This is a genomic window from Streptomyces sp. NPDC034670 (genome assembly GCF_055574875.1).
This window is the reverse complement of record NZ_JBVITR010000009.1, coordinates 1-54,037: the sequence shown is the minus strand read 5'-3', so window position 1 is coordinate 54,037 and position 54,037 is coordinate 1. Positions and strand designations below refer to the sequence as shown.

Sequence of the window (54,037 nt, the reverse complement as noted above, 5' to 3'; positions counted from 1 at the left end):
CGGCGCCGATGGGGCGCAGCGCCGCGCCCGTCGCCGCCAGGACGCCGAGCATCGCCACCGCCTTCGGGCCGAGACCGGACTCGGAGATCGTCGCCGCCACCACCGCGACCAGCAGGACCAGCAGGCCCGCGAAGAGCCAGGGGGCGTCCTGGGCGTGGGCGTTCACGGCGGACTCGGGCGGGGCGAGGAAGGGCCAGCCGAAGCCGGCCACGCCCACCGCGCTCACCAGCGCCAGGGCCGCCAGCGAACGCGGACCCAGCCGGACGGCCCGCGCCCGGCGCCGCGCACCGGTGCCGCCGGCGGTCACGACAGCGCCTTTCGGACCTGGGAGACCGTGAGCCAGTGCTGCGGGGCCAGGACCTTCGCCACCTGCGGGGCGAAGGACGGGGACGCCACCACCACCTCGGCCGCCGGGCCGTCCGCGATCACCTCGCCCTCGGCGAGCAGGACCACCCGCCGGGCGAGCTCCGCCGCCAGTTCCACGTCGTGGGTGGCCAGGACGATCGCGTGGCCCCCGGCGGCCAGGGAGCGCAGGATCGCCACCAGGCGGGCCTTCGCCGCGTAGTCCAGGCCGCGGGTCGGCTCGTCCAGCAGGAGCAGGGGCGGACGGGCGGCCAGGACCACCGCCAGGGCGAGGGCCAGGCGCTGACCCTCGGACAGGTCGCGGGGGTGGGTGTCGTCGGCCACCTCGGGAAGCAGTTCGGACAGCAGGGCGCGGCACGTGCCCGGCTCCGCGCCCGCGTCCTGGTCGGCGGCGGCGCACTCCGCGGCGACCGTGTCGGCGTGGAGCAGGTCGCGCGGTTCCTGCGGCACCAGGCCGACGCGGCGGACCAGGTCGCGGGGGCGGGTGCGGTGGGGCACCGCGCCGCCGGTGCGGACCGATCCCGCGGACGGTTCGACGAGGCCGGTGAGCGCGTTCAGCAGCGTCGACTTCCCGGCACCGTTGCGGCCCATGAGGGCGACGGTCTCGCCGGGGACGACGGTCAGGTCGACGTGGCGCAGGGCCTGGACGCGGTCGCGGCGGACGGCGAGGGAGCGGACCTCGGCCACGTACGCGGGGGCCGGGACGTCCGGCTTCGCGCGCGGCAGCAGGCGGCGCCGGCCGGCCGGGGGCGGCGCGGGCGCCGGGGCCGCGTCCCGCCGCGGCTCCCGGCCGGCGAGGCGTTCCCGCAGCGGGGCCGCCCTGCGCCGCGCGTCCCGGACCGTGAGCGGCAGCGGGGACCAGCCGGCGAGGCGGCCCAGGTCCACCACGGGAGGGAAGACGGGGGACACCGCCATCACCTCCGCCGGGGTGCCGGGGAGCGGCGGCTCGCCGGGACCCGGCAGCAGGACCACCTGGTCGGCGTACTGCACGACGCGTTCCAGGCGGTGCTCGGCCATGAGGACCGTGGTGCCCAGGTCGTGGACCAGGCGCTGGAGGACCGCCAGGACCTCCTCGGCCGCCGCCGGGTCGAGCGCGGAGGTCGGCTCGTCCAGGACCAGCACCCGGGGGTGCGGGGTGAGGACCGAGCCGATGGCGACCCGCTGCCGCTGGCCCCCGGAGAGGGTGGAGAGCGGGCGGTCGCGCAGGTCGGCCAGGCCCAGCAGGTCGAGGGTCTCCTCGACCCGGCGGCGCATCACGTCCGGGGCCAGGCCCAGCGACTCCATGCCGTAGGCGAGTTCGTCCTCGACGGTGTCCGTCACGAAGTGGGCGAGCGGGTCCTGGCCCACCGTCCCCACCACGTCGGCCAGTTCGCGCGGCTTGTGGGTGCGGGTGTCGCGGCCGGCGACGGTGACCCTGCCGCGCAGGGTGCCGCCGGTGAAGTGCGGGACCAGGCCGCTGACCGCGCCCAGCACCGTGGACTTGCCGACGCCGGACGGGCCGACGAGGAGGACCAGTTCGCCCTCGGGGACCTCGAAGTCGACGCCCTGGACGGAGGGTTCGGCCAGGCCGTCGTACGTCACCGACACGTTCTCGAAGCGGATCACGACGGCTCCTTGCGGGTGGCGCCCACGGGGGCGGGGGTGACGAAGGCGGGGAGCAGGCCGATCAGGACGGCCGCCGCGGGCCACAGGGGGAGGACGGGCGCGACGAGCGGGACCACGCCGGGGTGCAGGGCCGCCGGGTCGCGGGCGGCGGCGAGGGCCAGCAGCGCCGCGACCACCGCCCCCGAACCGGCGACCAGCCAGGCCCGGGCGTCCCAGCGGTCGGGCCGGTAACGGGTGCGCAGGGTGCGCCGCCCGCCCAGCCGCAGGCCCGCCAGGGCGGCGGCGAGACCGGTGAGGAGGACGGGCAGGCCGTAGGTGCCGCCCTCGGCGGTGAGCAGTCCGTACGTGCCGGCGCAGACGCCGAGCAGACCGCCGAGGGTGAGGGCGGCGGTGGTCCGGCGGACGGCCGGCGGGACCTCGGCGCTGCGGCCGTAGCCGCGGGCGTCCATCGCGGCGGCCAGGGCGACGGAACGCTCCAGCGCGCCCTCCAGGACCGGGAGTCCGACCTGCAGCAGACCGCGCAGTCCCTTGTCGGGGCGGCCGCGCAGCCGGCGGGCGGCGCGCAGGCGCTGCACGTCGGCGATCAGGTTCGGGGCGAAGGTCAGCGCCACGACGACGGCCACGCCCATCTCGTACAGGGCGCCGGGGAGGGACTTGAGCAGGCGGGAGGGGTGGGCGAGGGCGTTCGCGGCGCCCACGCAGACGAGCAGCGTGGCGAGTCTCAGGCCGTCGTACAGGGCGAAGACGAGGGCCTCGGCGGTGACCCGGCCGCCGAGGCGGATGCCCTGCGCCCAGTCGGGGAGCGGGACTTCGGGGAGGTGGACGAGCACGTGCGTACCGGGGACGGGGGAGCCGAGGACGATCGCGAAGAGGAGGCGGACGACCAGCACGGCGAGGGCGAGCTTGACGAACGCGCCGTAGGAGCGGGCCCAGGGCGCGTCCGGGCGGCGGGTCGCCACGACGTACGCGGAGACCGTGAGGAGCAGGGCGAGCAGCAGCGGGTTGGTGGTGCGGGTGGCGGCGGTGCCCAGGGCGAGGGCCCACAGCCACCAGGCGCCGGGGTGGAGCGGGGTGCCGTGGGGGCGGCGGGCGGCGGGGACGTCCGGCGCCACCGGGCCGGCGGCGCCGGAGCGCCCCCGCGGGCGGACGTCGTCAGCCACGACGGCGGGCCTGCCAGGTCGCCGCCGCGCCCAGGAGCACCACCACGGCGATCCCGGCGACGAGGCCGAGGGACGGGCCGCCGGCCGGTCCGCCCTCCTCGCCCGCGGACTCCCGGGCGGGGGCGGACTCCTGCGCGGACGCGGACGTCCCGGACCCCGACACCTGCTCCCCGCAGCCCTGCGCCGGGTACCCGGCGATCGCGCACAGCAGGGCGCTGCTGTCGTAGCGCAGGGGTCCCGCGACGGCGGCCAGGGCCTCGGCCGTCGTCGCGTCCGGGGGGACCTGCGCGCAGGCCGTGCGGCGCGCGGGCGGGGTCTCGTCGGCGGGGGCGTCGGCGGGGGTGCCGAAGTCGAGCACCAGGGCGACGCGCTTCGTGCCGTCCCGCGGCGGGGTCCCGGCGCAGACCGCGGCGAAGTCGGCGGCGTTGCGGGGCTGCGCCGCGTCGGCGGAGTCCTCGCTGACGGAGAAGCGGAAGCCCTGGACGTCGCCGTCGGAGGGGCGGGCGAGGGAGGGGCCCTGGGTGGCGTACGTCCACGCCCCGCCGTCGCGCTCCCAGAAGGACCAGTAGCGGTAGCCGGTGGCCTGCGCCGGGCCCGCGCCCGCCAGCAGCGGCAGGAGCGCGGCCAGGAACAGGACGGCGGCGCGGCGTATCACGGCTGTCGCCTCTTCGCGCGGACGCCGACCAGGACGCCGGCGCCGGCGACCAGGCAGGCGCCGACGAGCCACCAGACGCCGGAGCCGGAGTCCTTCTCCTCCTCCGCCGCGTCCCGCGCCTCCAGGGTGTTCCTCTCGCCCTTGCCGTCCTGGCCGGCCTGCGCGGCCGGGCCGGTCGCGGCGAGCTTCTCCACCAGGTCGGTGCCGCCGAAGTCGCGCGGGTCGGAGCCGGTGGCGTGGGCGGCGAGGATCAGCTGGGCGTAGGCGGCGGGACCGCTCCGGGCGGCCCAGTCGGCGGCGTTCTTCTCCAGCCAGGCCAGGGACGCGGCGGCCTGCTCGGCGGAGCCCTGCGCGGCGAGGGCGACGACCGCGTCGGCGGTGTTGCCGTGGTCGGGCTGGTCCTCGGCACCGGCGAGGGCGGAGGTGAGGTGGCCGTCCTCGGCGAGGACGGCCGTGAGGTGGGCGGCGCCGTTGGCGGCGGCCTGCTCGGGGGTGGTGGCCTCCGCGCAGCCGGCCTCCGCCCGCGCGGTCCGCTCCGGGTCCTCGCCCGGCTCGACGGCCAGGCCCTCGCCGAGCGCGCCGAGGACGCCCGCCGCCGTGGCGTCCGCGTTGGCGACCAGCCCGCCCTTCTCGTCCGGCTGGAAGGCGAAGGCGCCCGCACCCTCGGCGTCGCAGGGGAGCGCCAGCGCCAGCAGGGCGTCGTAGGGGGACTTGCCGTCCTTCCGCACGTCGGCCGGCCGCTCGCCGGCGGCGGCCAGGGCGCCGATGACGACGGAGGTGGAGTTGGTGTCGGTGGCGCCACCCGCCGTGTAGCCCCAGCCGCCGTCCTCGTTCTGCACGGACTTCAGCCAGTCGACGGCCTTCTCCGTCACGGCGTCGTGGCCGCCGAGCGCGGCGAGGGCCTGGACGGCGGCGGCGGTCTGGTTGGTGTCGACCGCCGTCCCGTCGTCGCACGCCTTCGCGGTGTCGGCGCGGTACGGGGCGAAGGAGCCGTCGGCGCACTGCTGTCCGGCCAGCCAGTCGACGGCCGGCTGCGGCGGCCGGGCGCCCACCGCGTGCTGCGCGAGCAGGGCGAGCGACTGGCGCCAGACGCCGTCGTACTGCGGGTCGCCGTCGCCGTACAGGGCGGACGGGAGTTCCGCCCGGGACGGTGACGGGGAGGGGGACGGGGCGGCGGCGGCCGGCGCGGCGGCGCCGATCACGGCGGCGGCGGCCAGGACCGCTGCGCTGCGGCGGACGTTCATGATCGGCGGGTGCCTCTCCCTGCGGGGAACCGCGCAGCAGGGGACACCCCGGCGGCTCGGCTCCGTATACCTCGACGGTGCCGTGCCCGGCGGAGCGCCGGACACGTGAGCCGGTCACGTCCGTCCGGGGCATTCCGGCTCGCCGCCCCCGAGGACGGCTCACGGTTGCGGGTCAGCGCCGGAATTGCACCGGCTTCCCCCCGTACGGGTGTGATGACGACCCCGTCACTCTACCCGGCCGTGGGAGAGGGGCCGGGGGCGGCTTCCCGGGGTGACCGGGGTCACGGCGGCGGTGGGGCGGGGAGGCGCGGCGGCCGCCGGAGCGGTGGGCCGGGTGCCGCGGGGCCGGACGCCGCACGGGGCCGGACGCCGCACGGGGCCGGCCCGCGTCCGTCGGCGGGGACGCGGGCCGGCCGGGGCGAGGGGTGCGGTCAGGAGGCCGTGCAGGCGCCGACCTGCGGGGGCGTCGAGCCGCCGTTCCGGTTCACGGTGAAGCCGAAGCTGGTCGAGGCGCCGGGCGCCAGCGTGCCGTTCCAGCTGGACCGCACCGTCATGACGCTGCCGCTGCTGTCCCAGGCGGGGGTGCCGTTCCAGACCGTGGTGACCTTCTGCGGGGCGGTCAGGGTGACGTTCACGCTCCAGTTGCTGATCCGCGAACTGCCCGCCGTGACGGTCACCTTGCCGTTGTAACCGCCGCCCCAGTCCTCCGCCGTGGTGTAGGTGGCGGTGCAGGCCGCGCCCGGGGTGCCCGGGTCGCCGGGGTCGCCGCCGGAGGAGCCGCCGAGCGCGCTCAGTACGGCGTGGTAGGCGGGCTTCTTGCCGTAGTTGTCGTCGAACAGCAGCGGCGTTCCGCTCGCCCGCCACGAGTACTTGTCCGGGATGCCCCACACCGTGATGCCGGTGCAGCGGGTCACCGCCAGGCAGGCCCGCACGACGTTGCCGTAGTCGGTGGCCTGGGCCTGGCCCGAGCCCTCGATGTCCAGCTCGGTGATCTGCACGTCGACCCCGAGGTCGGCGAAGCGCTGGATGTTGGCCCGGTAGTCGGACGGGACGGGCGAGTTGCGGTTGAAGTGGGACTGGAGGCCGACGCAGTCGATCGGCACGCCGCGGGCCTTGAAGTCCCTGACCATGTTGTAGACGGCAGTGCTCTTCGCGTTGACGCCGTCGGTGTTGTAGTCGTTGTAGCAGAGCTTGGCGTCCGGGTCGGCCGCGCGGGCGGTGCGGAACGCCTCCTCGATGAACCCGTCGCCGAGCTTGTCCTGGAAGGGCGAGCTGCGCCGGGCGCCGCTGCCGCCGTCCTGGAACGCCTCGTTGACCACGTCCCAGGAGTGGATCTTGCCCTTGTAGTGGGTCATGACCTGGGTGATGTGGTGGTTCATGGCCGACCGGAGGTCGGCGGCGCCCAGCGCGGAGACCCAGCCCGGCAGCTGGGAGTGCCACACCAGGGTGTGTCCCCGGACGTCCATGCCCCGGCTCCGGGCGTGGTCCACGATCCGGTCGGCCGCGCCGAAGTCGAAGGAGCCGCGGCTCGGCTCCAGGGCGTCCCACTTCATCTCGTTCTCGGGGGTCACCGAGGTGAACTCGGTGTTCAGCGTGGAGACGTACGGCGCTTCGCCCAGGCGGTGCGCCGCGACCGCGGCACCGAAGTAGCGGCCCTTCTCGGCGGCCGCCGCGCCCAGGGTGTCGGCGGCGTGGGCGGTCCGGGGGAGTGCCGCGAGCGCGGTGACGGTGAGCAGGGCGGTGGTGGCGGCGCTCAGGGCGGCGCGCAGGCGGCCCCTGCCTCCGGCGGCCGCGGCCCCGGCCTTCCTTCTGATCATGAGCATGCCATCCCTTTTCCGGTGGGGGTCCCTCGGCGCGGAGGGCTGGGATCGTCTGCCGTGCGATGATTCGAAAATTTCGGACTCGGTTCCGAATAGCTGCGGTGACGATACGGACGGTGGCAGGAGTGGTCAACCGTTCGCGCACGCCCGGTCCCGGTATGGCCGAAGCGGTACCGGGGCGGGGGAGGAGAGGCCTCCGCCGAAAGGCGGCGAAAGTTTCGTCAGGGGGTGCCGGGCTCCTCCGGGGTCGCCAGGTCCATCAGGCGGCACGCCGTCTCGATGTCGCTCCTCACCTGGGCGATGGAGGCGCGGCCCGAGAGCCAGGTGATCAGCGTCGAGTGCCAGGTGTGCTCGATGACGCGCACCGCGGCGAGCTGCTCGGGCGTGGGGTCGGTGAGGCCCACGGCGTCCAGGATGATCGCCGTGGTCTGCCGGGAGACCTGGTCGACCTCCGGGCTCACGCTGCGGTCCGCGAAGGTCAGGGCGCGCACCATGGCGTCGGCCAGGTGCGGCTCGCGCTGGAGCGCGCGGAAGGCCCGCATCAGGGTCTCGGCGGCCCGCTCGGCCGCGGTCGCGCCGGCCGGCGGCTTCTTCCGCAGGGTGCCGTGCAGGTGCTCCAGCTGGTCCTGCATCGTGGCGACCAGCAGGTGGACCTTGGACGGGAAGTAGCGGTACAGCGTGCCGAGCGCCACCTGGGAGGACTCCGCGACCTCGCGCATCTGCACCGCGTCGAAGCCGCCGCGGCCGGCGAGCTGGGCGCTCGCCCGCAGGATGCGCCGCCGGCGCGCCTCCTGCCGCTCGGTGAGCGGCGAGGCGGGGGCGGAGCGCGGTGCGGCCGGGGCGGAGCGCGGAGCGCGGGCCTGCGTCCGGGCCCCCTCGTCCGCCGTGGCCGCCGTGGGCGACTCGGCCGCCTTGGCCGCCTTGGCCGCCTTGTCCCTGTTGGCTTCCGCGGGCATGGGTCCCGTCCGTGACAGTCGGTGAGGATGGATGATCAGACAGCATGGCACGCCGTCCGCCGTGGCGTGAATCACCTGATCCACTGCTCACAGCGCCCTTACCTGCCGGTAGATTCGGAGGCTCTGAACGATCAACTCTGAAACTTGTTCTAGATGAGCGTCCCGGCGTAGTCTCGCGGGACAGTGCAGGGAGAAGGGGGCCCAGAGTGACCGCTGAGGCCAGTCAGGCCGGGTCCTTGGAAGGGCCCGCATCCGACGGCTTGCGACCGCTCCGCATCGCACTCCTCACCTACAAGGGAAACCCGTTCTGCGGCGGGCAGGGCGTCTACGTGCGCCACCTCTCGCGCGAGCTCGCCCGCCTCGGGCACCGGGTCGAGGTCATCGGCGCCCAGCCCTACCCCGTCCTCGACGAGGGGTACGACGGGCTGAGCCTCACCGAGCTGCCCAGCCTCGACCTCTACCGCCAGCCGGACCCCTTCCGCACCCCGAAGCGCGACGAGTACCGCGACTGGATCGACGCGCTCGAGGTCGGCACGATGTGGACCGGCGGCTTCCCCGAGCCGCTGACGTTCTCCCTGCGCGCCCGCCGCCATCTGCGCGCCCGCCGCGGGGACTTCGACGTCGTCCACGACAACCAGACGCTCGGCTACGGCCTGCTCGGCGACGTCGGCGCCCCCCTGGTGACCACCATCCACCACCCCATCACCGTCGACCGGCAGTTGGAGCTGGACGCCGCCGGGAGCCGGCGGCGCCGGTACTCGGTGCGCCGCTGGTACGCCTTCACCCGGATGCAGAAGCGGGTGGCGCGCCGCCTGCCGTCCGTGCTCACCGTCTCCGGCACCTCCCGTCAGGAGATCATCGACCACCTCGGCGTGCGGCAGGACCGGATCCACGTCGTCCACATCGGCGCCGACACCGACCTGTTCGCGCCGGACCCGTCGGTGCCGGTGGTGCCGGGCCGGATCGTGACCACCTCCAGCGCGGACGTGCCGCTCAAGGGCCTGGTCTTCCTCGTCGAGGCGCTGGCGAAGGTCCGCACCGAGCACCCGGAGGCCCACCTGGTCGTGGTCGGCAAGCGGCCCGCGGAGGGGCCCGTCGCCCAGGCGATGGAGCGCTACGGGCTCGAGGGCGCGGTCGAGTTCGTCAAGGGCATCTCGGACGCCGAACTCGTCGACCTCGTGCGCTCGGCGCAGGTCGCGTGCGTGCCGTCGCTCTACGAGGGCTTCTCGCTCCCGGCCGCCGAGGCGATGGCCACGGGCACCCCGCTGCTCGCCACGACCGGCGGCGCGATCCCCGAGGTCGCCGGCCGCGACGGGGAGACGTGCCTGGCCGTGCCGCCCGGCGACGCGGGGGCGCTGGCCGCCGGACTCACCAGGCTGCTGGGCGACGCGGAGCTGCGGGCGCGGCTCGGGACGGCCGGGCGGGAGCGGGTGCTGCGGCACTTCACCTGGGCGCGGGCGGCCGAGGGCACGGTGGCCCGCTACCGCGAGGCGATGGCCGGCCCGGACGGCCGTGACGCCGCGGGGGCCCGCTCGGCGGGCACGGCCCGGCGCCGCCCCGCGGCGGACCACGGCCGCCCGGCGCCGCGGCCCGCCGGCCGCTCCGCGACCACGCCCCCCGGCCGCCCCGCGGCCCCCACGGACGGGGACACCGCCCCCGGGGTCCCCGCGGGCCCGGGCGCCGTGTCCGTGACCACAGCAGAAACCTCAGACCGCGAAAGCAGGGCCACGTGCTGACCGTCGACTTCTCCCGGTTCCCGCTCGCCCCGGGCGACCGCGTCCTGGACCTCGGCTGCGGGGCCGGCCGGCACGCGTTCGAGTGCTACCGGCGCGGCGCGCGGGTCGTGGCGCTGGACCGGAACGGCGAGGAGATCCGCGAGGTCGCCCAGTGGTTCGCGGCGATGAAGGAGGCCGGGGAGGCCCCCGCCGGAGCCACCGCGACCGCCATGGAGGGCGACGCCCTCGCCCTGCCCTTCCCCGACGCGTCCTTCGACGTCGTGATCATCTCCGAGGTGATGGAGCACATCCCGGACGACAAGGGCGTCCTCGCGGAGATGGTGCGCGTGCTCAGGCCCGGCGGCCGGATCGCGATCACCGTCCCGCGCTACGGTCCCGAGAAGGTGTGCTGGACGCTGTCCGACGCCTACCACGAGGTCGAGGGCGGCCACATCCGCATCTACAAGGCGGACGAGCTGCTGGCGAAGATCCGCGAGGCGGGCCTGCGCCCCTACGGCACCCACCACGCGCACGCGCTGCACTCGCCGTACTGGTGGCTGAAGTGCGCGTTCGGCGTGGACAACGACAAGGCGCTGCCGGTGCGGGCGTACCACAAGCTGCTGGTCTGGGACATCATGAAGAAGCCGCTGGCCACCCGGGTCGCCGAGCGGGCGCTGAACCCGGTGATCGGCAAGAGCTTCGTGGCGTACGCGACCAAGCCGCACCTGCCGCGCGCCGAGGCCGAGGCGGACGCCGCGTGACCACTCCCCGGACCCCCCGGACGGAACACCTCGTCCTGCCCGGGGTCCTCACCGCCGGGCAGGCCGCCGCGACCGTCGCCGGCATCCTCGCCGTGCAGCGGGAGGACGGCGCGATCCCGTGGTTCCGCGGGCACCACCTGGACCCCTGGGACCACGTCGAGGCCGCGATGGCGCTGGACACGGCCGGCGAGCACGAGGCCGCCGAGCGGGCCTACCTGTGGCTGGCCCGGCACCAGTTGGAGGACGGCTCCTGGTACGCCGCCTACGCCGACGGCGACCCGCACGACGTCACCGACCGGGGCCGCGAGACCAACTTCGTCGCCTACATCGCGGTCGGCGTCTGGCACCACTACCTCTCCACCGGCGACGACACGTTCCTGGACCGCATGTGGCCCTCCGTGCGGGCGGCGGTGGAGTTCGTGCTGCGGCTGCAGCAGCCCGGCGGGCAGATCGGCTGGCGGCGCGACGACGACGGCACGGCCGTCGCGGACGCGCTGCTCACCGGCTCCTCGTCCGTCCACCACGCGCTGCGCTGCGCCCTGGCCGTCGCCGAGCAGCGCGAGGAGCCGCAGCCCGACTGGGAGCTGGCGGCGGGCGCGCTCCGGCACGCGATCCGGCACCACCCGGAGCGGTTCCTGGACAAGGACCGCTACTCGATGGACTGGTACTACCCGGTGCTCGGCGGCGCGCTCACCGGCGCCGAGGCCAAGGCCCGCATCGAGGAGGGCTGGGACCGCTTCGTCGTGCCCGGGCTCGGGGTGCGCTGCGTGGTGCCCAACCCGTGGGTGACCGGCGGCGAGTCGGCCGAACTCGCCCTGGCCCTGTGGGCGATGGGCGAGTCCGACCGCGCGCTGGAGGTGCTCCAGTCGATCCAGCACCTGCGCGATCCGGAGACCGGCCTGTACTGGACGGGCTACGTCTTCGACGACGGGGTGATCTGGCCGCGGGAGCTGACCTCCTGGACGGCCGGCGCCCTGCTGCTGGCCGTCGCCGCGCTCGGCGGCCACGAGGCCACCTGCACGGTGTTCGGCGGCGACCACCTGCCCCGGGGCCTCGACCCGGACTGCTGCGCCCTGACCTGAGGGGGAGCCCCCGGACCCCCGGGTCACGCGGCTGGTCGTCCGGTCGGTGGGGCGGGGGTGTCGGGGGCGTGGGTCAGGGGCGGCGGAGGCGGCCCGCGATGGCGTGGCCGATGAACAGGTGGACCACCGCGGCCAGTCCGTAACCGGCGACCACCCGCGCCCACTCCTCGTCGAAGGTGCTGCGTTCTCCGGGGGGAGCCCCCGGACCCCCGGGTCACGCGGCTGGTCGTCCGGTCGGTGGGGCGGGGGTGTCGGGGGTGTGGGTCAGGGGCGGCGGAGGCGGCCCGCGATGGCGTGGCCGATGAACAGGTAGACCACCGCGGCCAGTCCGTAACCGGCGACCACCCGCGCCCACTCCTCGTCGAAGGTGAACAGGTCACGCGACCAGCCGGCCAGCCAGTTGGCCGCGTCATGGACGAACTGCACCAGGTCGTTGCCCCGGTTGGCGTCCAGCAGGTACATCAGGATCCACAGTCCGAGGATGACGGCCATGATGTCCGCGATCACCGCGACGACCGTCCCCGCGGAGTTGGAGCCAGTGCGATAGCGAGGGGACATGCCTTCCGTCTGGCCCCGGAAGCCCGGTTGAAACCCGCGAGGGCGACCGGACCCGGCGCCGGTCCGCCCCCGGGCGCCCGCCCCGGACGGCGACGGCCCCCCGCCCGCGAGGGCGAGGGGCCGGTGTGACGGGGGCCGGGGTCAGCCGCGCTGGATCCCCGAGGTGTCCTGCAGCACGCCGCGCCGGCCGTCCTGCGTCTGGGCGACGAGGGCCTGACCGCGCTGCTCCACCGCCAGGTACCAGGTACCGGGGGCCAGTTCGGCGATCGGCGTGGGCGAGCCGTCCTCCGGGAAGAGCGGCCGGGGCACCGGCACGGCGAACCAGAACGGCGAGAAGTCGCCGGCCGGCGCCGGTGCGGGCTGTCCCTGCTGCGGCTGGCCGGGGAAGGGCTGCTGGCCGGGCTGGCCCGGCTGCGGCTGACCGCCGAAGGAGGCCTGCTGCGCGCCCGGGTAGCCGTAACCGCCGGGCGGCTGGGCGCCGTAGGGCTGCGGGGCTGCGGGGCGGGGGGCCGGGACGAGGGCGCCCTTGAGGGCGGGGACCAGCGGGGTGGCGACGGCCGCGGCGGCCATGACGAGCGTGGCGACGAGGGCCAGGATCAGGCCGATGCCGGGGTCGGGGCCGTCGGAGCCGCCGCCGAAGTTGTCGGCGCCACCGGCCACGTCGAAGATGTTGCCGAGCGCGCTCCAGGCGGCGAACACCGTGAAGGCCGTGCCGAACTGGGCGAGGTCGAGCCCCGCGACCTTCGGCGGCTGCGGCAGGCCCCGGCTGACGACGACGAGCGCGGCGCCGATGAGGCCCGCCAGCACGACACCGAGTACCACCGGCCCGCTCGCCCACAGGCTGGGGAGGTCGAGACTGTCGGGCGCGCCGTCGACGGAGTAGAGATCGAGGAACGACGCGATGAACAGCAACACCGCTGCTCCGATCACCACGCCGTCGCCTCGAGTGAGGGAGCGGATATTCACTTCAGGTCCTTCGATAGTCGTCTCGTCGTCGGAGGAGGCGTCGCTGTCACCACGTTGCCCGAGGGCCCCGGTGGGAAGCGCGGGGGTGGCGCCCCTCATCGTCCGGACGACACTATCGTCCGGACGATCGGGCTGTCCGCCGGGACCGGCGGGCCGATCCCTACCCGCGCAGGAAGCTCACGATTCCGTCGGAGATCCCCCGCGCCGCTTTCTGCCGCCAGGCGCCGCTGGTCAGCAGCGCCGCGTCCTTGCTATCGCGCATGTTGCCGCACTCGACGAACACCTTCGGAACCGTTGACAGATTGAGACCGCCCAGGTCCTTCCGCGTGACGAGGCCGGTGCCGCCGCCGACGTAGTTGGAGGGGGCGTCGCCGGTGGCGCGGACGAAGTGGCCGGCGATGCGCTCACCGAGGTCGCGGGAGGGTCCGACGATGGCCCGGGTGTCGGCGGCGCCGGCGTCGACGGCACCGGGGAGGATGACGTGGAAGCCGCGGTTGCCGGCGCCGGAGCCGTCGGCGTGGATCGAGACGACGGCGTCGGCCTCCGCCTCGTTGCCGATCCGGGCCCGCTCGTCCACGCACGGTCCGAACGGCCGGTCGGCGTCCTGCGTCAGCTTCACGGTGGCGCCCTGCTCCTGGAGGAGCGCGCGCACGCGGTGGGCGACGTCGAGGGTGAACCGGGCCTCGGCGTAACCGTCGTCGGTGGACGTGCCGGTGGTGTCGCACTCCTTGCGGTGCGTCCCGACGTCCACCCGGCGGTTGATCTCGGCGGTGTGCCGGAAGTTGCCCGGGTTGTGCCCCGGGTCGAGGACGACGACCTTCCCCGCGAGCGGTCCGGAGGCGGAGGGGGAGGGGGCCGCGGGGGAGGCGGAGGGCTTCTGGTCGCCGGGGCCGCCCGGCGGCGAGGCGGCCGAGGAGGGCGCCCGGGACGAGGCGGACGCGGACGCCGTCGCGGACGTGCCCGCGGAGCTCCCGCCGTCCCCCGGTCCGTCCACGGCCGCGTACACCGCCCACCCGAGCAGCGCCCCGGGGACGAGCGCGGCGAGCGCCACGGTCAGCGGCCCGCGCCGGGACCGCCGGGGCCGGGGAGGATCGAAGCCGGGACCTGAGTACGACACGCGGCCACTCTAGGGCCTTGCGCCGAGCTCCCGTCCGCCCCGCGGGCGGCCGGGAGCTCGGCGGCAGGGCCCGGCGGCCCGCCCCGCCCTCCACCGGTCCGGCGGACTCAGATCCCCGTCCCCGTGCGGCGCAGCACCCGCAGGGAGCCGGTGGCCGAGACCTCCGTGAAGGCGCCGGACCCCAGGGCGCGGAGGTAGACGCGGTACGGGGCCTGGCCGGTGAACTCGTCCACCGGGTCCGGGAAGACGTCGTGGACGACGAGGAGGCCGCCCTCGGCGACGTGGGGGGCCCAGCCCTCGTAGTCGGCCGTGGCGTGCTCGTCGGTGTGGCCGCCGTCGACGAAGACCAGGGCGAGGGGGGAGTTCCACAGGGCGGCGATCTGCGGGGAGCGGCCCACCAGGGCCACCACCCGGTCCTCCAGTCCCGCCCGGTGCAGGGTGCGGCGGAAGGTGGGGAGGGTGTCCATCAGCCCGAGCTCCGGGTCGACCGTCTCCGGGTCGTGGTAGTCCCAGCCGGGCTGCTGCTCCTCGCTGCCGCGGTGGTGGTCCACGGTGAGCACGGTGACGCCCGCCCCGCGGGCCGCGTCGGCGAGCAGGATCGTGGAACGGCCGCAGTAGGTGCCGACCTCCAGCAGGGGCAGGCCCAGCCGTCCGGCCTCGGCCGCCGCCGCGTACAGGGCCAGGCCCTCGTCCGCGGGCATGAAGCCCTTCGCCGCCTCGAACGCGGCCAGGATCTCCGGCGGGGGAGCCATCGGCATGGGGGGTGCCTTTCCCGAGGTCGTACGTGGGCACGGCCCATGCTGCCGTACCCGCCCCGGGCCCCGTCGGCAGGGGTGCCGCGGGACGGCGGGGATCCGCCCGCCCCGGGACGCGGCGGTGCGACGCGGGGCGGACGGCCCCTGCGGCCCTTCGTCCGGCGGTCACCTGCGCGCGCCGCCGGTCACATGCGCGTGCCGCCCCCCGTGGTGCCCCGGTGGGTCTGGTCGCGCTTGTTCTTCCGGGGGATCAGCCCGGCCAGTCCGAGGAGGCCGAGGAGGCCCCACAGTCCGCCGTTGCCGCCGCCGTCGTCGTTGTCGTCCTGGGCCTGGACGACCGTGGCGACGGTGCCCGGACGGGTCGGCTGTTCGGCGGTCTGGCCGAAGGCCGCGCCGGCCGGTGCGACGGCGATGAGGGCGGCGATGAGGGCGGTGCCCGCGAGTTTGCGCATGGCGGGTCTCCTTCCGTGGTCTCAGCAGTCGCTTTCGCACCGTCCGTAGTGCCCCTTTTCTCCAGTAACAGGCATCTTTGGGAGTTCTGGTCCCTGGGTGCTGCTTCTTGTTTCCGCCGGTGCCCGCCCCCGCCGGGCGCGCCGGCCCCCCTTCGCCGCTCCGGGCCGTCCCGGGCCCGGGACGGCGGGCCGAGCCGGCACGGGACGAAATGCCGATGCGGCGGGCGCGGACCGGTTGAGAACATGGCGCACATGCTCGAAACCCCTCGCAGCCCCCGTCCGTCCGGCCGCGGCGCTCCCCCCACGTGGCTGGTGGTGGCGCTCGCGTGTGCCGGGCAGTTCCTCGTCGTGCTCGACATCTCCGTGGTGAACGTGGCCCTGCCGTCCGTGCGCACCGGGCTGGACCTCGGCGAGCAGGGCCTGCAGTGGGTGGTCAACGCGTACGCCATCGCCTTCGCCGGTTTCATGCTGCTCGGCGGCCGGGCCGGCGACCTCTACGGGCGCAAGCGCATGTTCCTCGTCGGCCTCGGGCTGTTCACCCTGGCCTCGCTGGGCGGCGGGCTGGCCCAGGAGGGCTGGCACCTGCTGCTGGCGCGGGCCGTGCAGGGGCTCGGGGCGGCCGTCCTGGCGCCCTCCACGCTCACCCTCGTCACCTCCGCGGTGCCGGACGGACCGGCCCGCGCCCGGGCCATAGCGACCTGGACGGCCGTCGGCGCGGGCGGCGGCGCGGCCGGCGGGTTCGTCGGCGGGGTGCTGGTGGAGGCGCTGTCGTGGCGCTGGGTGCTGCTGATCAACGTGCCGGTCGGCGTGGTGGTGCTGGCCGGTGCCGCGGGGTGGCTGGTGGAGAGCCGGGACGGGGAGGGGCGGCGCCTGGACCTGCCCGGCGCGCTGCTGGTGACGGCCGGTCTCGCCACGCTGGCGTACGGCATCTCGCAGACCGAGGCCGAGGGGTGGACGGCGGTGGCCGCCCTGGTGCCGCTGTGCGCCGGGCTCGTCCTCGTCGCGCTGTTCCTCCTGGTCGAGGCGCGGGCGAAGGCGCCGCTGATGCCGCTCGGACTGCTGCGGCTGAGGTCGGTGGCGTCGGCGAACGCGGCGATGTTCCTGAGCGGCTCCGCGATGTTCTGCATGTGGTTCTTCATGACCCTCTACGCGCAGAACGTGCTCGGCTACACCCCGCTGGAGGCCGGGCTCGCCCTGGTGCCCAGCTCGCTCGCCGTGGTCCTCGGTTCCAAGGCCGCGCCCCGGCTGATGCGCGCCACGGGCCCGCGCGCCGTGGCCGTGCTCGGCACGCTGGTCGCGGTGGCCGGCTTCGGCTGGCAGTCGACGATGACCGCCGACGGGACGTACCTGGTCACGATCATGGTCCCCGGCGTCCTCATGATGCTGGGCGCGGGCCTCGCCGGGACGCCGCTCGCCGCGCTCGCCACGTCCGGCGCGCCGCCCCGGGAGGCCGGGGTCGTCTCCGGGCTGGTGAACACCTCCCGCACGATGGGCGGTTCCCTGGGGCTCGCGGTCATGTCGACGATCGCGGCGGCCCGCACGGCGGGCGACCGGACCCCCCAGGCGCTGACGGAGGGGTACGCGCTGGTGTTCCGCACGGGGGCGGTCGTCCTGGCCGCCGGGGCGGTGCTGATGTGGGCGTGGCTGCCGCGGCGGACGGCCGCCGCCACCGAGCAGGGGCACGGGAAAGTGCGGGCGGCGGCGGCCGAGAAGGCCCCCTGACGGGCTCCGGCGGGGTCCGGAGGGACACGGCCGCCTCGCTGCGCCGGATCTTCTCGGGCCTGACGGAGGTCGAACTGCGCCGGATGCGCCACCTGCCCGAGGACGCCCCGCACTTCGGACGGGACTTCCTCTGGACGGCGCTGTTCCGGCGCCCCTGAGCGGCGGCCCGCCCCGGACGGGCCCTCCGGTCCGCGCGGGGCGGGCGGCACGTCGCCGGACGCCCTCGGGGGCTCCGCCCGTGCGCGCGCCGGGCCCGCGGGAGACCCCCGGGCCCGGCGGCCCGGGGGCCGGGGCTCCGGAAACGGTGCGGCCCCGCCCGTCGTGCGACGGGCGGGGCCGGTCGTGCTCCCGTGGTCCGGGCCGTACCTGACGTGGCGTCAGGCGGCGGTCCCCGGGCTCTCGTTCTCCTCCACCGGCCTGCGGTGACGGCCGCGCGGGGCCGTCTCGGCCTCCTGTGTGGAGACCGGCCCCCGGTGCCTGCCGTGCCCGGCGGCGGCCTGCCCGCCCTCGGCGGTCTGCGGCTGGTGCGTGATGACGTCGTTCATCGGAAGGAATTCACCCCGTAGACATGGTCTTTCCTGCAGCCGGGTGAGTGTAACCGGCCGACCACGCCCCGGATCCAGGCGGCCGCGCCGACCGCCGCTACTTCGTTACAAGCCTTTCCAGCGGCGCCTGTTGGAGGGGCACGGGGCGGGGGGCGGAGGGGGCGCCGGGGGCGTGGAGGACGTCGGGGCCGAAGAGGTCCGGGGACCCGTCGGCGGCCGAGGGGGGCGCGCCGTGGACCGGGGGCCCGCCGCGGTCCGCGGACGGGCCGGAAGCCGGGTGCTCCGGCGCCGTCGACGGGCGCAGGCCCAGGCCCGGGCCCTCCGGCCGCTCCCGCTGCCCGGGCGCGGTCAGCGGGGCCACCCCGCACGGCACCGCGCGGGTGGAGTAGGGCAGCCGCAGCACCCCGTCCGCCGTCCACAGCCCGCTGCCGGCCAGCCACCCCTCGGGTGCCGGGAGGTGGTGCACCCGCCGCTCCGCCGGCCGCCACACCCCGACCCAGCTGCCGACCGCGCCGTCGACGCGCAGCGCCACCGCGCAGCTCTCCGGCGTCAGCATCTGCCCCGGCTGGATCGCGAACGGGGTGACGGCGCAGCCCGCCACCCGCAGGCACTCCGGGAAGCGCACCGGCAGCGTGCTGCCCAGCACGCCCCAGCCCAGCCGGCTCCGCCCCGGCGAGGGCGCGTCCGAGCGGACCAGCAGCAGCCCGCTGTCCGGGTCGGCCAGCAGCACCCGGTCGTCGCTTCCTTCGGCGATCTGGAGCAGCGGGGACATCTCGCCGCCGCGCTCCAGGTCCACCACCACCGCCTTGGTGCGCCCGCCGGTCTCCCGGTCCAGGGCCAGCATCCGTCCCTCGTGGTCCAGCCACGCCCCGCCCGAGCAGCGGCCGGGGACCTCGGCGAGCCGTTCGGGCCCGGACGCGCCGCCCGCGACCCGCCACACCGCCGTCGACCGCCGGCCCACGGCCAGGGCGTACGCCCGCTCCCCGCCCGGGGCGGGCGGCAGCAGCCGCACCCGGGTGCCCTCCTCGGGGCACTCGACCGTGCCCAGCGGCAGCTCGCCGGTGCCGGGACCGGTCGGGTACAGCAGGCAGAAGGCGTGCGGGCCGTCCACCGGCCGGTGGACGAGGACCCGTCCGTCGCTCAGGGGCTGCACCTCGGTGCCGGGTTCCTCGGGCCGGTCGCCGGGCAGCGACACCGCGTAGGGCTCGGGGCCGTCCAGGGTCCAGCGCTCCGGGAAGAGGGAGCCGCCGGCCGGGGCGAGGCGCGCGGCGTAGGAGCCGTCCGCGGTGATGACGCAGCCCGGGCGCCCGGTTCCGTCGTCGTGCCCCGTCGTGGCCGGCGGGGGTCCCCCGCGCTCGGGTGAGACCCCGAGCCCGGGGAAGGTACAGACCGTCATGGTTCGGTCACCTCCGGCGACGACCGTAGTTATCGCACGCACGGGCGGGGGCCGACGGCGCCGCACTTCACACATAAGGGTGCTCCAGGAACGATTCTCCTGAGGAGACGGGAGCACGTGTGCCGACCGGCCGCGCGGGAGGCGGACGGCCGGGTCCGCGCAAGCCGCGCCGGTTCAGGCGGGAAGAGGAGCCAGGTAGCCTTGCACCCGTGCCCCGTCTGTCTGAAGTCATCGCCGTGCTGGAGACCCTGTGGCCCGCCGAACGGGCCGAGTCCTGGGACGCGGTCGGCACCGTCGTGGGCGAGCCCGACCAGGAGGTCGCACGGGTCCTGTTCGCCGTGGACCCGGTCCAGGAGACCGCCGACGAGGCGGTGCGGCTGGGCGCCGACCTGCTCGTCACCCACCACCCGCTCTACCTGCGCGGGACGACCACCGTCGCGGCCTCCACCCCCAAGGGCCGGGTGGTGCACGCGCTCATCAGGAACGGCGTCGCGCTGCACGTCGCCCACACCAACGCCGACACCGCCGACCCGGGTGTCTCCGACGCCCTGGCCGGCGCCCTGGACCTCAGGGTCGTCCGGCCCCTCGTGCCGGACCCCACCGACCCCGGGGGCCGCCGGGGGCTGGGCCGCGTCTGCGAACTCGACCACCCGCTGACCGTCCGCGACCTCGCCGCCCGCGCCGCCGAACGCCTCCCCGCCACCGCGCAGGGCATCCGCGTCGCCGGCGACCCCGAGGCGCTCGTCCGCACGGTCGCCGTCAGCGGCGGCTCCGGCGACAGCCTCTTCGAGCACGTCCGCGCCGCCGGCGTGGACGCCTTCCTCACCGCGGACCTGCGCCACCACCCGGCCTCCGAGTTCATGGCGGACCGCGCCCGCGGTCCCCTGGCGCTGCTCGACGCGGCGCACTGGGCCACCGAGTGGCCCTGGTGCGAGCTGGCCGCAGCCCAGCTCGACGAGATCTCCGACCGTCACGGATGGGGCCTTCGGGTCCACGTCTCGAAGACGGTCACCGACCCCTGGACCGCCCACGCGGCGTCCCCGGTCACCGCCCTCGCGGGGAGCGCTTCGCGCGCCTCCGACTCCGACACCCCTGGAGCCCCCAACTGAACGCCGCGCCCGCCGACCAGATCCGACTCCTCGACGTCCAGGACCTCGACGTCCGCCTCCAGCAGCTCGCGTACAAGCGGAAGTCGCTCCCCGAGCACGCCGAGATCGAGTCGCTGACGAAGGACCACGCCCAGCTGCGCGACCTGCTCGTCGCCGCGCAGACCGAGGAGGGCGACTGCGCCCGCGAGCAGACCAAGGCCGAGCAGGACGTGGACCAGGTGCGCCAGCGCGCCGCCCGCGACCAGAAGCGCCTCGACTCCGGTGCCGTCTCCTCGCCCAAGGACCTGGAGAACCTCCAGCACGAGATCGTCTCCCTCGCCAGGCGCCAGGGCGACCTCGAGGACATCGTCCTGGAGATCATGGAGCGCCGTGAGTCCGCGCAGGAGCGGGTCGCCGAACTGACCGACCGCGTCGCCTCCGTCCAGGCGAAGATCGACGACGCCGTCGGGCGCCGGGACACGGCCCTGGAGGGGATCGACGGCGAGATCGCCTCGGTCACCAAGGAGCGCGAGGTCATCGCCGGATCCGTCCCCGCCGACCTGCTCAAGCTGTACGAGAAGCTGCGCGAGCAGCAGGGCGGCATCGGCGCCGCGAAGCTGTACGCCCGCACCTGCCAGGGCTGCCGCCAGGAGCTCGCCATCACCGAGCTGAACGAGATCCGCCGGGCCGCGCCCGACACGGTGGTGCGCTGCGAGAACTGCCGCCGCATCCTGGTGCGCACGTCCGAGTCGGGGCTGTAGGGGCTGCTTTGGCGCGGGAGTTCATCGTCGAGGCGGACGGCGGGTCACGGGGCAACCCGGGGCCCGCGGGCTACGGGGCCGTGGTGAGCGACGCGGCGACGGGGCGGACCCTGAGGGAGGCGGCCGAGTACCTCGGCGTCGCCACCAACAACGTCGCCGAGTACCGGGGCCTGCTGGCCGGCCTGCGCGCCGCCCGCGAGCTGGACCCGCAGGCGCGGGTCCACGTCCGGATGGACTCCAAGCTCGTCATCGAGCAGATGACCGGCCGCTGGAGGATCAGGCACCCCGACATGAAGCCGCTCGCCGCCGAGGCGGCGGAGGTCTTCCCGCCGGGGCGGGTGACGTACGAGTGGATCCCCCGCGAGCGGAACAAGCACGCCGACCGCCTGGCCAACGAGGCGATGGACGCGGGCAGGCGGGGGGAGAGCTGGAGCGCGTCGGCCTCCACGGCCGAGCTGGACGGCGGGACCGCCACGACTCCCCTCGCGGACGGCGGGGAGGACACCGCCGCCGGCACCGGGGCCACCGGGACGGGTTCCGGGGCCGCCGCGGCCGGTGCCGCCGGCGCCGACGTCCGGGCCGCGCGCGCCGTGGCCACGCCCGGTTCCGGGTGGGCGCCCCCCGACATGGGGACGCCCGCCACCTTCGTCCTGCTCCGGCACGGCGAGACCCCGCTGACCCCGCAGAAGCGCTTCTCGGGCAGCGGCGGCAGCGACCCCTCCCTCTCCGGCGTCGGCCGGGAGCAGGCCGAGAAGGTCGCCGACGCCCTGGCCCGGCGCGGCACCGTCCAGGCGGTCGTCGCCTCCCCCCTCGCCCGCACCCGCGAGACCGCCGGCATCGTCGCCGCCCGCCTCGGCCTGGAGGTGGCCGTGGACGAGGGGCTGCGGGAGACCGACTTCGGCGCCTGGGAGGGCCTGACCTTCGCCGAGGTCCGCGAACGCCACCCCGACGACCTGAACGCCTGGCTGACCTCACCGGACGCCGAACCCACCGGCGGCGGCGAGAGCTTCGCGGCCACCGCGGCCCGGGTCGCCGCCGCCCGGGACGGGCTGATCGCGGCGTACGCGGGGCGCACGGTCCTGCTCGTCACCCACGTGACACCGATCAAGACGCTCGTACGGCTCGCCCTGGGCGCCCCGCCCGAGGCCCTGTTCCGCATGGAACTGTCGGCGGCCTCGCTCTCGGCGGTGGCGTACTACGCCGACGGCAACGCCAGCGTCCGCCTGTTCAACGACACCTCGCACCTGCGCTGAGCCCCGCCGCCTCACGGGCCAGCCGCTCGATCCGGTCCCAGTCCCGGGCCGCCACCGCGTCCGCCGGCAGCATCCAGCTCCCGCCCACACAGCCGACGTTGGGCAGCGCCAGGTAGTCCGGGGCGGAGTCCGCCGCGATCCCCCCGGTCGGGCAGAAACGGGCCTGGGGGAGCGGCCCGGCGAGCGCCTTCAGGTACGCCGTCCCGCCCGCGGCCCGCGCCGGGAAGAACTTCATCTCCCGCACCCCGCGCTCCAGCAGCGCCATCACCTCCGAGACGGTCGACACCCCCGGCAGGAACGGCACCCCGGACGCCCGCACCGCCCCGAGCAGCGCGTCCGTCCAGCCGGGACTGACCAGGAACCGCGCCCCCGCGCCCACCGCCTCGTCCACCTGCTCCGGCGTGATCACCGTCCCGGCCCCGACCACCGCCTCCGGCACCCCGTCGGCGATCGCCCGGATCGCGGCGGGCGCGGCGGGCGTCCGCAGGGTCACCTCGATCGCGGGCAGCCCGCCGGCCACCAACGCGCGGGCCAGCGGCACGGCGTCGGCGGCGTCCTCGAGGACGACGACGGGCAGCACGGGGGCGAGGTCGAGGACGGAGGAGGGGGAGTCTTCGGAGGCGTCGGTGGCGAAGGCGGCGGCGGGGGAGGGCAGGGGAGAACTCATGGCGGCATCCTGCCCGCACCGGAGCGCCCTCCGCAAAGGTCGTTGCGCATGATGCAACGAAGGGGGGTGGGTGTCAGTGCACCTCGGTCACCAGCACGTCCAGCGTCCAGGCGGTCCCCGCCCTGGCCGGTGCCGCCGCCTCCACCTCGTACCCGAGGTCCCGCAGCGCCTCCACCAGCTCGGCGGGGCCGGCCGGGTCGGCCCCGGCGGTCAGCAGGCTGCGCACGATCCGTCCCTTGGTCGCCTTGTTGAAGTGGCTGACCACCTTCCGGGTCGACGCGTGCAGCACCCGCACCGTCGCCGTCCGCGCGGCCACCTCGCCCTTCGGCCGCCAGGCCGCCGCGTACGCCGCCGACCGCAGGTCCAGCACCAGCCCGCTCCCGGCCGCCTCGGGCAGCACGGAGGCGGTCGCCGCCCGCCAGTGCGCGCCCAGCGCGCCGGTCCCGGGCAGCTTCACGCCCATCGAGCAGCGGTAGGAGGGGATCCGGTCGGTGATCCGGACCGCCCCCCACAACCCGGAGAAGACCAGCAGGGACGCCGCGGCCCGCTCCCTCGCCGCCGCGTCGAGGGAGGCCAGGTCCAGGGCGTCGTACAGCACCCCGGTATAGATCTCCCCGGCGGGCCGCGTACCGGCCGTCCGCAGCTCCGCGTTCTTCGCGACCTCGCCCCGCAGCCCCTCGCTCAGCCCGAGCACCTCGCGCGCCTTGTCCTCGTCGGCGGCGCACAGGTCCACCAGCTCGGTGAGGACGGCCTCCCGGGCGGCCGTCAGCCCGGGCAGCGACAGCGACCCGAGCTCCAGCGCGGCACCGTGGCCGGAAACGGCCTTGCCTTCGGACGGCGGCAGCAGGACAAGCACACGTACTCCTTCGGTCGAACTCCGCCAGGGTACGGTGCCCGCCCCCTACGCCCGCGGGGTGCGCTCCCCGACCCGTTCCCCGTCCGTCAGGGCCCGGACCAGGCCGTCCGGGTCGTCGGCGTGGAACCGGACCAGGCGGACCTCGCGGCGGCGGCCGAAGAAGGTGACGTGGGTGACCGGTTCGGCGAGGCGGACGGTGACGCTCGTCCGCGAGCCGACGTCGACGTCGAACTCGCCGTCGGCCTTCTCGTGGGTCATGCGCGTCTCGCGCCGCACGGAGGCGATCCGCTCCCGCGGTATCCGCAGGTCGACGTGGGTCGCCCGGCGGATCCGCAGCGCGTCCGCGTCCAGCACGTGGGGGCGCACGACGGAAGCGGCGTGCAGGGCGACCACGAGGACGACGGTGTACACGTCCAGCAGGAGCACCACCGCGTGCACGGTCGGCCAGGCCCGCAGCAGCACGGACATCACCACCGTCTCGACCACGCACACGAACGCGAACCCGAACATCACGGCCGCCTGCCCGCGCGCGTACCCGAACGCCCTCCCGCCGCGGACCCCGTGGGTGCGCCGCGCCCCCCACAGCACCAGGCTCGCCAGCAGCCGCAGCTCGTGCCGCGCGAGGACCAGGGCGATCCGCGAGCCCCTCACGACCGCCCCCTTCGCACCAGTCCCTTTCCCGCCCCTTCCTTTCCCGCCCCTCCCTTTCGCGCCTGTCCCTCTCACGACCCTCCCCCTCACGTCCGTTCCCCTCACGTCCGTCCCCCCGCGGCGAGCCGCAGCGCCCGGCGGATCGCCTCCGCCTGCGCCGGGGCGAAGTCGGCGTAGAGCGCGCGCAGGAAGCTGTGCTCCTGGTCGATCCCCGCCCCTTCCCCCTCCCCTTGCGGAACCAGCTCGGCGGGGACGCACGCGGCGAGCGCGCGGGCCGCCTCGTCCACCCGCGGGTCGTCCGGCTCCGCGTCGGCGAGCGCGTCGAGCAGCCCGTACAGGGAGACCGCCCGTTCCACCCCGCCCGGCGCGCCCACGACCCCGCCGAGCAGCCCCATCAGCCGCTCCCGCTCCTCCGGCGGCACCGCCGTCTCCAGCAACGCGAGCACCTCCCGGTCCTTGGCGGCCGTCGGGGAGTCCGTCACGTCCCCCACGTCCCGGAACAGCGCGGCCAGCTCCGGCGAGACCGGCCCCTCGGCGACCATCCGGTCCTCCGACTCCAGCAGCGCCCGCAGCCGCTCCCGGCGGTCCCGCAGCGCCGCCTCCTGCCGCGCCAGGTCCTCGTCCAGCTCCGTCAGCACCTCGGCGAGGTCCTTCCCGGCGTCGTCCGCGAGCACGTCCCGCACCTCGGCGAGCCCCAGCCCCAGCTCCGTCAGCCGCCTGATCCGCGCCAGCACGACGGCGTGCCGCAGGGTGTAGTCCCGGTAGCCGTTGGCCCGCCGCTCCGGTTCCGGCAGCAGCCCCAGGTGGTGGTAGTGCCGCACGGTCCGCGTGGTGACGCCGACGGCCGCGGCGAGTTCTCCGATCCGCATGGGACCAGTAGAGACGTTGACGTCGCGGCAGGGTCAAGCGGACGTCGTGGCGTCCGACGGTGCCCGTGATCCTGTGCCACGCTCGAGGGAACGACTCCCGATCCCACGGACAGGTGATCAGCCGATGTCCCCGTCCGACGGGCGACAGAAGGAGGGGCGTGACATGACTGCCACGGCCCACGAGCCGCTCTCGCAGGCGGACGTCCTGCTGGAGGGCTTTCTCGCCCTGGAGACTCCGGAGGGTTTCCGGGCCGAGCTGATCGAGGGGGAGATCGTCGTGACGCCGCCGCCGGACGGGGACCACGAGGACTGCATCGGATTGATCGTGACGCAGGTGGTCAGGAGGTCCCGGACGGACATGCAGTTCTCCGGGAACAAGGGGCTGAAGCCGAACAGCGGTGGAGCCTGTCCGAAGAACCACGTGATTCCGGACGGCACCTTCGCTCCCACGGCCCTGCGCCTCTACCGGGGAGCCGGCCCCTGGATGCCCTGTGACGGCGTCGCCCTGGTCCTGGAGGTGACCTCGAGCAAGCCTCAGGCCGACCGCGAGGCCGAGCCCCGTTGCTACGCCCGCGGCGGCATTCCCCTCCACCTGCTCGTCGACCGCGAGACCTCCTCGGTCACGCTGTTCAGCGACCCGGAGCAGGACGAGTACCGGGAGCACCGCACCCGCCCCCTGGGCGAGCCGCTGTCCCTCCCCGAGCCCTTCGCCTTCGACCCGGACACCGCCGACTTCCTCTGATTCCCCCGAGGCGCCTTCCCCGCCACGGCGGCGGGACGAAGGCCGGCCCCCGCGCCGGGTACGATGGTCGGCACGGCAGACGAGCCGGGCGGACGGCCGCGTGGAGTCCCCTAGGGGGCTTCCCGAGGAACGTCCGGGCTCCACAGGGCAGGGTGGTGGCCAACAGCCACCCGGGGTGACCCGCGGGACAGTGCCACAGAGAACAGACCGCCGGGGACCGTATCCGTACGGACCCCGGTAAGGGTGAAACGGTGGTGTAAGAGACCACCAGCGCCTGAGGTGACTCAGGCGGCTAGGTAAACCCCACCCGGAGCAAGGTCAAGAGGAGCGCCGTGAAACGCGCTCTGCGCGGACGATCGAGGGCTGCCCGCCCGAGTCCGCGGGTAGACCGCACGAGGCCGGTGGCAACACCGGTCCTAGATGGATGGCCGTCGCCGGCGGGCCCGCGAGGACCCGCCGGAACAGAACCCGGCGTACAGCCCGACTCGTCTGCCGCTCAGTGTGCGAGCAGGTCGTCCGCCGACGGCCGGATGCGCGGAGCCGGGGAAGCCAGGTGGCTTCCGCGTGAGCGGACGCGGTCTTCGTCCCAGCCACCGGCCCAGTCGCTGATGTCGGTGGTGGGCGGAGGGCCGAGCAGGGTTCCGTGGGTGAGGCGCAGGAGGCTGTGCTCGCCGAGCCGCTGCCGTTTGTCCTGCCGGGGCATGTTGCCCGGGGCGGGGTCCTTCTCCGGTCACCGCGCCGGCCACCCGCTGGGACCGGCACCCACGGCCGGACGGTCCGGGCGGAGTACGCGCCGGGCGGCGACGGGTGGCCGGGCGTCGCCGCCCCGACTGACGACCGGGTGGAGGCGAACGGCCCTGCCTCGCCCTCGTCACCGCCGGACCGGGGCCGTCACCAGGTGTAGCTGCCGCTCCTGGAGTACCGGGGCGTTCCGTTGGCACCGTCCTGCACCCAGACCGTGTAGGAGATCACGGCGCCGCTTCCGGGGGTCGGGTAGAAGTTCCGCGGAGAGCTGCACGACCCCTCTCCTGCCGTGGTCTGGAGATGGAGGGTCTGGCCGGCGTACCTGACCGTCGCCATGGCCCGCATTCCGTCGCGGGCGTCGTCACAGACCTCCCACACGCTCCCCGCCCAACGGTCCAGGTACAGCGTGGCCGAGCCGTTCGTCGTGCTCGCGCAGACCTCGTAGCCGCATGCGGAGGCCCGGCCGTCGGCCGCGTGGACCTGCGTGGTCGACAGGCCCAGGCCGAGGACCAGTGCCGCTCCGGCGGCGCCGATGATCATTCGGGATCTCATGAACTGTCTCCTTGACGTGGGAAGCACCGGAAAAGACGGGCAGACGGGTGTACGCGCGTTTCTCACCGAGCGATCGAACGGGGGCTCCCGTCAGGGCGGTCGGCCTGTCGCGGTCAGGAACGGCGGTCGCTCCGCGGCCCCCGGACAGCCCTTCGGCACTCTGTTGTCCGCGGTCCGCCCCGTCGAGCACGAAAGGCTGCCAAGACGAACCGAGACGGGTCAACGACGGGAGGCCGTCCCGGACAAGTCGCCGGTGTCCGGGCCGGTCAGAGCCGCGTCAGGTCTTGTCCGGGCCTCTGTCCGGGCCTTGTCCCGGAGGGGAGTCCCCCCTTCGCCGCCACCGCACCACCCCGGCCGACCGGCAGACGGGACACGGGGTGTGCGGGCTGGCGCCCGGCCACGTCCGGGTCCGTCCCCTCGGCGACGAGCAGACCGCGCTCGCCGCCCTCACCCGCCCCGAGTGCGGCTGGACGCGGACCGTGCCGCCGGAGCGGGCCGCGGTCCGGCGGGGCACCCGCTGTTCCTCACGCCGGGCGGGGAGGGCCGGGCGCCGCACCGGCGCGTCGAGCCGTACCGGAGCACGAGCCCGGACCGGCACCGGCAGGAGGGGCGACGGGCCCGCTCCCTGGTGTGCGTGGCGGTCACACGCGCCCGCGACGGACTCGCCGTCACCCGGAGCGGCAGGGCCGGCCGGTTCCTCGAACCGGTCACCCGCGCGACGGACGGCGAAGGACAGGCGGGGGCAAGGGCGGAAACAAAGAAAGGCAAGGAGGTCACCCACTCCTTGCCACTCTCAACGTATAGCGCACCGGGGGCCTTGCGGCAAGGCCCCCGTCGTGCCGCAGAATCACCCGCCGTGACCGGAGAACCGGGGAAACGGGGTGTGGTGATGATCGACGTGATCGTGGTCGGCGCGGGGCCGACCGGGCTGATGCTCTCCTGCGAACTGCGGCTGCACGGCGTGCGCGTGGTCGTGCTGGAGAAGCTGGCCGAGCCGACCGGGCAGTCGCGGGGGCAGGGCCTGCACGCGCGCAGCGTCGAGGTGATGGACCAGCGCGGCCTGCTGGACAGGTTCCTCGCGGTCAGTGAGAAGTTCCAGGTCGGCGGTCTCTTCGGCGGCATCGTCAAGCCGTGGCCGGAGCGGTTGGACACGGCGCACCCGTACGGCGTCGCCACCCCGCAGCCGGTCACCGAGCGGCTGCTCGAGGAGCGTGCCCGCGAACTCGGCACCGAGATCCGGCGCGGCTGCGAGGTGGTCGCCGTGGACCAGGACGAGGACGGGGTGAGCGTCGAGCTGAGGGACGGCACGAGCCTGCGCTCGCGCTACCTCGTCGGGTGCGACGGCGGCCGCAGCCTGGTGCGCAAGCAGGCCGGCGTCGGCTTCCCCGGCGAGCCCGCCAGGGTCGAGACGCTGCTCGGCGAGATGGAGCTGACCGAGGACCCGGCGAAGATCGCCGCCGTCGTGGAGGAGGTCCGCGGGACCCAGCTGAGGTTCGGCGCCGCCCCCCTCGGGGACGGGGTGTACCGCGTCGTCGTGCCCGCCGACGGGGTGGCCGAGGACCGTGCGACCGCGCCGGACCTGGAGGAGTTCCGGCGGCAGCTGCGGGCGGTCGCGGGCACCGACTTCGGTGCGCGCTCGCCGCGCTGGCTCTCGCGGTTCGGCGACGCCACCCGGCAGGCCGAGCGCTACCGGGCCGGCCGGGTGCTGCTGGCCGGCGACGCGGCGCACATCCACCCGCCGACCGGCGGCCAGGGGCTCAACCTCGGCGTGCAGGACGCCTTCAACCTCGGCTGGAAGCTGGCCGCGGAGGTGGCCGGCTGGGCGCCGGAGGGGCTGCTGGACAGCTACCACGCCGAACGGCACCCGGTGGGCGCCCGCGTCCTGGACAACACCCGCGCGCAGATCACGCTGCTGGGGACCGACCCGGGGGCGACCGCGCTGCGGGAGCTGTTCTCGCGGCTGATGGACTTCGAGGAGGTGAACCGGTACGTGACCGGGATGATCACCGCGGTGGAGGTCCGCTACGACTTCGGCGAGGGCCACGAACTGCTCGGCCGGCGGATGCGGGACGTGAGGCTGGAGCGGGGCCGCCTGTACGAGCTGATGCACGGCGGTCGCGGGCTGCTGCTCGACCGGACCGGCCGGCTCTCGGTGGAGGGGTGGGCGGACCGGGTCGACCACGTCGTCGACGGCGGTGGGGAACTGGACGTGCCCGCGGTGCTGCTGCGGCCGGACGGCCACGTGGCGTGGGTCGGCGAGGACCAGGAGGACCTGCTGGGCCGTCTGCCCCGGTGGTTCGGCGCGGCGGCCGGCTGAGCGCGGGGGAGCGGTGCCCCGGGATCCCGGGAGCCGTCCGGAGGGGAGGGGAGCCGTCCGGAGGGGAGGGGAGCCGTCCGGAGGGGAGGAGGACGGGAGTCGTCCGGGTCGGAGGAGGACGGCAGCCGTCCGGACCGGAGGGGAGGGGAGCCGTCCGGAGGGGAGGGCATCGCGTGGGTGTCCGGCGGCGGAGCGCCGCGGGGCGGGCCGCGGGCCCGGCAGGGGGCCTGGTCGGCAGGGGGCCTGGTCGGCAGGAGGGGCCCAAGAAGCCCGGGGGCCTCAGCGGGGCGCGCGCAGGGAGGTGTCCAGGGCGGCCATCAGGCGCGCGACGCGGTTCCCGCCGGCCGGCGCGGGGGGATACCGGCGGAGGACGTCGACCAGGACCGGTGTGGCGCGCCGCCGGGCCCGCTCGATCGCCTCGTCCCCGACCGCGGGATCGTCGCCCGCGCCGATCTCGGCTATGCGCGCCGCACACGCGGCGGCGCGCAGGATGTGGCCCACCTGGTGGGCCTTCGCGATCGGGTGGAGGTACGCGGCGGCCGCGGCGTCGCCGGCGGCGCGCGCGGCGAGACACGAGGCCTCGGTGGGGGCCTCCTTCGCCGCCCGGTGCGCGTCCAGCGAGGTGACCCGCTGCAGCCTGGTCCTGCGCGCGCCGCCGGCGAACTCCCACGCGGCGTCGAGGGCCGCGCGGGGCCGGGGGTCACCGGGGGCGGCGGCCTCGAACACGGGAAGGACCCCGTGAGCGGCCTCCGCCGCGTAGCGGGCCACGACGCGCAGCTCGTCCATGGCCAGCTCGAAGTCACCGGACACGATCGCCGTCATGGGACCGACCCTCTCACGGGCGTCCCGTCCGGTCGCCGCCCGCTTCCGCCGGCCGTCGGGCCCCGGGCGGGCGGCGCGTGCCCCGGGGTCCGTTGAACACGGCCGGCGCCTCCGGCGTACTCCATGGTGACGGTCGCTCCGGTGACGGTCGCTCCGGTGGCGGGGCGGGAGAAGGTGAGGAGGACCGCGCCGCGTGAAGGGCAAGGCGGAGGCCGGCACCGGGTGACGGCGCTCCCTCTTCCGTCCCCACCTGCTCGTATGCCGTCTCCGTCATGACGGGGCGGTGCCCCGGGGCTCGTTGATGCCGTTAATTGTCAACTGCCTTTCAAATAAACGGACTTGACGGCTCCAGATTCCCCGCTATGGTCTAGACCTACGAACGCAGGTCTAGACCGGCGTTCGTCCGCGTCCCGGTGCCCTCACGGGCCGGGCGAAGTGTGGTGTCCGCCGCGGCGGGCGACCGCGTGCTCCGCCCTCGCCTCGTCGGCGAGGCGCGCACGACCCGTGCGGTGCGCACCGCGTGCGGTCGGCGATGTCGTCATCCCGCGGCCGGTTCTCGTGTACACCGAAGAAAGAGTCATTACATGGACATGAAAAGGCGAGCGTCCCTGGCTGTCGGAGCCATGGTCGCCCCCCTCCTCGCCATCACCCTTCCGGCCGGTACGGCCAACGCCCATGGCTGGGTGACCGACCCCGGAAGCCGCCAGGACCAGTGCGCCCAGGGCGTCGTCGACTGCGGCCAGATCAAGTACGAGCCGCAGAGCGTCGAGGGTCCGAAGGGCCTGCGCAGCTGCAGCGGCGGCAACGCCCAGTTCGCCGACCTCGACGACGACCGCAAGGCCTGGCGGGTCACGCCGGTCGGCAAGACGCACACCTTCAAGTGGCGCCTCACGGCACGGCACTCCACCGACACCTGGCAGTACTTCGTCGGCGACCGGAAGGTCGCCGAGTTCAACGACCGGGGTGCGCAGCCCCCCGCCGAGGTCAGCCACCAGGTCGACTTCGGTGACCTGAAGGGCCGCCAGAAGGTCCTGGCCGTCTGGAACGTGGCCGACACCAACAACGCCTTCTACGCCTGCATCGACGTCGACATCGCCGGCGGCGGCGACACCGGTGGCGGCGACAACGGCGGCGGCAACACCGGTGGCGGCAACAACGGCGGCGGGTCCGACTCCTGCGCCGCGCCGGTCTGGAGCACCGGCACCGTCTACCACGGCGGCGACACCGTCACCCACGACGGCCGCACCTACCGCGCCAAGTGGTGGACGACGAACGAGCGGCCCGGTTCCGCCGACGTCTGGGAAGACCTGGGCGCCTGCTAGACCCGCTCGGATCCGCTGAGTGAGACCGGTGCGGCACGCCTGCCCCACGCGGCGCCCGCCGCACCGGTCCGGCGGGGACGGACACCGACGTCCACGACGACGGACGCCTCGAACTCGAAGGGATGTCCGGCCCCGCCCTCCGCAGGGCCGGCCCGCCCCGTCACGGGATCACTCGTCGGACGGGCCCCGGCGGGGGGCTCCGAGCGAGCGCTGTGTGACCCGGGCCAGGTGACGGGTGAAGACCTCGCGGGCGTCGGGGGTGAGCGTGCGCAGGGCCACCAGGGCCGTGACGGCGACGTCGCACAGCTCGGACCGGACGTCGTCCCAGGTGTGCGTGGTGCCCTTGCGCGGGTTCTGGCCGGTCGCGCCGATCACCGCCTCGGCGACCTCGCCGACCTCCTCGGACAGTTTGACGATCCGCAGCAGCAGGCCCTCCCGGTCCCCGGCCGGACGGTTCGCGTCCAGCCACGCGCACAGGCCGTCGATGGAATCCCACGGATCGGCGGCCGGATCCGGGGCCGGGGGAGAAGGAGGGGCAGGGGGCAGGCGGTCGCTCATGGGGCAGAGCCTGGCACAGGGCACCGACAACCCGACGGCGTCCGGAACCGGCGGGACCGCCAAAACCGCCAGAACCGGCGGAACTACTCGAACAGTTCCCCCTGTTCGCCCTCCCGCGTCCTCCGCAGCCGCCGGTTGCGCGCCCCCACCACCAGCGTCGTGGCCGCCGCGGTCGCCGCGAAGGCCGCCGGGACCATCCAGCCCCGGTTGACCGTGTGGCCGAGGGCGTGGTCCAGGGAGAACCGGCCGGGGCCCGCGACGGCGAGGCCGGCGGCCGTCAGGCCCAGGCTCGCCGCGTACTCGTAACCGCCCTCCTGGTTGAAGAAGCCGCTGGGCGCGTGCACGGCCGCCGCGCCCGCCATCGCCCCGGCCGCCGCCGCGCCCGCCGCGGGGGTGGCGAGGCCGAGCGCCAGCAGGACGCCGCCGCCGGTCTCCGCGAGGCCCGCGGCCCGCGCGCTGAGCCTGCCGGGCGCGTAACCGATGGTCTCCATGAACTGGCCGGTGCCCTCGATGCCGCCCCCGCCGAACCAGCCGAACAGCTTCTGCGCGCCGTGCGCCGCCAGTACCCCGCCCGTTCCCAGCCGGAGCAGCAGCAGGCCCAGATCGCGTCGGTCGCCAGAGGTCACGTCATAGGTCACGTCGTCTCCCGGAGCAGTCGCTTCGCCGTGACCACCGTCGCAGTCCGGCGCCGGACCGGCCCGCCGCGGACGCCGTTCGGGTGGCACGGCCGGCGGGGCCCCGAGGCCGGTCCGGCGCCGGCGGGCCCCGCCGGGGCTTGTCCTCGCGTGCGCTCGAAGACCTGACGTCCCCGGGCCTGGAGATCACACGGACACGGGGACGCAGCGGTATCGAGGTCAGCGCCGCCGGGTTCGGCTGCCGGGCGACCGGCGGGCAGTGGCAGGACTCCGCGGGGCAGCCGCTGGGCTGGGGCAGGGCCGACGACGAGGAGTCCGTACGGGCGGTCCGGCGCGCCCTCGACCTCGGCGTCACCTTCTTCGACACCGCCGACGACGGGGGTGCCCCCCTGCTCGAACGCGGTGGAGAGCCTGGGGGAGGGGCGGGGCACAGCGAGCGCGTCCTCGGCCGGGCCCTCGGCCACCGCCGGGACGAGGTCGCCCTCCGGCCGCCCGGCCGCCCGGACGGAGGGCCCGGCGGCCTGCCGGGTGAGGGCGACGAGGACCCGACGGGCTGTCGTACGGGGCAAGGGCCCGACGGGCTGTCGTACGACAAGGGCCCGACGGACCGTCACGGGTGAGAACCCGACGGCCCGTCGGATGACGAGAACCTGGCGTCCTGTCGGGTGACGCGGGCGGGGCGGGCGGCGCGGGCCCGCCCGGTCGCGGTCCGCGTGCGGCATCGTCACCGCCGGGACGGGCGCGAACCGCACGTCCGCCTCCGGCGGCTCCGCCACGCGGACCTCATGCGATCGTCATGCGGATGCCGTGTACGCGTCAATGCGATGTCGTGCCCGGCCACTCCAATTCCTCCCGTATCCGCACACCAGGGGAGGACCGGATGACACCCGAGGCCCGCCAGCCACAGCACGCCCCCGAACTCCGCGCCGCCGCCCGGCACATCGGCCGCCGCCGCTTCCTGACCGCCACCGGCGCCGCCGCCGCGCTCGCCTTCGCGGTGGACCTGCCCGCCGCGGGCACCGCGGCCGCCGCCGAGCTCGACGCCGCGCGCCTGGCCGAGGACCCCTTCACGCTCGGCGTCGCCTCCGGCGACCCCCGTCCGGACTCCGTGCTCCTGTGGACCCGGCTCGCCCCCGCCCCGTTCCAGCCCGACGGCGGCCTGCCGGCCGAACGCGTCACCGTCCACTGGGAGGTGGCGCACGACGAGCGGTTCCGCCGCGTCGTCAGACGCGGCACCGCCACCGCCCACCCCGAGTTCCACCACACGGTGCACGTCGAGGTCGGCCACCTCGGCGCCGACCGCGTCCTGTACTACCGCTTCCGCGCGGGCCGCTGGACCAGCCCCGCCGGCCGCACCCGCACCGCGCCCGCGCCCGGGGCCCGCCCTCGCTCGCTCACCCTGGCCGCCGTCTCCTGCCAGGCGTACCACGACGGCTACTTCACCCCGTACGCCCACCTCGCCGCCGACGACGTCGACGTGGTCTTCCACCTCGGGGACTACCTGTACGAGTACGCGGTCAACTCCGTCGGGGGCGCCCGCAACCACACCGACCGGACCCTGCCCGCCCTGTTCAACCGGGAGACCGTGACCCTGGAGGACTACCGGCTGCGCTACGCCCTCTACCGCACCGATCCCGACCTGCGCGCCGCGCACGCCGCGCACCCCTTCGTCGTCACCTGGGACGACCACGAGACCGAGAACAACTACGCCGGGGACGTCCCGGAGAACAGCGTCCCGCCGGAGGAGTTCCTGCTGCGCCGCGCCTCCGCCTACCGCGCCTACTGGGAGAACCAGCCCCTGCGCCGCCCCCAGCTCCCCGACGGCCCCGACATGCGGCTGTACCGGCGCCTGCACTGGGGCCGGCTCGCCCAGTTCGACGTGCTCGACACCCGCCAGTACCGCTCCGACCAGGCCTACGGCGACGGCGCCCAGCTGCCCGGCCCGGACGTCGACGACCCGTCGCGCACCATGACCGGCGCCTCCCAGGAGCGCTGGCTGCTCGACGGCTGGCGCTCCTCGCGGGCACTGTGGAACGTCGTGCCGCAGCAGGTCGTCTTCTCCCAGCGGAAGTTCGACCTCGCCACGCCCTCGCGGCTGTCCATGGACGCCTGGGACGGCTACCGGGCCTCCCGCCGCCGCCTCCTCGACGGGGCACAGGCGGCCGGGATCGAGAACCTGATGGTGCTCACCGGCGACGTGCACGTCGGCTACGCCTTCGACATCAAGGACGACTTCGACGACCCGGACTCCCGGACCGTGGGCACCGAGATCGCGACCACCTCGATCGCCAGCGGCAAGGACGGCGCCGAGAGGCCCGCGAACTGGGACACCTACATGGCCGCCAACCCGCACCTGCGCTTCTACGACGGCCGGCGCGGTTACGTGACCGTCGAGCTGGGCCGCGAGGCCGCGCGCGCCGACTTCCGGACGGTGCCGTACGTGACCCGGCCCGGGGCGCCGGTCGCGACCGCGGCGTCCTTCGTCACGGCGGCGGGGGAGCCGGGGCTCAGGCCGGCCTGAGCCCCGGAGCCGCCCGGCGGGCCCTCACCCGGCCGTCACCGCCCGGCGGTTCCGCTCAGCGTGCCTCCCCCGGGTAGCGGAGGCCGACGCGGTCCCGGATCGCGTCGAGCGTCCGCATCACGGCGAGGGTGCCGTCCAGCGGGACGAGGGGCGACTCGCTCTCGCCGGCCCGCAGGGCCCGCATCGCCTCCGCGGCCTCGTGCTTGAGGCTGCCGCGGGGGCCGTCCGCCGGGTCGGCCGTGAACTCCTCGGGGTCACGGCCGTCCCGGTGCAGCACGAACCGGTCCGGGAAGAAGAAGCCGTACGGGATGTCGATCCGGCCCTCCGACCCGGTGACCGAGGCGGAGGTCGCCGTGCCGCCGACGATGGAGCAGTGCACCGAGGCGAGGGCGCCGTCGTCCCAGGAGAGCAGCGCCCCCGTCTGGAGGTCGACGCCCTCCTCGGAGAGCGTCGCCCGCGCCACGACGTCCGACGGCTCCCCGAGCAGCAGCTGCGTGAACGACACCGGGTACACCCCGAGGTCCAGCAGCGCGCCTCCGCCCAGCGCCGGGTCCCGCAGCCGGTGCGAGGCGGGGAACGGCCCGGCGAGCCCGAAGTCCGCGTGCACACTGCGCACTTCGCCGACCGCTCCGTCGTCGACCAGCGCCTTGAGCCGCCGCACCATGGGGTTGCAGTACATCCACATGGCCTCCATCAGGAAGCGCCCGTTCTCCCGCGCCAGCGCGACCAGTTCCGTCGCCTCGCGCGCGTTCAGCGTGAACGGCTTCTCGCACAGCACGTTCCGCCCGGCCTCCAGCATCAGCCCGGCCGCCGCGCGGTGCGCCGAGTGCGGCGTGGCGACGTAGACGATGTCGACCTCCTCGTCCCGCGCCAGCGACTCCCAGTCGCCGTACGCCCGCGGTATCCCGAACCGTTCGGCGAACGCCTTCGCCGGCTCCGGCGACCGGGACGCCACCGCCACCACCTCGGCGTCCGGCAGGTCCACCAGGTCCGCCGTGAACGTCGCGGCCATGCCGCCGGTCGCCAGGACTCCCCAGCGCACGTTCTGCCTCGTCATCCGTTCCACTCCTGCCCGTGTCGTCGGCGCTCCGGCCGCGAACGTCCATGGAAGCGCTCCCACGGCATCGTCGTCGACGCCGAGCACTCCGTACGAGCTGAGAGCATAGGGAGCCGACGACGCGGAAAGGGAGGGGTCACATGCCCGAGGGCGGGGCGTCCATATCGAATCCGACGGCGAACTCGGCGGCGCAAAGGGACTCCACGGAGGAAACGGTGACGAACCCGGCCGCCCGTCCGGAGGTGAACCCGGCGGCGGGCCCGGCCCCGGCGGCGGACCCGGCCCCGGCGCCCCGCGCGAGCGCCGGCCGCACCGGCCTGCTGGTGACGTTCCTCCTGGGCGGCCTGACCGCCACACCCCCGCTGGCGATGGACATGTACCTCCCGGCCCTCCCGGAGGTCACCCGGTCCCTGGGCGCGTCCGCCGCCACCGTCCAGCTCACGCTCACCACCTGTCTGGCGGGCATGGCGCTCGGGCAGTTGGTGGTCGGCCCGATGAGCGACCGGTGGGGGCGCCGCCGCCCGCTGCTCGTCGGCCTCGCCGTCTACGTCGTCGCCACCGTGCTGTGCGCCCTCGCGCCGACCGTCGGACTCCTGGTCGCCTTCCGGCTGACGCAGGGCCTCGCGGGCGCGGCCGGCATCGTCATCGCGCGGGCGGTGGTCCGCGACCTGTACGACGGCATGGCCATGGCCCGCTTCTTCTCGACCCTCATGCTGATCTCCGGTCTCGCGCCGATCGTGGCGCCGCTGGTCGGCGGGCAGGTCCTGCGGGTGACGGACTGGCGGGGCGTGTTCGTCGTCCTCGCCGTCCTCGGGGTGCTGCTGACGGCCCTGGTCTGGGCGAGGCTGCCGGAGACGCTGGCCCCCGCCGACCGCCACGGCGGCGGCGCCGGCGCGGCCCTCGGCTCGATGCGCCGGCTGCTCGCCGACCGGGTCTTCACCGGCTACATGCTCACCGGCGGATTCGCCTTCGCCTCCCTCTTCGCCTACGTCGCGGCCTCCCCGTTCGTCGTCCAGGAGATCTACGGGGCCTCCCCGCAGACGTTCAGCCTGCTGTTCGGGCTCAACTCGATCGGCCTGATGATCATGGGGCAGGTCAACGGCAAGGTGCTGGTCGGCCGGGTCCGGCTGGACCGGGTGCTCGGTCTCGGGCTCGTCGTCGTGGTCGTGGCCGCCCTCGCGCTGCTGCTGATGTCGCTGGGCGTGTTCGGCGAGGTGGGGCTGGTGCCCGTGGCCGCGGCGCTGTTCGTGCTGATGTCCGCGATGGGCATCACCATGCCCAACACCCAGACCCTCGCCCTGATGCGCACCCGGCAGGCCGCCGGTGCCGCGTCGGCCCTGCTCGGCACCACGTCCTTCCTGGTCGGCGCGATCGCCACCCCGCTGGTCGGGATCGCCGGGGAGGACACCGCCGTCCCGATGGCCGTCGTCCAACTGGCCGCCGCCCTGGTGGCGCTGGCCTGCTTCGCGGGAATGTGCCGCCCCTGGAGGAGGCGGACGAGCGCGGAGGGTGAGGACTTCTGAGCGCCCCGAGGCTGCGCCGCGGCACCCCGGAACGGGCCGGGCTCGACCCCGGGGAACTGCGCCTGCTGGTCCGGGAGGTGCGCGCCCGCACCACCGGGGAGCGCCCCTGGGCGGCCGGCGCCGTCGTGGTCGTCGGCCGGGGCCCGGTGCTCGCCGTGCAGGAGGCGGCGGGCTGGGCCGTGCGGTACGCGGCGTACGACGAGGAGACGGACACCGCGGTGGAACTGCCGCCGGGCGCACGCGTGCCGATGACCGTGGACACCCCCTTCGACCTGGCGTCCCTCACCAAGCTGTTCACCTCGGTGGCCGCCGTGCAGCAGATCGAGCGGGGCACGCTCGGCATCGACGCGCGCGTGGGCGCCTACCTGCCGGACTTCACGGCGGCGGCGCGCTGCGGCGTCACCGTCCGGCACCTGCTCACCCACACCTCCGGGCTGCGCCCCGAACTCCCGCTGTACGACTGCGCCGACGACGCGCGGCGCCTGGCGCTGCTGCGCGCCGAGGCGCCCGTCGGCGTGCCCGGCGCGTACTGCTACTCCGACCTCAACATGCTGCTGCTCCAGCACGTCCTGGAACGCCTCACCGGCCGCACGCTCGACGCGCTGGTCCGGGACGGCATCACCCGCCCGCTCGGCATGACGGCGACCGGCTTCGGGCCGTGCCCGGGCGCGGCGGCCACCGAGGACCAGCGGCGGCCGTGGGCCAAGGCGGACCGGGGGATGCTGCGGGGCGAGGTGCACGACGAGAACGCCTGGGCGCTGGGCGGGGTCGCGGGCCACGCCGGACTGTTCTCCACGGGACGGGACCTGGCGGTGTTCTGCCGCGCGCTGCTGGCGGGCGGCTCGTACGGTCCCGCCCGCATCCTCGGCCCCGACTTCACGGACCTGCTGTTCACCCCGCCGGGGCTGGGCTTCGCCCTGGACCAGCCCTGGTTCATGGGCGAACTGGCCGGGCGCGGGGCGGCGGGGCACACCGGCTTCACCGGGACGTCGCTGGTCCTGGACCGGGCCACGGACACCTACCTGGTCCTGCTCGCCAACACCGTCCACCCCCGCCGCCGGGCCCCGGACAACGCGCCCCGCGCGCAGGCGGGCACCCGGGTGGCCCGGGCGGTGCGGGGCGCCGGGGCGGCACGGTGACCGGGCGGCCCGGGGGAGCTGAGAGAATCGTGGGGTGAACGCCCCCGCCGCCTCCCCCGCCCCCGCCGAAACCCTGCGCGGCGCCCTCGCCGGGCTGCTCGACGGGCTCCCGCCGCGGCAGGCCGCACAGGCCGTCGAGCGGCTGATCGCCACCTACCGGGGCGCCACCCCGACCGGGGCCCCCATCCTGCGCGACCGGGCCGACGTGGCCGCGTACGCCGCCTACCGCATGCCCGCGACGTTCGAGGCGGTGCGCTCGGCGCTGGAGGCGTTCGCCCGCGCGGTGCCCGGATGGGCGCCCGGCGGCCACGTGGACGTGGGCGGCGGCACCGGCGCGGCGGCCTGGGCGGTGAGCGCGACCTGGGACGGCGTGCGGCCCGTGACGGTCCTGGACTGGGCCGAGCCCGCGCTCGCCCTCGGCCGGGAACTCGCCGCCGCGCACCCCGCCCTGAGGGACGCCCGGTGGCAGCGCGCCCGCATCACGGCGGCGCTCACCCTGGAGAGCACGGACCTCGTCACCGTCTCCTACGTCCTCAACGAGCTGACCGCCCCCGACCGCGCCGCCCTCGTCGACGCCGCCGCCGGGGCCGCGCGGGCCGTCGTGGTCGTCGAACCCGGCACCCCCGACGGCTACGCCCGCGTCCTGGAGGCCCGCGACCGCCTGGTCTCCGCCGGTTTCCGGATCGCCGCCCCCTGCCCGCACAGCGACGCCTGCCCCATCGCCCCCGGCACCGACTGGTGCCACTTCTCGGCCCGGGTCAGCCGCTCCTCGCTGCACCGCCAGGTCAAGGGCGGCTCCCTCGCCTACGAGGACGAGAAGTTCAGCTACGTCGCGGCCACCCGCCTCCCGGCGGACCCCGCCGCCGCCCGCGTCGTCCGCCGGCCGCAGATCCGCAAGGGGCAGGTCCTGCTCGACCTGTGCGAGACGGACCCGTCCCTGCGCCGGACCACCGTCGCCAAACGCCACGGCGACCTGTACCGGGCGGCCCGGGACACCGAGTGGGGCGACGCCTGGCCGCCGGCCGGCCCCTGAGGCCCCGGCCCGGCGGAGCCTCCCGCCGGGCCTCTCCCTCCTCCTGGCCCTCCTACTCCTTCAGGTCCTCCGGGTCCTTCAGGTCCCCCTGTCCCTCCAGGTCCTGCTGTTCGCGCCGTTGCCGCTGCTCCTGCTCCTGCTGCCTCTGCCGGAGCGCGCGCAGCAGTTCCCGCTTGCGCGCCCGCGGGTCGAGTCCGCCGCCGACGCGTCCGCCGCGTCCGCCGCCGCGCAGGGCCTCGCGGCCGAGGTGCCGCCGGCCGCCGCCGACGCCCAGCATGTTTCCGGCTCCGCCCCGGGTCATGGTGATCTCCCTCCGTACGCGCCCCGACGGGGCACGCGTGACGATACGTACCGTCTCGTTCTTGACGTTCCCTACTGTCGAACGAGACGGACCGTCTTGTCAACCTGATAAATTCGCCCCATGTCCCCGAACGAATCCGCCCGGTCCGCCCGGAACAAGCACACTCCCGACGCCACCCGCCGCAGCGAGCGCTCCCGGCGGGCCATCTACGACGCCGCCCTCGCCCTGGTCGTGGAGGTCGGCTACCCGAAGACCACGATCGAGGGCATCGCCGCCCGCGCCGGCGTCGGCAAGCAGACGATCTACCGGTGGTGGCCCTCCAAGGAGGAGGTGCTGCTGGACGCCTTCCTCGACCTGGGCGACCAGGCCGCCCGCGCCGCCGGGGGTGGTGGGGGCGAGGGCCGGGAGGTCCACGCCATCCCGGACACGGGCGACCTCGCCGCCGACCTCAAGTCCGTCCTGCGGGCCACGGTCGACGAGCTGCGCGACCCGGCCTTCGAGGCGCCGTACCGGGCGCTGGCCGCCGCGGGCTTCGTCAACGAGGAGCTCGGCCGCAGGTTCGTGGCCCAGCTGCTGGAGCCGTCGCTCCAGCTGTACGTCGACCGGCTGCGCTCCGCGCAGGAGGCGGGCGACGTCCGGGCCGACGTCGATCCGCGCATCGCCCTGGAGCTCTTCGTCGCCCCGCTCGCCCAGCGCTGGCTCCAGCACTCGGGTCCGATCACCCACGAGTACACCGACACCCTCGTCGACTACGCCCTGCACGGCCTCGCCCCCCGCTGAGCCGCTCCGTCGCGCGGGACCCCCTCCTCGCCCCGGCGCCACCGCCCCGGCGTGCGGCTCACCGCCCCGGCCGGGCGCACCGGGTGCCGGGCCGGCCGCCCCGGGGCGTCCGCGGTGACGCCGTCGCAGCCGAGCGCCGCCGCCCGGTCCCGCCGACCGGGGGACGACGGTGCGGGTCCGCACCCGGGGAATGCCGGAGCGCACCGCGCGCATCGGGTCCACGTCCGGGCCTTGGTGCCGACGGCGAGCACGGCGACGGGGAACGCCGGCGCTCGGGCCGGTCCGTGCGTAGCCGGCGGGCCGAGCGCCACGGCCGCGCCGGCGGGCCCGGGCGGCGGACGCGGCGGGCGGCCGCGGGACCGCCGGTGCTCACCGGGATCGGACGGGCCGGGTCGCGGCCGCCCGGGCCGTCGCCCGATCCGTGCGACCGTGACGGCCACGGCAGGCGCGCTCCCCGGCGCGGCGCGCGGGGACGCCCGGCCCGCCGCCCGTGCCGCGCCCCGCGGCGTGTGTACCCTTCGCCCCGCGAGGTACCCCTCGTCCTGTCCGGGTCCCCTCGTCCCACCTGCGCCGATTGTGGGCTCCGGCCCCCCGATGCACACGATCGTGGGACCATGGGGCATGCTGGTCCGCACGACGGCGAGGCGAGGAGATAGATGAGCGCGGAGTTCGGCGGCCGTACCGGCCGGCAGGGCAAACTCTCCCGATGGCTGCGAAAACGCCGCCCGAAGCAGGCCGCCGACGAAGGCGGCCGCGAGGCCCTGCTGCTCGCCGTCGCCGACGCGGGACTGCCGCTGGCACCCGCCGCGCACCCGGCCGGATACCAGTGCTCCTGCGACCGGATCGGCTGTCCCACCCCCGCCCGGCACCCCGTGTCGTTCGCCTGGCAGACCCAGTCGACCACCGACCGCGCCCAGATCGAGCGCTGGGCCCGCCACCAGCCGCAGGCGAACTTCATCACCGCGACCGGCATGGTGCACGACGTCCTCGACGTCCCCCTGGAGGCCGGCCGCGAGGCGCTCGAGCGCCTGCTCGGGGCCGGGACCGAGGTCGGCCCCGTCGCCGAGAGCCACGACGGCCGGATGCTGTTCTTCACCCTCACCCGCGGCACCCCCGAGGACGAGGACGAGTGGTGGCCGTGCGAGCTGGACTGCCACCCGGAGACCATGGACGAGCACCCCGGCCTGCGCTGGCACTGCCGCGGCTCCTACGTCCTCGTGCCGCCGGCCCGGCTGCCCGGCGACGAGGGCCAGTCGGTGCACTGGGTCCGCGGCCCGGAGCACCCGCTGCCGGACCCGCTGAGCCTGCTGGAGGTCCTCACCGACTCCTGCGCCCGCCACGTCGGCGAGCAGTCCGACCCCGCGGGCACGGCCTGGCCGCTGCGCCGCTGACCCCACCGCGCCGCACGCCCGCCCCCCCGGGGCGCCGCCCCCGAGCCCGCCGTCCGGCCGCGCCCGCCGTCCGGCCGCATCCGCCGTGCGCCGCGCCCGCCGTCCGGTCGCGCCTACTCGCCCTTCGCGGACGTCAGCCCCTGGATGCGCCCCAGGATCTCCACCCCGCCCACGACCGGGTCCAGGGCGACCTCGTTGGAGACGAACTCCATCGTCAGGGACTGCCGGATCTCGCCGGTCGTCAGCGCCAGCACGTCCTTGTTCGGCGTCGGCACCGACGCCCCGGCCGCGGCGGTCTGCTTCTCGAAGTGGCGCGTGGCGAAGAAGACCAGCGCCCCGCCCTCCTCCGTGCGCAGCGCCAGCGGAGCGTGGTCGCCGTCGGTCACCGGCTCGTCGATGTACTGCGTGGCCAGACCCGGCCGCGTCGACTTCTTCTCGCGCAGCGCCCGCCACGCGCTGGTGTGCGGGCCCTCGGCGAACGCGTCCCCGCCGTCCTCCAGGTACGCCGCGTACCGCGCGCTCAGCTCGCCCGGCGGCACGACCAGGCCGCCGGCGTCGGCGGGAACGGCCTCGGCCCAGCCGTCCTCGTCCGTCCTGAACTCCGGTACGTCGTCCGGGGCGACCAGCGTCAGGTAGGCCGCCTCCCAGGTCTCGTCCGGGCCGCCGCGGGTGAACACCAGAAGCCAGCGCACGTCGCCGCCCTTGTTGCCGGCCGCGTCGGCGAGGAACCAGCGGGGCCAGCCGGCCTTCTTGGGGACGGTGAACTTCGCGTCCGTCAGCTTCAGCGGCACGTGCCCCGGGTTGCCCCCCGGGTTGTTGACCCGCCCGGCCCTCAGCCGCGCCGCGTCGATGGCGGCCAGCGCGCCGGTGGTGTGCCCGGCGTCCAGGGAACCGTCGTACGCCTTGTCGGCGGCGTTGTAGGCGGTCGTGAACTCCCGCAGCGCCTCGGCGGCTTCGGCGCGCGTGGCGGCCGGGAGCACCTCGCGTTCGCCGTGCACCACCACGCAGCCGCCCGCCGTCAACGACAAAGCGGTCGCACAGGCCGCCAGCAGGACGCCCCGGTCACGCCTGCGGAGCCTTCGAAGGCCGAGATCCCAGCTCATTCGGTTCCTTCACCTTCCCCTTCCCGGGGGCGAACCCTACCGGGGCGGGGAACGGCGCGAGCGCCGGGACCGGATACCGCGGCCGCACCGTGACGTGACACGGCGGCGCCCGGCCGTCCGCCGGCCGCTTCCCCCGCGGGCCCCGGCGCCCCCGCCGGCTACCGCGCGAAGGCGGGCAGGGCGAACCGCGCGACGAGCGGGAAGCCGTCCTCCCGGGCGCTCCTGGCGTTCACCGAGTACACGACCGTCCGGGACAGGTCCCGGGTCGCGGCCAGCACCGTGTGGCAACCGGGCCGGGACCCCGTCTTGCCCCAGATCTCCCTCCCGTCGTGGACGTGGCGCTCCCACGCCATGCCGTAGGTCGCGCCGTCGACGTCGGGGACGGTGAACATCTGGTCCAGGAGCGGCCGCGGCACCACCCGGCCCCCGAACAGGGCCACCAGGAAGCGCTCCAGGTCGGCGGTGGTGGAGATCATGTTCCCGGCCGCCCAGCGGTCGGACATGTTCCACTCCGTGACGTCGGTGGTCCGGCCGCCGATGTCCGCGTAGGCCCGGTGGTGCGGGCCGTGGACGCGCGGGTCCCCTCCGACGGGGAAGCCGGTGTGCCGCATGCCCAGCGGGCGGAAGATCCGTACCTCGGCCTGGTGCTCGTACCGGTCCCCGGTCACCTCCTCGATCAGCAGGCCGAGCACCGTGTAGTCGATGTTCTGGTAGACCTGCCGCTCCCCCGGGGAGAACGCCGGCCCCTTCGCGACGGCCGTGGCCACCACCCGTTCCGGCGTGAGGGTCCTGAACCGGTTGGCGTACATCTCCTCGGTGGTCGAGCCGAGGTTCGCGCCGGGCCGCAGGCCGCTGGTGTACGTGAGCAGGTGCCGCACGGCCGGCGGCTCGGTGAAGGAGGGCGGCAGCAGGCCGGGCAGGTAGCGGGTGACGGGCGCGTCCAGGTCGACGCGGCCCTCCGCGACGAGCTGGAGCACGATCGCCGCGGTGACCGTCTTGGTCGTCGACCCGGCCCGGAACCGCGCGTTCTCCAGGGCCGGGGCCCCCGTGCGCAGGTTCCGCACCCCGGCGGTCCCCGTCCAGCTCCCCCTGCCGCCGACCCGGACGAGAGCCGCCGAGACGTCCCCGTCGGGGAGTCCGGCGAGCGCCTTCTCCAGAGCGGCGGTGTCGGGACCGTCGGAGGCCGGGACGGACCCGGCCGACGCGGCTCCGGGAGCCGCCGCGGCGGGGCGGGCGGACGCCGCCCCGGCGAGGGGGCCGAGGGTCACGGAGGCCAGCAGCGCGGTGGCGACGGCGATGCGGACACGGGTACGGGTACGAGTACGGGCGTTCATGGGCCGGTGCTCCTGCTTCCCGGAGGGGGGTGCTTCGGACGGGCTCCATCCTGGTGATCACGCGCGGCGCCGGGATCCTGCGCGCAGAGGAGAACGCCCCCTCATGTCCGGGCCCCGCCCCTCGGGGTCACCCCTGGGTGATGACCCCGAGGGGCGGGGCCCGGCGCTCCCGCGGCCCGGGACGGTCCCGCCGCCCGGGCGGTGTTTGAATGCCCTCGTGACTGACTACGACGTGCTGCGCGTCTTCTGCGGCCCCCGCGGCGGGTACGGCAACGAACTCGGCGTCGTCCGCAACGGCTCCGTGATGCCCGAGCGGAGCGAGCGGCAGGAGTTCGCCGCGAAGCTCGGCTTCAGCGAGACCGTGTTCGTCGACGACCCCGAGCGCGGTGTGATCGACATCTACACCCCCACCCTGCGCCTGCCCTTCGCCGGTCACCCCTGCGTCGGCACGGCCTGGCTGCTCGACGTGCCCGAACTGGTCGTCCCCGCGGGAGCGGTGGGCGCCCGGCAGGACGGGGAGTTCTGCTGGATCGAGGCACGGGCGGAGTGGGTGCCGCCGCGCACCCTGCGCCAGTACGCCACCGCCGCCGAGGTGGACGACCTGCCCGTGCCCCCGAAGGGGGAGTGGATCTACGCCTGGGCCTGGCTGGACGAGTCGGCGGGCCGGATCCGCGCCCGCGCCTTCCCCGGCCGCGACGACGGCATCGAGGAGGACGAGGCGACGGGCGCCGCGGCCCTGCTGCTCACCGAACGCCTGGGCCGCGCCCTGAACATCACCCAGGGCACGGGCTCCCAGATCCTGACGGCCCCCCAGCCGCACGGGTGGACGGAGATCGGCGGACGGGTGTACCTGGAGCGCTGACCCCGCCCCGGGAGGACCCGGGAGGAGCGGCGGCCGGTTCCCGCCGGAGGTTTGAAGGGGCGGGTCCCGGCTACCCCTCGTTCGTCGTCGTGCTGCCGCGGCCGCGACCGGGCCCGGCGTTCCGGCACGGGACGGGAGGCGGACATGCAGGGGCGGCGGATCGGTACGGCTGTCGCCGCCGTGTCGGCGTTCGCCGCCGCGGCCCACGTCGCGCCGGCCGCGACCTGGCTCGCCGGCCCGCGGCGCGCCTGGCTGCCGGCCCTGGCCGGCGCGGGCAGCCCCGACCACGTGGCGCTCACGTTCGACGACGGCCCCGACCCCCGCTCCACGCCCGCCTTCCTGACCGCGCTTGACGAGCTGGGGGTCCGCGCCACCTTCTTCGTCCTGGGGGAGCAGGCGCTGCGCCACCGGCGGCTGAGCCGCGACATCGCCCGGCGCGGCCACGAACTGGCCGTCCACGGCTGGACGCACACCTTCCCCTGGCGGCCGGCGCCGGCCGGGGAGGCCCGGCGGCTGGCGCGGGCCGCGCACGCGGTGACGGAGGTGTCCGGCGCCGCCCCCCACTGGTACCGGCCCCCGTACGGCGTCCTGACCGGCGACCGGCTGCTGGCGGCACGCCGCACCGGGCTGCGCCCGGTCCTGTGGACGGCCTGGGGCCGCGACTGGACCGCGCGGGCCACCGCCGGGTCCGTGGCCGCCACCGTCCTGCCGGACCTGCGCGGGGGCGGCACGGTGGTGCTGCACGACACCGACCGCCACGCGGAGCCGGGCTGCTGGCGGGCCGCCCTGGCGGCGCTCCCTTCGCTGGTGGGTGCCTGCCGCGCGGCGGGCCTGGCGGTCGGGCCGCTGCGGGAGCACGGCGTCGCCGGCCCGGCGGCCGGTGGCGGCGGGGCGGCCGTCGCGGACCCGTGGCCGGGCGCCGGGGGCGCCGCCCGCTGAGCCGCGGCGGTCCGGGGCGCGGGCCCGGCCGGGCGGCCGCCGCGGGCACCGCCCGGGCGGCCGCCGCGGGCACCGCCCGGGGGCCTCAGCCCCGTCCGCGGGCGGCGAGCGCCTCCAGCGGGGTCACGGCGTCGCCCCGGAGGAGACGGCGCCCGGTCGCCGGTCCGGTGCCGGTCGCCGTCTCCTCCGGGGCGACGCGGTCCAGGAACCGCGTCAGCTGCGACGGGCCGGCCGCGTACGCGGTCAGGCCGAGCGCCGCCATCCGGCGCACGCCCTCCGCGCCGTGGCCGGGGATCGGGCGGTACCCGACGACCGGGACACCGACGGCGAGCGCTTCGAGCGCCGTCTGCCCCGCGGCGTTGTCGACCACCGCCGAGCAGGCCGCGAGCAGACCCGGCATGTCGTCCACCCACCCCAGGGCGAGCGTGCCCGGCACCCGCGACAGCAGCCGGCGCAACCGCTCGTTCCGCCCGCACGGGACGACCGGCAGGTGACCGGCGCCGGACAGCAGGCGGGCCGTCGCCCCAAGGCGGCTCCCGACCCCCCACGCGCCCGTGGACAGCAGCACGGGCCGGCCCTCGCCGCGGGCCGCGAGCCGCTGCCGCCAGTGCCGCTCGCCCGCCGGGTGCGGCCGGAAGCGGTCCGGCAGCAGCGGACCGCACGCGGTGGCCGGCCGGCCCAGGCGGTGCGCCACCTCCCGGGCGATCTCCGGGGTGAGGCACAGGTGGAGGTCGTTGCCCGGGTGCAGCCACTGCCGGTGCACGGCGAAGTCGGTGACGACCACCGCGCTGGGCACCGCCAGCCGCCCGCGGGCCCGCATCCGCCCGGTGAGCTGGGCGGCGAGGTGGAAGACGGCGACGACCGCGTCGGCGCGTTCCTCCGCCACCGCCGCGCGCAGCCGGCTCTCGGCGAGCACCGCGAGCGGCGCGCTGCCCGGCCGGCCGGTCCCCCCGGCGCGGAAGAAAGCGGCGTAGATGCCCGCGTACACCACGGGCGCGTGCCGGACCGCCGAACGGTAGAAGCCGCGCAGCCCGGCCCCGACACCGGGGGGCAGCAGCTCCAGCACGTCCCTGCGCGGCGCCTCGTGCCCGGCCGCGCGCAGCCGCCGGGCCAGCTCGCCGGCCGCCGCGTCATGGCCCGACCCCATGCTCGCGGAGACCACCAACAGGCGGCTCACGGCAGGCGCCGCGGCGCCGCGGCGGCCATACTCCACCCGGACACGGGAACGGGAGGCGAGAGGTGACAGCCCAGCAGGCCCAGCAGGCGGGGACACCGGCAGCGGCACGTGTGCGCCATGATCACCTCGTATCGAGCGGGGGGGAACGGGCACCCGCGGTCCCGGTCACCCACAGGCATCGGCCGGTCCTCCCCCTCCGCGCAGCCGCCAAGCGGATGTTTGTCCCAGGGCCCGGCGGACACGTCCGGGCGTACGGCGGACACGTCCGGGTGGGCCGCGCCGCCCTCCGTCCGGCCGCCGCGTCCGCGGGGGCGCCCGCCGGAACCCGTGGACGACGGGCGTCCGCGTGAACGCGCTCACCGTCGTGGCGGCCCTGCTGTCCGCGCTGTTCAACGCGGCGGCGTCGGTGCTGCAGCGCCGCGCCGCCGTCGAACCGGCCGGCGTTCCCGGCCGCGGGGCCCGGGGGGCGGCCGTCCTCCTCGGGCGGCTCATGAGCCGCCCGTACTGGTGGGGCGGGGCGGCGGCCATGCTGCTGTCCGCGGTCTTCCAGGTCGTCGCCCTGGACTCCGGGCAGCTGGCGGTGGTGCAGCCCCTGCTGGCGAGCGAACTGCTGTTCACCCTGCTCATCGGCGCGGCGGTGTTCCGCCGCCGGCCCGGCGCCGGGATGTGGGTGTCCTTCGCGATGCTCGCCGGCGGCCTGGCGCTCTTCCTGCTCAGCGCGTCCCCGTCGCAGGGCGGTGACCGGAGCGCCGACTGGCGCTGGCTCGCCGTCGGCGGCGGGCTGATGTGCGGCGTGGCCGCCCTGCTGGCGGTCGCCCCGCGGCTGCGCGGTCCCCTGCAGGCCGCCACGCTGGGCACGGCGACCGCCGCCTGCTTCGCCCTCACCGCCGCGCTCATCAAGGAGGTGACCGGACGCTTCCCGGGAGGGGTCCCCGCGGTCCTCACCACCTGGCACACCTACGCGGCCGCCGCCGTCGGCCTGCTGGCCGTACTGCTCCTGCAGTGGACGCTGCGGGCCGGCACCCTGTCCGCCTCCCAGCCGGCCATGACGCTGGGCGACGCCCTGATCAGCGTGGCGCTCGGCGGCCTGCTCTTCGGGGAGAGCATCGCGCTGGGCTGGCGCCTGCTGCCCGAGGCCGCGGGCGTCGTCCTCATGGCCGCGGGCATCGTGGGCCTGACCCGGTCGCCCGCCGTGACCGGCGGGGAGGGCTGGGACGAGACGGGAGCGGGGGCGCCGGGAGTCCCGCCCCCCGCGTGACGCGCCGGGCGGGGCCCCGCGCACCGGCCCCGGACCGCCGGGCCGCGCGGGGGAGCCGCCCGTGTCACCCGTGGCCGCGCGGAGCCACACGGAATTACGCCGACAGGGGGAACTCCTCGCCCAGTGCCCGGAAGACGCTCGTGTTCAGGGCGAACGCCCGCCTGCACTCGGCCACGACCCGCTGCTTCTCCAGGTCGTCCACCGGGATCGCGTCCAGCAGCTCCCGGTAGCCGCGCTTGAAGGCGGCCGGGTTGGGGATCTCCTCGAAGACGTAGAAGCGGACCCCGTCGCCCTTCCTGGTGAAGCCCCAGGTCCTCTCCGCCTGGTCGCGGATGACCTGCCCGCCGGACAGGTCGCCCAGGTAGCGGGTGTAGTGGTGGGCCGTGTAACCGGCCGGCCAGTGCCGCGCGCACTCGGCGATCCGCTCGGCGTAGGCCCGGGTGGCGGGCAGCGCGGTGAGGGTCGAGCGCCAGCCGGGGCCGCGCAGGTGCGCCAGGTCCCGCTCCAGCGCGGCCAGCCGGAACAGCTCCGGCCGGACGAACGGCCCGGCCACGGGGTCCGACACCAGCCGCCGGGTGTCGGACTCCAGTGCCTCGTAGACGAACCACAGCTGCTCGGTGTAGCGCGCGTAGGCGTCCACGCCCAGCCGGCCACCCAGCAGGTCGCTCATGAAGGTCGAGGTCTCCGCCTCCACGTGCTGCTCGTGCGAGGCGGTGCGGATGAGGGCCGAGAAGGAGTCCATGGACCCGGATCCTTCATGGTTAGGTTTACCTAAGTCAACACCTTGCCGACAGGTTGTCGGAAAAACCGGGGGCCGCCCGCCCCTCCCGGGACACGGGAAGGCCCGCCCCCCGGAGGAGATCCGGGAGGGCGGGCCGAGGGAGCGGGGGAGCGGGGCGCTACGGCAGGGTGAGGATGTCCGCGCCCGTGTCCGTCACCACCAGCGTGTGCTCGAACTGGGCGGTGCGCCTGCGGTCCCGGGTCACGACCGTCCACCCGTCGTCCCACATGTCGTACTCGTGGGTGCCGAGCGTCAGCATCGGCTCGATGGTGAACGTCATCCCCGGCTGCATGACCGTCGTCGCGTGCGGGCTGTCGTAGTGCGGGACGATCAGGCCCGAGTGGAACGCGCTGTTGATGCCGTGGCCGGTGAAGTCCCGCACCACCCCGTAGCCGAAGCGCTTCGCGTACGACTCGATGACCCGGCCGATGACGTTGATCTGCCGGCCCGGCCTGACCGCCTTGATCGCCCGGTTCAGCGCCTCGCGGGTGCGCTCCACCAGCAGCCGGCTCTCCTCGTCCACGTCGCCCACCAGGTACGTGGCGTTGTTGTCGCCGTGCACCCCGCCGATGTACGCCGTCACGTCCAGGTTGACGATGTCGCCGTCGCGCAGCACCGTCGAGTCCGGGATGCCGTGGCAGATCACCTCGTTGATCGAGGTGCACAGCGACTTGGGGAAACCGCGGTAGCCGAGCGTCGAGGGGTAGGCGCCGTGGTCGCACATGAACTCGTGCGCCACCCGGTCCAGCTCGTCGGTGGTCACCCCGGGGGCGATCAGCTTCGCGGCCTCCGCCATCGCCTGCGCCGCGATCCGGCCGGCGATCCGCATCGCCTCGACCGTCTCGGGCGTCTGCACCTCCGGCCCGGTGTACGGGGTCGGGGCGGGCTTGCCGACGTACTCGGGGCGGCGGATGTTTCCGGGCACGGGACGGGTGGGGGACAGTTCCCCGGGGACGAGCAGCGACTGGCCAGACATGCCGGCGAGTCTAATTCAGTGCCGACGGGGGACCATCTTCCGTGGTGAGAGGAGCCGGACATGCCCCTGTTCAAGAAGCGGACGGTCGGAAAGCCGGGCGAGTGGTACCACTGCCTGGAGCACGGGAAGGTCGAGGAGGGCCCGGACTGCCCCAACAAGGACCGCTTCGGCCCGTACGCGAGCCGCGCCGAGGCCGAACGCGCCATGGAGACGGCCCGCGAGCGCAACCTCCAGTGGGAGAACGACCCCCGGTGGCACGACGCCCCCGCGGACGAACGGGACGGCGGCTGAGCACCCGCGCGTCCCGGCGGTGACGGCGGCGCGGGCGCCGGACCGCACGCCGCCGTCGCCGCACCGCCGCCGGGGCCGGCCCGGGCCGGTCTACCAGCGCGTCGGCGGGGGCGCCGTCAACAGGTCGGCCAGCCTCGACAGGCGGTCCCGGAAGCGGCGGGGTCCCCTGGGAGCGGGCAGGGCGTTCTCGCCGACCGCCGCGCTCACCAGGTGCTGCACGGTGTCCAGGTCCAGCTCGCAGCCGTCGGGGACGGGCAGCGTCTCGTGGGCCATCGCCGGGAGCTCGCCGTCGCCGGGGCCGAGGGACAGCAGCGTCGCCCCGGCCCGGCGGGCGTCGAGGACCCGCTCCAGCAGCGGGGCGGCCGGCTCGCCGGGCGCCACCACCAGCAGGGTCTCGCCCCGCCGCACCGCCTCCAGCCGCCCCAGGCCCACCGCCAGGTGGGCCGGGTCCGAGGGACGCGCGTCGTGCCGCACCAGCGTCGGGGCCAGCTCCGGCGTGCCCGACCAGGCGGCCTCGTCCACCAGGTGTGCCGCCAGGTGCCACGGCTCGTACTCCCGGGTGCCCACCAGCAGCAGCCCGCCGCCGTGCGACACCACCGACCCGCGCAGCGCCCCCGCGAAGTGCCGGGTGGCGCCCAGCCACTCCGTCCCGGCGAGCACTTCCCGCAGCAGTGCGACCCGTACCGCGTCCATGGGGCCGCATCCTGCCCCAACCGCACGCCCGGGGAACGGCGTTCGCCCCGGATTCGCCCGACCCGGGGACACGGCGGGCGCCCCCGTGACGGGGCTCACGCGGACCGGAAACGCGGTGGCGGCGGACGTAGAGTCGGGCCATGACCTCTACCGACAGCGCACAGCAGCCCGCCGCGACCCCCGCGAAGGCCCCCGCCAAGGACCCCTGGGACCTGCCCGACGTCTCCGGTCTCGTCGTCGGCGTGCTCGGCGGCACCGGACCGCAGGGCAAGGGCCTGGCCCTCCGCTTCGCCCGGGCCGGCCAGAAGGTGATCATCGGCTCCCGCGCGGCCGAGCGCGCCCGGGCCGCCGCCGAGGAGATCGGGCACGGCGTCGAGGGCGCCGACAACGCCGAGACCGCCCGCCGCAGCGACGTCGTGATCGTCGCCGTGCCCTGGGACGGCCACGCCGAGACGCTGAGGTCCCTGCGCGGGGAGCTGGCCGGCAAGCTCGTCGTCGACTGCGTCAACCCGCTCGGCTTCGACCAGCAGGGCGCCTACGCGATCAGGCCCGAGGAGGGCAGCGCCGCCCAGCAGGCCGCGGCGCTGCTGCCGGACTCCCGGGTCACCGCCGCCTTCCACCACCTGTCGGCCGTGCTGCTCCAAGACCCGGAGACCGACGAGATCGACACCGACGTGATGGTGCTCGGCGAGGCCCGCGCCGACGTGGAGACCGTCCAGGCGCTGGCCGGCCGCATCCCCGGCATGCGCGGCGTCTTCGCCGGGCGGCTGCGGGGCGCCCACCAGGTGGAGGCGCTGGTCGCCAACCTGATCTCGGTCAACCGCCGCTACAAGGCCCACGCCGGGCTCCGGGTCACGGACGTGTGAGGCGATGGGGGACACTGGACGGCACAGCAGTGTCCCCCGACAGGAGCCAGCAGCCATGCCCCCCACGCCCCCGCCCGCCCAGGCCCGGCGGCTCGCCCGCTACGCCCTCGTCGTCTGCCTCCTCGCCGTCGTCGCGGCGGTCGTCTCCTTCGTGGAGGGCAGCTGGCTGGGCGTCGTCTGGGTGCTCCTGGCGGGCCTGTCGTCCAACATGACCTGGTACTACCTCAGGCGCGGCCGGGCGGAGCGGGACGGTCCGGTCACCGGCTAGACCGCGCAGACCCCGTTCGGCTCCCGCCAGAAGCGGAACAGGTCGTAGCCGCAGTACGTGTCGAGCTCGTGGACGCCCAGGGCGCCCAGCAGCGAGTCGACCACCCCGAAGAACGCGCCGTTCACCGCCGGCAGCCACAGCAGCGCGAACACGAACAGCAGCCCGAACGGCGCGAACGGCTCCACCTGCCGCCGGACGCCGTGCGACAGCCAGGGTTCGAGCACGCCGTAGCCGTCCAGGCCCGGCACCGGCAGGAAGTTCAGGATCGCCGCCGTCACCTGCAGCAGCGCCAGGAAGGCCAGCGCGAACCGGAAGCCGGCCGGTACGCCGTCCAGCGCGTCCAGCCAGAACGGCGCCGTGCACACGACGGCGAACAGGACGTTCGTCAGCGGCCCGGCCGCCGAGACCAGGCTGTGCCGCCACCGCCCCCGGATCCGGCCGCGCTCGATGAAGACGGCCCCGCCGGGCAGGCCGATCCCGCCCATGATCACGAACAGCACGGGGAGCACGACGCTCAGCAGGGCGTGCGTGTACTTCACCGGGTTCAGCGTGAGGTAGCCCTTCGCGCCGACCGAGGTGTCGCCGCCGTGCAGCGCGGTGCGCGCGTGCGCGTACTCGTGCAGGCACAGGGAGACGACCCAGGCGGCCGTCACGAACAGGAACACGGCCACGCCGGGCCGCGCCGCGAACCCGGTCCAGGTCGCCCATCCGGCGACCGCGGTCACGGCCAGGATCCCCAGGAAGACCGGGCTGACCCTCCGGTCGCCGCGATGGACGGTGGCGGTGGTCATGGGACTCCCTCGGCTGCCGGGCACGCGGGGACGCGCGCGGGTGTGCCCGACCGTACCGGGCGCACCGGGAGAACGTCCCGTGGACGCGGCCGGTTCCGGGCGGGGGGGGGGGGGGCCCCCCCCCCCCCCCCCCCCCCCCCCCCCCCCCCCCGCCCCGCATCCGCACGCGGCGGCCGGCCGGGAGGGAGGGTTCCGTGGCCGCGCACCCTCGGCGGCCGCCCGGGAGCCACCGCGAAATGTGACT

At 75.6% G+C, this 54,037-nt stretch carries 54 protein-coding genes, 1 other RNA gene, 2 pseudogenes and 1 riboswitch (1 of these 58 cut by a window edge); of the genes and pseudogenes, 24 read left to right on the top strand and 33 right to left on the bottom strand.

The features are described 5' to 3' along the window. The 7 genes from ACZ56B_RS09285 to ACZ56B_RS09255 all read right to left on the bottom strand — a co-directional run. Positions 1–307 carry the beginning of an ECF transporter S component gene (locus tag ACZ56B_RS09285; RefSeq protein ID WP_468787931.1) on the bottom strand. The gene continues 533 nt to the left of window position 1, outside the view, so the window shows 307 of its 840 coding nt (coding positions 1–307); it begins with the start codon at positions 305–307; its stop codon lies beyond the left edge, outside the window. Beyond that, positions 304–1,968, bottom strand: a complete 1,665-nt coding sequence (locus ACZ56B_RS09280) for an ABC transporter ATP-binding protein (protein ID WP_468787929.1) — start codon at positions 1,966–1,968, stop codon at positions 304–306. Before ACZ56B_RS09280 ends, ACZ56B_RS09285 begins: the two co-directional genes overlap by 4 nt. Then, positions 1,965–3,128 (bottom strand): energy-coupling factor transporter transmembrane component T, encoded by a 1,164-nt coding sequence (locus ACZ56B_RS09275; protein ID WP_468787927.1) that lies wholly within the window; start codon positions 3,126–3,128, stop codon positions 1,965–1,967. The genes ACZ56B_RS09280 and ACZ56B_RS09275 overlap by 4 nt, the downstream gene beginning before the upstream one ends. Further along, on the bottom strand, positions 3,121–3,783 hold the full coding sequence (locus tag ACZ56B_RS09270) for an SCO2322 family protein (RefSeq protein WP_468787925.1): 663 nt from the start codon (positions 3,781–3,783) through the stop codon (positions 3,121–3,123). Before ACZ56B_RS09270 ends, ACZ56B_RS09275 begins: the two co-directional genes overlap by 8 nt. Continuing rightward, positions 3,780–5,027: a prenyltransferase/squalene oxidase repeat-containing protein gene (locus ACZ56B_RS09265; protein ID WP_468787923.1), complete on the bottom strand. Its 1,248-nt coding sequence runs from the start codon at positions 5,025–5,027 to the stop codon at positions 3,780–3,782. The genes ACZ56B_RS09270 and ACZ56B_RS09265 overlap by 4 nt, the downstream gene beginning before the upstream one ends. Positions 5,028–5,154: 127 nt before the next feature. After that, positions 5,155–5,227, bottom strand: a riboswitch (cobalamin riboswitch). Between the two features lie 231 nt (positions 5,228–5,458). Continuing rightward, positions 5,459–6,844, bottom strand: coding sequence for a glycoside hydrolase family 10 protein (locus ACZ56B_RS09260; RefSeq protein ID WP_468787921.1), 1,386 nt, complete (start codon positions 6,842–6,844; stop codon positions 5,459–5,461). Between the two features lie 224 nt (positions 6,845–7,068). Then, a complete protein-coding gene (locus ACZ56B_RS09255; RefSeq protein ID WP_468787919.1) occupies positions 7,069–7,803 on the bottom strand; it encodes a TetR family transcriptional regulator in 735 nt (244 codons plus the stop codon). Positions 7,804–8,009: 206 nt separating this feature from the next. Here ACZ56B_RS09255 and ACZ56B_RS09250 point away from each other — a divergent pair, with 206 nt between their 5' ends. Genes ACZ56B_RS09250 through ACZ56B_RS09240 form a run of 3 tightly spaced genes read left to right on the top strand, consistent with a single transcriptional unit; the run spans position 8,010 to position 11,361 of the window. Continuing rightward, entirely contained in the window at positions 8,010–9,539 is a 1,530-nt protein-coding gene (locus ACZ56B_RS09250) for a glycosyltransferase family 4 protein (RefSeq protein ID WP_468787917.1), read from the top strand. After that, positions 9,533–10,279, top strand: a complete 747-nt coding sequence (locus tag ACZ56B_RS09245; RefSeq protein ID WP_468787915.1) for a class I SAM-dependent methyltransferase — start codon at positions 9,533–9,535, stop codon at positions 10,277–10,279. Before ACZ56B_RS09250 ends, ACZ56B_RS09245 begins: the two co-directional genes overlap by 7 nt. After that, entirely contained in the window at positions 10,276–11,361 is a 1,086-nt protein-coding gene (locus ACZ56B_RS09240) for a prenyltransferase/squalene oxidase repeat-containing protein (RefSeq protein WP_468787913.1), read from the top strand. The genes ACZ56B_RS09245 and ACZ56B_RS09240 overlap by 4 nt, the downstream gene beginning before the upstream one ends. A gap of 264 nt (positions 11,362–11,625) precedes the next feature. On the opposite strand, the gene ACZ56B_RS09235 is transcribed toward ACZ56B_RS09240, so the two are convergent. From ACZ56B_RS09235 to ACZ56B_RS09215, 5 genes are all read right to left on the bottom strand, one after another. After that, entirely contained in the window at positions 11,626–11,919 is a 294-nt protein-coding gene (locus ACZ56B_RS09235; protein ID WP_004988791.1) for a hypothetical protein, read from the bottom strand. A gap of 141 nt (positions 11,920–12,060) precedes the next feature. Then, positions 12,061–12,885, bottom strand: coding sequence for a hypothetical protein (locus ACZ56B_RS09230; protein WP_468787911.1), 825 nt, complete (start codon positions 12,883–12,885; stop codon positions 12,061–12,063). A gap of 160 nt (positions 12,886–13,045) precedes the next feature. Beyond that, a complete protein-coding gene (locus tag ACZ56B_RS09225) occupies positions 13,046–14,002 on the bottom strand; it encodes an N-acetylmuramoyl-L-alanine amidase (protein ID WP_468787909.1) in 957 nt (318 codons plus the stop codon). A gap of 107 nt (positions 14,003–14,109) precedes the next feature. After that, positions 14,110–14,760 carry a class I SAM-dependent methyltransferase gene (locus ACZ56B_RS09220; RefSeq protein WP_468787907.1) on the bottom strand — a complete coding sequence of 217 codons (651 nt, stop codon included), beginning with the start codon at positions 14,758–14,760 and terminating at the stop codon, positions 14,110–14,112. 182 nt (positions 14,761–14,942) lie between these two features. After that, positions 14,943–15,209 (bottom strand): WGxxGxxG family protein, encoded by a 267-nt coding sequence (locus tag ACZ56B_RS09215; protein ID WP_468787905.1) that lies wholly within the window; start codon positions 15,207–15,209, stop codon positions 14,943–14,945. A gap of 243 nt (positions 15,210–15,452) precedes the next feature. Between ACZ56B_RS09215 and ACZ56B_RS09210 the strand changes: the two genes are divergently transcribed. After that, the gene (locus ACZ56B_RS09210; RefSeq protein WP_468787903.1) at positions 15,453–16,931 is read left to right on the top strand and encodes an MFS transporter; all 1,479 of its coding nucleotides are present in this window, start codon (positions 15,453–15,455) and stop codon (positions 16,929–16,931) included. Positions 16,932–17,308: 377 nt separating this feature from the next. On the opposite strand, the gene ACZ56B_RS09205 is transcribed toward ACZ56B_RS09210, so the two are convergent. Together ACZ56B_RS09205 and ACZ56B_RS09200 are read right to left on the bottom strand one after the other, a co-directional pair. Beyond that, the gene (locus ACZ56B_RS09205) at positions 17,309–17,476 is read right to left on the bottom strand and encodes a hypothetical protein (RefSeq protein ID WP_468787901.1); all 168 of its coding nucleotides are present in this window, start codon (positions 17,474–17,476) and stop codon (positions 17,309–17,311) included. 97 nt (positions 17,477–17,573) lie between these two features. Continuing rightward, positions 17,574–18,872, bottom strand: a complete 1,299-nt coding sequence (locus ACZ56B_RS09200; RefSeq protein ID WP_468787899.1) for a hypothetical protein — start codon at positions 18,870–18,872, stop codon at positions 17,574–17,576. A 209-nt stretch (positions 18,873–19,081) separates the two neighbouring features. On the opposite strand from ACZ56B_RS09200, the gene ACZ56B_RS09195 reads away from it, so the two are divergent. The 3 genes from ACZ56B_RS09195 to ACZ56B_RS09185 are packed head-to-tail and all read left to right on the top strand — an operon-like array spanning position 19,082 to position 21,974. Next, positions 19,082–19,981, top strand: coding sequence for a Nif3-like dinuclear metal center hexameric protein (locus tag ACZ56B_RS09195; RefSeq protein ID WP_468787897.1), 900 nt, complete (start codon positions 19,082–19,084; stop codon positions 19,979–19,981). Next, on the top strand, positions 19,978–20,721 hold the full coding sequence (locus ACZ56B_RS09190; RefSeq protein WP_468788115.1) for a zinc ribbon domain-containing protein: 744 nt from the start codon (positions 19,978–19,980) through the stop codon (positions 20,719–20,721). The genes ACZ56B_RS09195 and ACZ56B_RS09190 overlap by 4 nt, the downstream gene beginning before the upstream one ends. An 8-nt stretch (positions 20,722–20,729) precedes the next feature. Beyond that, positions 20,730–21,974, top strand: a complete 1,245-nt coding sequence (locus ACZ56B_RS09185; protein WP_468787895.1) for a bifunctional RNase H/acid phosphatase — start codon at positions 20,730–20,732, stop codon at positions 21,972–21,974. Here the strand turns inward: ACZ56B_RS09185 and eda are convergent. From eda to ACZ56B_RS09165, 4 genes are all read right to left on the bottom strand, one after another. Then, positions 21,949–22,641, bottom strand: coding sequence for a bifunctional 4-hydroxy-2-oxoglutarate aldolase/2-dehydro-3-deoxy-phosphogluconate aldolase (gene eda, locus ACZ56B_RS09180; protein ID WP_468787893.1), 693 nt, complete (start codon positions 22,639–22,641; stop codon positions 21,949–21,951). The genes ACZ56B_RS09185 and eda overlap by 26 nt on opposite strands. A gap of 73 nt (positions 22,642–22,714) precedes the next feature. Then, the gene (gene yaaA / locus ACZ56B_RS09175) at positions 22,715–23,497 is read right to left on the bottom strand and encodes a peroxide stress protein YaaA (RefSeq protein WP_468787891.1); all 783 of its coding nucleotides are present in this window, start codon (positions 23,495–23,497) and stop codon (positions 22,715–22,717) included. A 45-nt stretch (positions 23,498–23,542) separates the two neighbouring features. Then, positions 23,543–24,148: a hypothetical protein gene (locus tag ACZ56B_RS09170; protein WP_468787889.1), complete on the bottom strand. Its 606-nt coding sequence runs from the start codon at positions 24,146–24,148 to the stop codon at positions 23,543–23,545. Positions 24,149–24,249: 101 nt separating this feature from the next. Further along, the gene (locus tag ACZ56B_RS09165; RefSeq protein WP_468787887.1) at positions 24,250–25,017 is read right to left on the bottom strand and encodes a MerR family transcriptional regulator; all 768 of its coding nucleotides are present in this window, start codon (positions 25,015–25,017) and stop codon (positions 24,250–24,252) included. A 163-nt stretch (positions 25,018–25,180) separates the two neighbouring features. Here ACZ56B_RS09165 and ACZ56B_RS09160 point away from each other — a divergent pair, with 163 nt between their 5' ends. Together ACZ56B_RS09160 and rnpB are read left to right on the top strand one after the other, a co-directional pair. Next, entirely contained in the window at positions 25,181–25,759 is a 579-nt protein-coding gene (locus ACZ56B_RS09160) for a Uma2 family endonuclease (RefSeq protein ID WP_468787885.1), read from the top strand. Positions 25,760–25,839: 80 nt separating this feature from the next. Next, an RNA gene (gene rnpB / locus ACZ56B_RS09155) (RNase P RNA component class A) lies at positions 25,840–26,251 on the top strand. A 4-nt stretch (positions 26,252–26,255) separates the two neighbouring features. Here rnpB and ACZ56B_RS09150 read toward each other — a convergent pair. Both ACZ56B_RS09150 and ACZ56B_RS09145 read right to left on the bottom strand, forming a co-directional pair. Beyond that, the gene (locus tag ACZ56B_RS09150) at positions 26,256–26,462 is read right to left on the bottom strand and encodes a hypothetical protein (RefSeq protein WP_468787883.1); all 207 of its coding nucleotides are present in this window, start codon (positions 26,460–26,462) and stop codon (positions 26,256–26,258) included. Positions 26,463–26,650: 188 nt separating this feature from the next. Next, positions 26,651–27,055, bottom strand: a complete 405-nt coding sequence (locus ACZ56B_RS09145; protein ID WP_468787881.1) for a hypothetical protein — start codon at positions 27,053–27,055, stop codon at positions 26,651–26,653. An 889-nt stretch (positions 27,056–27,944) separates the two neighbouring features. On the opposite strand from ACZ56B_RS09145, the gene rox reads away from it, so the two are divergent. Further along, entirely contained in the window at positions 27,945–29,372 is a 1,428-nt protein-coding gene (rox, locus tag ACZ56B_RS09140; RefSeq protein ID WP_468788113.1) for a rifampin monooxygenase, read from the top strand. Positions 29,373–29,651: 279 nt separating this feature from the next. Here the strand turns inward: rox and ACZ56B_RS09135 are convergent, their stop codons facing one another. Beyond that, positions 29,652–30,194, bottom strand: coding sequence for a putative immunity protein (locus ACZ56B_RS09135; RefSeq protein WP_468787879.1), 543 nt, complete (start codon positions 30,192–30,194; stop codon positions 29,652–29,654). 584 nt (positions 30,195–30,778) lie between these two features. On the opposite strand from ACZ56B_RS09135, the gene ACZ56B_RS09130 reads away from it, so the two are divergent. Beyond that, on the top strand, positions 30,779–31,516 hold the full coding sequence (locus ACZ56B_RS09130; protein ID WP_468787877.1) for a lytic polysaccharide monooxygenase: 738 nt from the start codon (positions 30,779–30,781) through the stop codon (positions 31,514–31,516). Positions 31,517–31,684: 168 nt separating this feature from the next. Here ACZ56B_RS09130 and ACZ56B_RS09125 read toward each other — a convergent pair whose 3' ends face one another. Together ACZ56B_RS09125 and ACZ56B_RS09120 are read right to left on the bottom strand one after the other, a co-directional pair. Further along, the gene (locus ACZ56B_RS09125) at positions 31,685–32,074 is read right to left on the bottom strand and encodes a MazG-like family protein (protein ID WP_468787875.1); all 390 of its coding nucleotides are present in this window, start codon (positions 32,072–32,074) and stop codon (positions 31,685–31,687) included. An 83-nt stretch (positions 32,075–32,157) separates the two neighbouring features. Next, complete coding sequence (locus ACZ56B_RS09120) at positions 32,158–32,700, bottom strand: DoxX family protein (protein WP_468788111.1); 543 nt, start codon at positions 32,698–32,700, stop codon at positions 32,158–32,160. Positions 32,701–32,888: 188 nt separating this feature from the next. On the opposite strand from ACZ56B_RS09120, the pseudogene ACZ56B_RS09115 reads away from it, so the two are divergent. Both ACZ56B_RS09115 and ACZ56B_RS09110 read left to right on the top strand, forming a co-directional pair. After that, positions 32,889–33,194, top strand: a pseudogene (locus ACZ56B_RS09115) (aldo/keto reductase); the annotation flags it as partial. 395 nt (positions 33,195–33,589) lie between these two features. Continuing rightward, complete coding sequence (locus ACZ56B_RS09110; RefSeq protein ID WP_468787873.1) at positions 33,590–35,230, top strand: alkaline phosphatase D family protein; 1,641 nt, start codon at positions 33,590–33,592, stop codon at positions 35,228–35,230. A gap of 55 nt (positions 35,231–35,285) precedes the next feature. On the opposite strand, the gene ACZ56B_RS09105 is transcribed toward ACZ56B_RS09110, so the two are convergent. Further along, on the bottom strand, positions 35,286–36,287 hold the full coding sequence (locus ACZ56B_RS09105) for a Gfo/Idh/MocA family protein (protein WP_468787872.1): 1,002 nt from the start codon (positions 36,285–36,287) through the stop codon (positions 35,286–35,288). Positions 36,288–36,427: 140 nt separating this feature from the next. Between ACZ56B_RS09105 and ACZ56B_RS09100 the strand changes: the two genes are divergently transcribed. The 3 genes from ACZ56B_RS09100 to ACZ56B_RS09090 are packed head-to-tail and all read left to right on the top strand — an operon-like array spanning position 36,428 to position 39,982. Beyond that, entirely contained in the window at positions 36,428–37,810 is a 1,383-nt protein-coding gene (locus ACZ56B_RS09100) for a multidrug effflux MFS transporter (RefSeq protein ID WP_468787871.1), read from the top strand. Beyond that, a complete protein-coding gene (locus tag ACZ56B_RS09095; protein ID WP_468788109.1) occupies positions 37,807–38,949 on the top strand; it encodes a serine hydrolase domain-containing protein in 1,143 nt (380 codons plus the stop codon). The genes ACZ56B_RS09100 and ACZ56B_RS09095 overlap by 4 nt, the downstream gene beginning before the upstream one ends. 34 nt (positions 38,950–38,983) lie before the next feature. Next, complete coding sequence (locus ACZ56B_RS09090) at positions 38,984–39,982, top strand: small ribosomal subunit Rsm22 family protein (RefSeq protein WP_468787869.1); 999 nt, start codon at positions 38,984–38,986, stop codon at positions 39,980–39,982. Between the two features lie 52 nt (positions 39,983–40,034). Here ACZ56B_RS09090 and ACZ56B_RS09085 read toward each other — a convergent pair whose 3' ends face one another. Beyond that, entirely contained in the window at positions 40,035–40,283 is a 249-nt protein-coding gene (locus tag ACZ56B_RS09085; protein ID WP_468787867.1) for a DUF6243 family protein, read from the bottom strand. A gap of 120 nt (positions 40,284–40,403) precedes the next feature. Between ACZ56B_RS09085 and ACZ56B_RS09080 the strand changes: the two genes are divergently transcribed. After that, a complete protein-coding gene (locus ACZ56B_RS09080) occupies positions 40,404–41,063 on the top strand; it encodes a TetR/AcrR family transcriptional regulator (protein WP_468787865.1) in 660 nt (219 codons plus the stop codon). Between the two features lie 656 nt (positions 41,064–41,719). Continuing rightward, positions 41,720–42,454 (top strand): bifunctional DNA primase/polymerase, encoded by a 735-nt coding sequence (locus ACZ56B_RS09075; RefSeq protein WP_468787863.1) that lies wholly within the window; start codon positions 41,720–41,722, stop codon positions 42,452–42,454. Between the two features lie 113 nt (positions 42,455–42,567). Here ACZ56B_RS09075 and ACZ56B_RS09070 read toward each other — a convergent pair whose 3' ends face one another. The 3 genes and pseudogenes from ACZ56B_RS09070 to ACZ56B_RS09060 form a co-directional block, all read right to left on the bottom strand. Further along, positions 42,568–43,557 (bottom strand): SCO2278 family lipoprotein, encoded by a 990-nt coding sequence (locus ACZ56B_RS09070; protein WP_468787861.1) that lies wholly within the window; start codon positions 43,555–43,557, stop codon positions 42,568–42,570. Next, positions 43,517–43,651, bottom strand: a pseudogene (locus tag ACZ56B_RS09065) (iron transporter); the annotation flags it as partial. The gene ACZ56B_RS09070 and the pseudogene ACZ56B_RS09065, both read right to left, overlap by 41 nt. A gap of 64 nt (positions 43,652–43,715) precedes the next feature. After that, positions 43,716–44,891: a serine hydrolase domain-containing protein gene (locus ACZ56B_RS09060; protein WP_468787859.1), complete on the bottom strand. Its 1,176-nt coding sequence runs from the start codon at positions 44,889–44,891 to the stop codon at positions 43,716–43,718. Positions 44,892–45,108: 217 nt separating this feature from the next. Between ACZ56B_RS09060 and ACZ56B_RS09055 the strand changes: the two genes are divergently transcribed. After that, a complete protein-coding gene (locus tag ACZ56B_RS09055; RefSeq protein ID WP_468787857.1) occupies positions 45,109–45,753 on the top strand; it encodes a PhzF family phenazine biosynthesis protein in 645 nt (214 codons plus the stop codon). Positions 45,754–45,897: 144 nt separating this feature from the next. Beyond that, positions 45,898–46,692, top strand: a complete 795-nt coding sequence (locus tag ACZ56B_RS09050) for a polysaccharide deacetylase family protein (protein ID WP_468787855.1) — start codon at positions 45,898–45,900, stop codon at positions 46,690–46,692. An 85-nt stretch (positions 46,693–46,777) separates the two neighbouring features. On the opposite strand, the gene ACZ56B_RS09045 is transcribed toward ACZ56B_RS09050, so the two are convergent. After that, positions 46,778–47,839, bottom strand: a complete 1,062-nt coding sequence (locus ACZ56B_RS09045) for an MGDG synthase family glycosyltransferase (protein WP_468788107.1) — start codon at positions 47,837–47,839, stop codon at positions 46,778–46,780. 376 nt (positions 47,840–48,215) lie between these two features. Here ACZ56B_RS09045 and ACZ56B_RS09040 point away from each other — a divergent pair, with 376 nt between their 5' ends. Continuing rightward, positions 48,216–49,127: a DMT family transporter gene (locus ACZ56B_RS09040; protein WP_468787853.1), complete on the top strand. Its 912-nt coding sequence runs from the start codon at positions 48,216–48,218 to the stop codon at positions 49,125–49,127. Positions 49,128–49,221: 94 nt separating this feature from the next. On the opposite strand, the gene ACZ56B_RS09035 is transcribed toward ACZ56B_RS09040, so the two are convergent. Further along, a complete protein-coding gene (locus ACZ56B_RS09035; RefSeq protein WP_468787851.1) occupies positions 49,222–49,869 on the bottom strand; it encodes a biliverdin-producing heme oxygenase in 648 nt (215 codons plus the stop codon). Between the two features lie 157 nt (positions 49,870–50,026). Then, complete coding sequence (gene map, locus ACZ56B_RS09030) at positions 50,027–50,884, bottom strand: type I methionyl aminopeptidase (protein WP_468787849.1); 858 nt, start codon at positions 50,882–50,884, stop codon at positions 50,027–50,029. Between the two features lie 60 nt (positions 50,885–50,944). On the opposite strand from map, the gene ACZ56B_RS09025 reads away from it, so the two are divergent. Continuing rightward, a complete protein-coding gene (locus ACZ56B_RS09025) occupies positions 50,945–51,175 on the top strand; it encodes a hypothetical protein (RefSeq protein ID WP_468787847.1) in 231 nt (76 codons plus the stop codon). Positions 51,176–51,265: 90 nt separating this feature from the next. On the opposite strand, the gene ACZ56B_RS09020 is transcribed toward ACZ56B_RS09025, so the two are convergent. Continuing rightward, positions 51,266–51,868 (bottom strand): hypothetical protein, encoded by a 603-nt coding sequence (locus tag ACZ56B_RS09020; protein ID WP_468787845.1) that lies wholly within the window; start codon positions 51,866–51,868, stop codon positions 51,266–51,268. A gap of 140 nt (positions 51,869–52,008) precedes the next feature. Here ACZ56B_RS09020 and npdG point away from each other — a divergent pair, with 140 nt between their 5' ends. Together npdG and ACZ56B_RS09010 are read left to right on the top strand one after the other, a co-directional pair. Further along, positions 52,009–52,734 carry an NADPH-dependent F420 reductase gene (npdG, locus tag ACZ56B_RS09015; RefSeq protein WP_468787843.1) on the top strand — a complete coding sequence of 242 codons (726 nt, stop codon included), beginning with the start codon at positions 52,009–52,011 and terminating at the stop codon, positions 52,732–52,734. Positions 52,735–52,738: 4 nt separating this feature from the next. Continuing rightward, on the top strand, positions 52,739–53,002 hold the full coding sequence (locus ACZ56B_RS09010; protein WP_468787841.1) for a hypothetical protein: 264 nt from the start codon (positions 52,739–52,741) through the stop codon (positions 53,000–53,002). Here ACZ56B_RS09010 and ACZ56B_RS09005 read toward each other — a convergent pair. Further along, entirely contained in the window at positions 52,999–53,793 is a 795-nt protein-coding gene (locus tag ACZ56B_RS09005; protein ID WP_468787840.1) for a site-2 protease family protein, read from the bottom strand. The two genes, ACZ56B_RS09010 and ACZ56B_RS09005, sit on opposite strands and share 4 nt — an antisense overlap. Between the last annotated feature and the right edge of the window lie 244 nt (positions 53,794–54,037).

What these genes read in the sequence shown, in the direction of transcription:
- ACZ56B_RS09265 (WP_468787923.1), bottom strand. Translation starts at nt 5,027, where the DNA reads ATGAACGTCCGCCGCAGCGCAGCGGTCCTGGCCGCCGCCGCCGTGATC.
- ACZ56B_RS09260 (WP_468787921.1), bottom strand. Translation starts at nt 6,844, where the DNA reads ATGATCAGAAGGAAGGCCGGGGCCGCGGCCGCCGGAGGCAGGGGCCGC.
- ACZ56B_RS09255 (WP_468787919.1), bottom strand. Translation starts at nt 7,803, where the DNA reads ATGCCCGCGGAAGCCAACAGGGACAAGGCGGCCAAGGCGGCCAAGGCG.
- ACZ56B_RS09235 (WP_004988791.1), bottom strand. Translation starts at nt 11,919, where the DNA reads ATGTCCCCTCGCTATCGCACTGGCTCCAACTCCGCGGGGACGGTCGTC.
- ACZ56B_RS09220 (WP_468787907.1), bottom strand. Translation starts at nt 14,760, where the DNA reads ATGCCGATGGCTCCCCCGCCGGAGATCCTGGCCGCGTTCGAGGCGGCG.
- ACZ56B_RS09215 (WP_468787905.1), bottom strand. Translation starts at nt 15,209, where the DNA reads ATGCGCAAACTCGCGGGCACCGCCCTCATCGCCGCCCTCATCGCCGTC.
- ACZ56B_RS09210 (WP_468787903.1), top strand. Translation starts at nt 15,453, where the DNA reads ATGGCGCACATGCTCGAAACCCCTCGCAGCCCCCGTCCGTCCGGCCGC.
- ACZ56B_RS09205 (WP_468787901.1), bottom strand. Translation starts at nt 17,476, where the DNA reads ATGAACGACGTCATCACGCACCAGCCGCAGACCGCCGAGGGCGGGCAG.
- ACZ56B_RS09200 (WP_468787899.1), bottom strand. Translation starts at nt 18,872, where the DNA reads ATGACGGTCTGTACCTTCCCCGGGCTCGGGGTCTCACCCGAGCGCGGG.
- eda (WP_468787893.1), bottom strand. Translation starts at nt 22,641, where the DNA reads ATGAGTTCTCCCCTGCCCTCCCCCGCCGCCGCCTTCGCCACCGACGCC.
- ACZ56B_RS09165 (WP_468787887.1), bottom strand. Translation starts at nt 25,017, where the DNA reads ATGCGGATCGGAGAACTCGCCGCGGCCGTCGGCGTCACCACGCGGACC.
- ACZ56B_RS09160 (WP_468787885.1), top strand. Translation starts at nt 25,181, where the DNA reads ATGACTGCCACGGCCCACGAGCCGCTCTCGCAGGCGGACGTCCTGCTG.
- ACZ56B_RS09150 (WP_468787883.1), bottom strand. Translation starts at nt 26,462, where the DNA reads ATGCCCCGGCAGGACAAACGGCAGCGGCTCGGCGAGCACAGCCTCCTG.
- ACZ56B_RS09145 (WP_468787881.1), bottom strand. Translation starts at nt 27,055, where the DNA reads ATGAGATCCCGAATGATCATCGGCGCCGCCGGAGCGGCACTGGTCCTC.
- rox (WP_468788113.1), top strand. Translation starts at nt 27,945, where the DNA reads ATGATCGACGTGATCGTGGTCGGCGCGGGGCCGACCGGGCTGATGCTC.
- ACZ56B_RS09135 (WP_468787879.1), bottom strand. Translation starts at nt 30,194, where the DNA reads ATGACGGCGATCGTGTCCGGTGACTTCGAGCTGGCCATGGACGAGCTG.
- ACZ56B_RS09130 (WP_468787877.1), top strand. Translation starts at nt 30,779, where the DNA reads ATGGACATGAAAAGGCGAGCGTCCCTGGCTGTCGGAGCCATGGTCGCC.
- ACZ56B_RS09125 (WP_468787875.1), bottom strand. Translation starts at nt 32,074, where the DNA reads ATGAGCGACCGCCTGCCCCCTGCCCCTCCTTCTCCCCCGGCCCCGGAT.
- ACZ56B_RS09110 (WP_468787873.1), top strand. Translation starts at nt 33,590, where the DNA reads ATGACACCCGAGGCCCGCCAGCCACAGCACGCCCCCGAACTCCGCGCC.
- ACZ56B_RS09105 (WP_468787872.1), bottom strand. Translation starts at nt 36,287, where the DNA reads ATGACGAGGCAGAACGTGCGCTGGGGAGTCCTGGCGACCGGCGGCATG.
- ACZ56B_RS09100 (WP_468787871.1), top strand. Translation starts at nt 36,428, where the DNA reads ATGCCCGAGGGCGGGGCGTCCATATCGAATCCGACGGCGAACTCGGCG.
- ACZ56B_RS09085 (WP_468787867.1), bottom strand. Translation starts at nt 40,283, where the DNA reads ATGACCCGGGGCGGAGCCGGAAACATGCTGGGCGTCGGCGGCGGCCGG.
- ACZ56B_RS09080 (WP_468787865.1), top strand. Translation starts at nt 40,404, where the DNA reads ATGTCCCCGAACGAATCCGCCCGGTCCGCCCGGAACAAGCACACTCCC.
- ACZ56B_RS09075 (WP_468787863.1), top strand. Translation starts at nt 41,720, where the DNA reads ATGAGCGCGGAGTTCGGCGGCCGTACCGGCCGGCAGGGCAAACTCTCC.
- ACZ56B_RS09070 (WP_468787861.1), bottom strand. Translation starts at nt 43,557, where the DNA reads ATGAGCTGGGATCTCGGCCTTCGAAGGCTCCGCAGGCGTGACCGGGGC.
- ACZ56B_RS09060 (WP_468787859.1), bottom strand. Translation starts at nt 44,891, where the DNA reads ATGAACGCCCGTACTCGTACCCGTACCCGTGTCCGCATCGCCGTCGCC.
- ACZ56B_RS09050 (WP_468787855.1), top strand. Translation starts at nt 45,898, where the DNA reads ATGCAGGGGCGGCGGATCGGTACGGCTGTCGCCGCCGTGTCGGCGTTC.
- ACZ56B_RS09045 (WP_468788107.1), bottom strand. Translation starts at nt 47,839, where the DNA reads ATGGGGTCGGGCCATGACGCGGCGGCCGGCGAGCTGGCCCGGCGGCTG.
- ACZ56B_RS09035 (WP_468787851.1), bottom strand. Translation starts at nt 49,869, where the DNA reads ATGGACTCCTTCTCGGCCCTCATCCGCACCGCCTCGCACGAGCAGCAC.
- map (WP_468787849.1), bottom strand. Translation starts at nt 50,884, where the DNA reads ATGTCTGGCCAGTCGCTGCTCGTCCCCGGGGAACTGTCCCCCACCCGT.
- ACZ56B_RS09025 (WP_468787847.1), top strand. Translation starts at nt 50,945, where the DNA reads ATGCCCCTGTTCAAGAAGCGGACGGTCGGAAAGCCGGGCGAGTGGTAC.
- ACZ56B_RS09020 (WP_468787845.1), bottom strand. Translation starts at nt 51,868, where the DNA reads ATGGACGCGGTACGGGTCGCACTGCTGCGGGAAGTGCTCGCCGGGACG.
- npdG (WP_468787843.1), top strand. Translation starts at nt 52,009, where the DNA reads ATGACCTCTACCGACAGCGCACAGCAGCCCGCCGCGACCCCCGCGAAG.
- ACZ56B_RS09010 (WP_468787841.1), top strand. Translation starts at nt 52,739, where the DNA reads ATGGGGGACACTGGACGGCACAGCAGTGTCCCCCGACAGGAGCCAGCA.
- ACZ56B_RS09005 (WP_468787840.1), bottom strand. Translation starts at nt 53,793, where the DNA reads ATGACCACCGCCACCGTCCATCGCGGCGACCGGAGGGTCAGCCCGGTC.